Raw genomic sequence first — 52,511 nt, 5'->3', positions numbered from 1 at the left:
TCCGATCTCGCTGGAGGGGTACCTCGCGGTACGGCTGGCACTGCTGGACGCCGTCGGCGCCGACATCGAGCCGGCCGACGACGCCGTCGACGTGACCCCGGCCGACGAACTCGCTCGGGCCTTCCTTCGCGCGTGGGAAGCGACCTACCGCGACGACCTCGTCGGGACCGTCGCAGCAGGGAGCCGGTCGATAGACGACGACGGTACGTCCGGGCGGCCGGACGCCCAGTTGGTCTTCTGTATCGACACCCGCTCGGAGATCATCCGTCGTCACATCGAGGCGACGGGCGACTACGAGACTCACGGGTACGCCGGCTTCTTCGGCATCCCGATGGAGTATCGGGGATACGACACCGATGTGGCGGTCGATGCCTGCCCGCCGATCCTCGATCCGCAGCATCACATCACCGACTTTCCGACCGACGACGAGACCCAGGCACGCCACGATCGCTGGTCGGGCGTCCGGGCGGCCGCCGACGAAGTAATCGAGATACTGGAGGCCAACGCCGCGACCGCCTACGGCTACGTCGAGACCGCCGGGAGCGGCTACGGTCTCTCGCTTGCGGCCCGGACGCTCGTCCCCGGGCGTGTCCACGACCTGCTCGACGCCGCTGCCGAGCTGGTGCCCGACGAGCACGAGTTCTGTGAGCCGCTCGTCCACCACCAGCACACCTACTCCGGCGACCTGCCGGTGGGGTTGACCACCGAGGAGAAGGTCGAGTACGCTGCGACCGCCTTCGAGTTGATGGGTTTCGAGGAGTTCGGTCGCCTCGTCGTCTTCACCGGCCACGCCAGCGAGACGGCAAACAACCCCTACGACTCGAGTCTGGACTGCGGTGCCTGTGCCGGCAATCCCGGTGGCCCGAGCGCCCGCGTTCTCGCGACGATCTGTAACGACGAGGCTGTCACGGCCGAACTCCGCGACCGCGGGTTCGACATCCCAGAGGACACGGTCTTCGTCGCCGGCCAGCACAACACGACGACCGACGAATTGGAACTGTTCGCGGACGACGTGCCCGAGAGCCACGCGGACGACCTCGATCAGTTGCGCAGGGACCTCGCTACTGCTCGTGAGAGCGCGGCTGCCGAGCGCGCCGAGGTGATGGGGACCGACGGGTCGGACGGCGTCGGCGAGACGGAACGCCGTGCCGCCGACTGGGCCGAGACGCGCCCCGAGTGGGGACTGGCCGGCAACGCCGGTTTCGTCATCGGCCCCCGCGAGTTGACGAGCGGCTGTGACCTCGACGGCCGCGCCTTCCTCCACTCGTACGATTGGTCGACCGATCCCGACGGGGACGCGCTGGAGGCCATCCTCACCGGTCCCATGGTGGTCACCCAGTGGATCAACACCCAGTACTACTTCTCGACGGTCGACAACGCCGTCTACGGCAGCGGGTCGAAGGTGACCCAGAACCCGGTCGGCAACGTCGGCGTCTACCAGGGCAACGGCGGCGACCTGATGGCCGGACTCCCGCTCCAGTCGCTGATGGCCGCAGACGACGAACCGCACCACCAGCCGCTCCGCCTCTCGACGGTCGTCCACGCGCCGGTCGAGCGGGTAACCGACGTTTTGGCCGACCACGAGGGCCTGACCGAAATTCTTGACAACGACTGGCTGTCACTGACGGTGATCGATCCGACTCGGGACAACCGCGCCTTCCACTACGAGGAGTCTCTGGAGTGGACGCCGGTGACCGAACGGACCGAAGCGCCCCCGGAAACGCCGAACGCTCCGGCCGTCGCAGACGACTAGTCGACCCGCCGTAGTAACGCTCGTTCGTCCGAATCCACGCTGTAAAACCCACCGTAGCCCGTCCCCGAGGACGCCAATTTGATATAGCAACATACAGTTTACGAGTCGGCCGGGCGACTGAATTACGACCGATCTCCTGGGTCGGAAAACGGAGATTCCGGAAAAACGCGAGGTCCGAGCCGGCTACAGCAGCCGGTAGACGTTGGCCTCGTAGACCTCTCGCACCCTGTCGCCCCAGTTGTGGGTGTAGGTGTCGATGATGTCGGCGGCAACGTCGCCGCGCAGGTACTTCACGATCCCCCGGTCGCCCGTCCTGTCCCGCAGGTGGGTCGTGAAGAAGTGCCGGAAGTAATGTGGGGTGACGTTCTCGGCGGCGTCGCCGCCAGCACGGTACCACCCCCGCTCGGCGGCCCGCTCGGCGACGAACGACCGGACCATCGAGGGGGTGGCGCGCTTGCCCCACTCGCTCGTCGAACAGAACAGCGCCGGGCTGTCGCTGTCGGGGCGTATCGCCAGCCACGATTTTAAAAGGTGCTTCAGTTCGTCGTCGATCGGAACGACGGTGTCCCGTTTTCGCTTGTTGGATGCGGTTCGCTCCTCGTCGTTGTAGACGTCGCCCCTGGTGGGTTCGCTGGCGACGAACACCGAGTCCGGCCGTCCGTCGAGTGACCCCCGTGGGTCCGTCGGGTACGCCTCCCGTACCTCGGAATCGTCGAGGTGGATGTCTCGGAGGTCCAGGTTGCAGCACTCGCCGACCCGCATACCGGTCTTCAGGAGCGTCCCGATGATCGCCCGTTCGAGCGGGTGACCCACTCCCGCGACGAACGAGCGCATCTCCGGGACGGATATCTCCCGCCGTGCGGGGTCCGAATCGATGGATTCGTCCATCTCCTCGGTGACCAGTGCCATCGGGTTCGACTCGAAGGCGCCGACCTGGGTCATGTACGCGTAGAACCGGTGGACGTAGGAGGCGTAGGAGGCGACGGTACTGGGTGCGTGTTCGTCCCGTATCGAGTGGACCCAGGCCATGCATTCTCGCTGTGTGGCAGTCTCGAGGTCCGTGCCGCGCGTTCCGACGAACGCCTCGAACTCCCGGAGAACTCGCTCGTAGGCGCTCTTCGTCCGGTCGCTGCGGCCGTGAAACGTCATGTCCTGCAGGAAGTACCCCACGGGGTCGTCGGGCGCCGGCGATCCGGTGCGATCCTCAACGCCCATCGTCGACCACCGTGTATCCACCGCGCCGCCCGCTGTAGCGGATCCGGTCTTCGGCCTGCAGCTCTTCGAGGGCGTCGTCGAGTCGTTCCTCGATGTCGTCGGTCACGCCCGCCAGGAGTTCGTCCCAGCCGGCGACCTCCGACTCGTCGAGAACGTCGAGGACCCGGTCTTTCAGGCCGTCGCCCCCAGGGGTAGCGTCCGGAGGATCGGCTTCGACGCCGTTTCCTGTCCCGGCGTCCCCGAGTTCGAACCCCCGCCTTCCCGCCTGGACCATCGCCCTGACGTATTCCGCCTGACTCATGTCGAGTTCGTCGGCCTCCGCCCGCCACCGTTCCCGCTGTGTGGCCGGCACGTACGTCTGGACGGAGACGCGGTCGGTCTCGCTCATGTTTGCGGCCACAAGCGGGTTCCACATCAAAGTACGTCAGACAACTCGATAAAGGCTTTTATCGACCAGAATAATTCTCTCAGGTGGCGGTTGCCAGTAGTATATCGACGAAAGTGATTCATATTTCCGAGGTTGGCTTCATATCGACCGATATATCGTCTGACGCGAGTCCGGGCCGTCCGGCGTCGGTATCGACACGCCGAGGGTGCCGTTCGCGCCGGTGGGGGAACGCAGTCGATAGTCCGGCGCGGGTAGCCTCGACCCTGGTGTAACATCGTATCGTGCGTGGGGGTACTGTCGTGGGGCGGCTCTCGGGCTCCCTGGGGGGTGGCTGCATGGCAGGGGCTCAGGGCTCTCACGACCTTCACGAGGGGGCACGCATCCATTACGGGAGTGTCTCGCTGGGCGTCGACCGTTGCCTGCTGCCCGGCGTCTGGTCGCTTTCGTCGTCGGACTGGGGCTGATAGCGGATTCGGGGGCGTCGCAACGCGAACCCGTAAACTACATACTGCTATATCAATACATCCGCTCGTCCCGGGTCGAAACGACCGCCGAGGCGCGCCCCTCGGGGCCCCCTCGCGGGTCGGCTTCGAGTACGAAGGCAGGGTCACGGTGACCGGACCTGCGAGGGATACGGCGCACCGATGCCGCGAACGCCGCACCAACATGAACGTGTATTATGTATGCGTCCCGAGGGTGGGGTACGCGATGCTCGAAACGCCCGTACGCGTACGCGACTGATTCTCCCTCGACGTAGCATCGCCGTTCGACCGCATTTCGCCCCACAACCCATGCAGACACCAGACACCCACGACGCACCGCTCGTCCCGTACACGCCGACCACCTCCGAGACCACCTCCCCGACTGCCCGCACCGACGGTGGAAGCCGGCGGGACCCCGACCGCCCGCTGGACCGTCCGCCGGCAACCGACCACGCGACCGACTACGCGCGCTGCTCGGAAGAAATAGAGCCGTTCGTCGCCGATCTCAGGTAGAGCCGACGGCAACCGAGTTCCGCCGTGGCGGTTACCCCGCCGACTCGGGGACGATCCGTTCGTCCTGCGGGAACCAGGCCAGATCGTGGTCCGCGTTCAGGCGCACCCGGACGTGGTCGTCCAGCGAGACCTTGTCGGCGTGGTTGTGCATACAGCCGATCACGTCCCCGGAGTCCAGTTCGACCCGGTAGAGAACCGTCGGACCGAGGTACCGGCGGTGGACGACGACGCCGTTTGCCGCCTCGGGGCCGGCCGCTTCGGCACGGACGTCGTCGGGTCGGATCATCAGGTCGATGTCACTTCCCCGGTACTCCTCGCTGAGGCCGTTGACGCGCTCGAAGGGGATACAGCCGAGCGCCGACTCGACGCAGCCGTCCGCGACCTCGCCGGAGACGAACGAAGCGTGGCCGAGAAAGCCCGCGACGAACCGGGACTTCGGCTGCTGGAAGACCGCTTCCGGGGTTCCCACCTGCTGTATCTCGCCGTCGCTCATCACGGCGACCCGGTCGGAGATGGACATCGCCTCCTCCTGGTCGTGGGTGACCGAGACCGCGGTGACGCCGGCCTCCTTCAGGATCTCGCGGACCTCCTCGCGCATCCGAACGCGGGTGTCGACGTCGAGACTCGAGAACGGCTCGTCGAGCAGCAGGAGGCTCGGCTCCGGCGCCAGCGACCGGGCCAGCGCGACGCGCTGCTGTTGGCCGCCGGAGAGCTCCCCCGGCGGTTTGTCGTCGTGCTCCTCGAGGCCGACGAGCGCCAGCAACTCGTCGACCCGACGGCTCCGCTCGGGTTCGCTCCACTCGTCGATGCCGAACGCGATGTTCTCGCGGGCGGTGAGGTGCGGAAAGAGCGCGAACTCCTGGAAGACCACGCCGACGTCGCGCTCCTCGGGGACGACGAACTCGCTCCCGGAGACGGCATCGCCGCCGAGCCGGACGGTCCCGCCGTCCGGGCGTTCTAGCCCGGCGATGAGTCGCAGCGTCGTCGTCTTCCCGCACCCGGAGGGTCCGAGAAGCGTCAGCAGTTCGCCGTCGTACACCGAAAGCGAGAGGTCCCGGATCACACGAGTCCCGTCGTAGGTCTTCCGGAGGCCGTCGAGTTCAAGGACGGTCTCCCGGCCGCTCCCCGTGTCGAACTCAACGCCCGTGCTCCGTAGCGACTCGCTAGACACGGCACCCACCACCGTAGCGCGACTCGCTCGCCGGTTCGACAACCATCGTCGGAACGTTCTTTAGGCAAGCCAAAATACCTTTGGTTCTCCGCCGTCGCCTCCTCCGGGGGTGCGTCCGGTTTCCCGACACCGCTCGGACAGTATTAGGAAGAATAAGGACAACGGTTTTACGCTCGAATCGGAGCATTGATGTATGGAGCCGAGACCGGAATCTGGAGACGCGCTCGAACGGAGCGCGGGGAACCCATGACGCTGGAAGACCGGACCTGCGTCGTCACCGGCGCATCCCGGGGCATCGGACGCGCGATAGCCGAGGAGTTCGGTCGGCACGGCGCGAACGTCGTCGTCAACTACCGGTCATCGGAGGGGATGGCAGCGGAGACGGTCGACCGCGTCGAGGCGGCCGGCGGCAGCGCCGTCTCGACACAGGCCGACGTCTCCGACGCCGAGGCCGTCGCAGCGATGGCCGAGGCGACACGCGAGGCGTTCGGCCCGGCCGACGTCCTCGTCAACAACGCCGGGATGACCATCGACAAGAAGTTCGAGAACATGTCGCCCGCCGACTGGCAGCAGGTCATCGACGTGAACCTCGGCGGCGTGTTCAACTGCACGAACGCCTACTTCGAGGACATCAAGACGGCCGAGGACGGCCGGCTCATCAACATCTCCAGCGTGGTCGGCCAGCAGGGTAACTACGGGCAGGCCAACTACGCGACGACGAAGTCGGGTCTGTTCGGTTTCACCCGGACGCTGGCGCTGGAACTGGCCAGCGAGGGGTCGACCGCCAACTGCGTCGCCCCCGGGTTCGTCGAGACCGACATGCTGGAGACGGTCCCCGAGCGGGTCAAAGAGAAGATACTCCGCCGCATCCCGCTGGACCGCTTCGCCACGCCCGAAGACGTCGCCGGCATCGTCCGGTTCGTCGCCAGCGAGGACGCCGGCTACATGACCGGCCAGATACTCGCCGTCAACGGCGGCATGGAGTGGTAGTCGGCGCGGCCCCGAACGCTTAGGGGCGTGCCACGCGAGTCGGAACCATGACCGACGTAGCCGTCATCGGGGCATCGATGACGCAGTTCGGCCAGCGCGACGCCTGGATACGCGAGTTGCTCGCCGACGCCGCCATCGACTGTCTGGCGGACGCCGCCGTCGAACCCCACGAACTCGACCACCTGTACGTCGCCAACATGGCCAGCGGCGAGTTCGAGGGCCAGACCGGCGTGCCGAACGCCCTCGCACACGACCTGGCGGCCACCCCCGCCTACACCCAGCGGATCGACCAGACGTCCGCCTCCGGCGGGGGCGGCATCTACGCCGCCTGGCAGTCCGTCGCCAGCGGCGCCTCCGAAATGACGCTTCTGGTCGGCGGCGAGAAGATGACCCACCGGACCACCGGCGAGTCGACGGACGTAATCGCCTCGCTGACCCACCCCGTCGAGTACAAACACGGCGTGACGCTGCCGTCCTTCGCGGGGCTGACGGCGCGACACTACCTCGAGCGGTTCGACGCGCCCCGCGAGAGCCTCGCGAAAGTCGCCGTCAAGAACCACGAGAACGGCGCGTTGAACCCCCACGCGCAGTTCCGGAAGGAAATCGACATCGAGACGGCCATGGAGTCGCCGATGATAGCCGACCCGCTTCGACTCTACGACTTCTGTCCCGTGACCGACGGGGCGGCGGCGCTTCTGTTCTGCCCCGCAGAGCGGGCCCGCGAGTACGCCGACGACTACGCCGTCGTCTCCGGGGTCGCGGGCGCGACTGACACCCACGTCGTCCACGAGCGTGCGGATCCGACGACGATGGGCGCCGTCGTCGACTCCGGCGAGGCCGCCTTCTCGATGGCGGGCCTGGACCCCGACGACGTCGACGTGGCCGAACTCCACGACATGTTCACCATCCTCGAGTTCCTCCAGATGGAGGGGCTCGGCTTCGCCCCGAAGGGCGAGGCCTGGCGGGAGATCGAGGCGGGAACGACCGAACTGGACGGCGAGTTGCCGATCAACACCTCCGGTGGCCTGAAGTCGAAGGGCCACCCGCTCGGGGCGACCGGCGTCGCCCAGGCCTACGAGATATACGAGCAGGTCGCCGGGGATGCCGGCGAGCGGAGCGTCGACGCCGACGTGGGGCTGGCCTGCAACGTGGGGGGCTTCGGGAACTGCGTCACGACCACCATCCTGGAGGCACGATGACGATGGAAGCCTACCGGTACGAGGACGGCAGCATCACCTACCCGGGACACCCCGTCGGCCCGGACGGCAGCGAACCCGTCGGGACGGTCGATTTGAGCGAGTACACCGCCGAGGTGATTACGTGGACGACGTCGCACGCGACGCCGCCGGGCGTGCGGGAGCCGAATCACCTCGCTGTCGTCGAGTTCGACGTCGAGGGGACGCCGGTCCGGGCCATCGGCCAGTTGACGACGGGCGACGTCGAGACGGGCGACGAGGTGCGGCCGGTCCACTGCGAGGAACTGCGGGACCCGGGGGCCGGCATCCGCGCCGCCGAGAGCCAGGCGTGGGACGGCTACCGGTTCGAGCCGGTCTGAGCCGCGGTGGCGACCCGTCCGGTCGATTCGAGCCCGGAGACGGCCTCGGAGACGGTTCGGACCTCGTCGTCGACGTGGGGGTACGCCGCCCGGGTAGTCCCCCCGTCGGCGACGGCCAGCCACAGGACCGGCAAAACGAGTAGCTCCCGAACCCGGCCGGTCTCCGGGTCGTAGCCCTCGCGCTGTTCGAAGAACGGCGACAGCGAGAACCCCTCGCTGTCGGCCCACTCCCGGACCGCCTCGAAGCGTGCGACGATGTCCCGTTCGGCGTCGAACGCCACTCGTTTCGGGTGGTACCGGACCGCGACATCCTCGGCGACGGCCGCCACCCGCGAGTGAATCTCCTGTTGCTGGGATTCGACCGCCGGCACTGGGTCCGTCCGGAGGAACAGCTCCAGGGACGGACCGTCGTCGGACGACATGTGGTGGCAGGACCACCGGGCGACGTATAAATTTAACTTCCGTTTCCAGTTTCATCGCCTCCGTCACCGGGTTCGTCGTCCGGTCCGTCGACCTGTCGACGGAGGGTCTCCAGCTCCTCGTCGACGTCGATGTCGACCGGCTCGTGGTCGGTCTCGGTCGAATCGGGGCGATCCTTCGAGGCGGCGGCCAGTCCCTCGTCCACCTCGGCTCGAAGGTTCCGTGCCTCCGACAGTAGCTGGCGTACCTCCGGGTTCTCGGCTGGTTCGCCAGCCGCGGCGTTCTCGAGGTCCGCCAACGCGTCGTCCAGCCGCTGGAGGGTCGCCCGGCTGGCGGCTGCCAGTCCCTCTCCGCCTCGCCGGACGCCCTCCAGGGAGCGCTCGCCGACGTCGGCGAGCGCGTCGCTTCCGGAACTCTCCGCCAGCGGACGGCCGTCGGCCACGCGGAGGGCGGCGGCGAGCAACTCCAGTAGCCGAATGTTCGTCTCCAGCACGGAGACGAGCGCGGGGATGGTGTACTCCTCGGTCAGCCGGAGGAGTTCCCCCGGTTTCGGCGGCCTCGGGAGGCCGAGGGGACCGGTCGGCGGGCCGCGAAGCTCCGCTCGAAGCTCCTCGAGCGTCGCCGAGAGTTCGCGGACGGACGCCTGGAGGTCGTCGGTGTCGTCCATACCGGCCCTGGGCGGTCGAGACCCAAAACGATACGGTCGGAATCGCCCGGAACGTTTATAATCTAGGAGATTTATTCAGCATTCAGAGCGATGAAATTCGACTCGAGCCCTCCCGCAGACGCGAGCGTCGCACAGGGGCTCGCATCGCTGAAGCGCGAGGGTGGGTCGGTGCTGGTGGTGGGGGCCGCCAGCGACGCACAGGAAGACGTCTGCGACCGGTTCCTCGCCGGCGAGGGGGCGCGCGTCTTCGTCGACACCGACAACTCGGTCCGCGACGACGACGCGGAGGCGGCGGAGGTCATAGAACGGCCGTTCACCACCCGCAGTTCCGCGTCGGCCGGGGGCTCCGGCGCGACGCCCGGAATCACCTCGCTGGCCGGGGATCTGGAAGCGGCGATCCGAAGGCGGGCCGGGGACGCCGAGACGCCGCGGGTCTGTTTCGACTCGCTCCGACCGTTCGTCGACACGAGCGACGGACCGACGCTGTCCTCGGCACTGGAGTCGATCCGGGAGGCCGCCCGCGACACCGGAACTGTCGTCCACTTCCACCTCCCGGCCATGCCGGAGGCGGTCCCACGGACGCTCTTCGAGGCCGTCGACGCCGTCGTCGAGGTGCGACGACGGGGGGGGACCACCCACCAGCGGTGGCGATTCCCCGACGAGACGGACACCTCCGAGTGGGTCGAGGTTTAGGTCTACCAAAACGCTTTAGACATCTCGGGGCAGAGTATCCGGTAATGGCAGCTACCCCGGAACGGGACGAACGGACGGTCGGGCTTCAAGCGCACTCCACGTCGCCGGAGCGGACGGTCTTCACTGAACCCGACAACAGCGACGGGTGGATAGCGACGGACTACACTGTCGATATCGAGCGGTAGCCGTCGACCGCGCGGAGACCTCTCTTTCCTACCGGACTCGGCCCCGAGTCTCTGCGCTGTCGGCCGTCGAGTACCGAACCGAATAGGCGTAGCGTACGCGTCGCACAGGAAAGGAGGTCGCTCTCAGTGCGTTGCCGACTCGAGGACCAGGGTGTCGTCCTCGAGGTAGTGTTCGAGGTGGTGAGCGTGGTCCTCGAGCGTCTCGAGTTCGTCGCGGAGGATCTCCTCGGTCGTGTAGTCGCCGAGGTCACGTACCAGGGCGATGTGGTCCCGCATCGTCTCGATCATCGTGCCCATCATCTCCAAGTCGTTGGCCAGCGAGGTCCGGATGTCGTAGACGTCGTCGCCCTCCGGTTCGACGGGGGCGTGCTCCTCGAAGGTCGAACCGCCCGACAGCGGGACGCCGCCGATGGCCTGGGCGCGCTCGGCGAACAGGTCGGCGGCGAGTTCGACGTCCTCGGCGACGTCGCCGAGGTACTCGTGGAGTTCGAGGAACTCCGCGCCCTCGACGTTCCAGTGGTGCTTCTTGAGCTGGTGGTACAGCACGTAGCTCGCGGCGAGGTCGGTGTTCAGTGCGTCGACGATCTGTTCGGCCTTGTCCTCGTCGATTCGGAGCGCCTCGCTCTCCTCGACACTACCGGCCTGACGACGGACGGTTTCCTGGGTGCTCATACGGGTGAAAGTAGGTGCGCAACCAACTTAAACCTTCCCGTCTTGATAAAGAGTTTTTGGCTATCCAAAAATATTCATCAGTATCTATGAAAATCATGTCGTCTCACCGGACGGTACGGGCAGTCGGCCGGCGGCCGTCCGGTCCCGACTCGCGCGACTCGGCCCTGCGGAGCTTTCGCACGCCCGCGTCCGTTCAAAAGCTCTTTTATGCAGTGATGCAGTACGAAGGAGTACAGCCTACGCGGGGTTGTGATGCTCCTAGCCGGATTCAGGACAAACGCGTCCGTCGGGGCGCGAGAACCGCCCGCGGCACCGGTGCCGCGCGGCGTTCGACGGCGGGGGAGCGCGAGCCCGCGCGTGGGAGGAGCAACTACAGACAATGTCAGTGTACGTAGATTTCGACGTGCCGGCCGACCTCGAGGACGACGCCATCGAGGCGCTCGAGGTCGCCCGGGACACGGGTACCGTGAAGAAAGGGACCAACGAGACGACGAAAGCCGTCGAGCGCGGCAACGCCGAACTCGTCTTCATCGCCGAGGACGTCAGTCCCGAGGAGGTCGTCATGCACCTCCCGGAGATAGCCGACGAGAAGGAGACGCCGTACGTCTTCATCGAGACGCAGGACGATATCGGTCACGCGGCCGGTCTCGAGGTCGGTAGCGCTGCGGCGGCCATCGTCGACGCCGGCGAGGCCTCCGCGGACGTCGAGGACATCGCCGAGAAGCTCGAGGAGCTCCGGTAGGTGACCGAGGATGAGCGCTGAAGAAGAAGGGGGCGGCGCGACCCCTGCCGAAGTGATCGAAGTCGTCGGCAAGACCGGCATGCACGGCGAAGCCATGCAGGTCAAGTGCCGGATCAAGGAGGGCGAAAACCAGGGCCGCATCATCGCCCGGAACGTCCTCGGGCCGGTGCGCGTCGGCGACATCCTGCAACTTCGCGAGACCGCTCGCGAGGCCGACTCCATCGGAGGTCAGTAACGATGCCACAGACCAGAGCCTGCGACTACTGCGGGGCCGACATCGAGCCCGGTACCGGGACGATGTTCGTCGCCAACGACGGCACCATCACGCACTACTGTTCGGCCAAGTGCGAGAAGAACGCCGACCTGAACCGCGAGCCCCGGGACGTCGAGTGGACCGAGGCCGGTGCCGGCGCTCCGGCGGCCGAGACGGCCGACGAGGCCGACGAGGACGCCGAAGCCGAGACCACCACCGAGGCCGAGACGCCCGACCTCGAGGCAGCCGAGGAGTCCGAGACCGAGGCGGTCGACGACGAGACGGAAGCGGACGCCGACGAGGAGGACGAGGCTGCGGCCGCAGACGACGAACCCGACGGTGACGACGAGGCCGATACCGAGGCCGACGACACGGAAGACGACACGGAGGACGACGCCGAGACCGACGACGAGGAGGTCGAGGCCTGATGGCCGAGACCGAACGTACCTTCGTGATGGTCAAGCCGGACGGCGTCCAGCGCGGTCTGATCGGGGAGATAATCTCCCGGTTCGAGGACCGCGGTCTGAAGCTGGTCGCCGGGAAGTTCATGCGCATCGACGACGAGCTGGCCCGCGAGCACTACGCCGAGCACGTCGACAAGCCGTTCTTCGAGGACCTCAAGTCGTTCATCACTGCCGGCCCGGTGTTTGCGATGGTCTGGGAGGGCGCCGACGCCGTCGCGCAGGTCCGGACCATGATGGGCGAGACCGACCCCGCCGAGTCCGACCCGGGCACCATCCGGGGCGACTTCGGGCTGGACCTCGGCCGCAACGTCATTCACGGCTCCGACACCGAGCCCGGCTCCGCCGAGCGCGAAATCGGGCTGTTCTTCGACGACGAGGAACTGCTCGACTACGAGCGCATCGACGAGACCTGGCTCTACGAGTAACACCCGCTTTTAGTTCATCGGGTGTCCTCGCGCACCCCTCCGGGCCGCGCGGACACCACTCGTCGTAACAGGTACGGAACGGCGTTCGCGGAGCGAGGTTCGCACTCCGCTACGCGGTCACCGAGCGCAGGTAGCGACGAGTGACCGACGCGCCGGCGGCACGCGGCAGGAACGGGACACGGCTTTTCCCTCCGTTTTCCCCGACCGGGGGCTGCGAAGCGGCCCGACGGAGGTGCAAAAAGCGGGTGTTACGCGACGTCTATCTCGCCGGCGTCGAGTTCGGCCTCGACCTCACGGGCGGCCTGGACCATGTTCTCCATCTTCCGGTAGGCGACCTCGCGGGGCAGCAGTTTCACGCCGCAGTCCGGCGAGACGGTCAGCCGCTCCGGCGGGACGACCTCGAAGCCCCGCACGATGTTCTCCTTTATCTCCTCGACGGACTCGACCTCCGAATCGTGGACGTCGACGACGCCCAATGCGAGGTCCTTGGTGAACTCGGGCTCTTTGAAGACGTCGAGCTGTTCGTAGTCGCCGTTTGCGAGTTCGAGGTCGTACTCGTGGACGGGCATGTCCAGGATCTCGGGGTAGATGCGGGAGTAGTCGCCGTAGCAGACGTGCAGTCCGAGCCGGACGTCCTCGGGGACGCCGTCGGCGATGTGTTCGAGACACTCTCCGACGATGGCGTGGTCGTCCGGCGTCGTCGCCAGCGCGGGCTCGTCGATCTGGATGTAGCGCGCGCCGGCCTCGACGAGGCGGTTGATCTCCTCGTTGACCAGGTCGGCCAGTTCGTAGGCCAGTTCCTCCTCGGTGTCGTACTGTTCGTTGAACGACCACGACGCCAGCGTGTAGGGCCCGGTGATCGGGACCTTCACGGGTCGGGTGGCGACGCCGGTGGTGAACTCGAACTCGTCGACGAGCCACGGCTCGTCGTAGCCGACCTCCTCGACGACGGAGGGCTTGTCGAAGTAGTTGTGACCCCACACCTTGACGGGGCCGTTGAACTCGTAGCCGTCGATGCGGTCGGCGAAGTACTCGACCATCTCGTTGCGCCGCATCTCGCCGTCGACGACGACGTCCAGACCTGCCCGGACGTGTTCGTCGGTGATGAGGCGGGCGGCGTCGTCCAGCGCTTCGGCGAGGTCCTCGTCGTCGAAGTCGTGGTCGTCGTCCTCGGCCAGTTCCTTCGCCCGGTTGAGCCACTTCGGCTTGGGGTAGGAGCCGACGACCGTCGTCATCAGGAAGTGGTCGGTCGGGTGTTCCGGCGGGCGGAACTGCTCGCGGGTGTCGGGAAGGTCGCTCATCGGGACACCTCCGCGGGGGCGGCGGCCAGCGCCTCCAGTTTGGCCTCGAACCTGTTGACCGGCAGGTAGAACAGTTCGGTGTTGGCCGTCGCGTACACCGTCTCGAATGACTGAGCGGGGACGTTCTCTTCGACCCACTCGACGCGCTCGGCGATTTCGGCGGGCGTCTCGACGAGCGTGTTCTGCCCGTCGACGACGCCGACCGCTATCGACTCCTTGGTCCCGTACTCCTGGATGTTGTAGACGTTTTCCTCGTGGTCGTTGACGAAGTCGAAGCCGATGGCGTCGACGTCGGCGTCCATCAGGTGGGCGTAGGGCTTCTCCGGGATGGCGCCCCAGTAGGTGTGGACGACGACGTCGGTGTCGGCGTCGGCGGCCGCGGCGACGCGGTCGATTGCGGCGCTGGCCCGCCTGTCCTCGCCGTCTCCCGGTGGGTCAGTCACCAGCGACGGTTCGAGCAGAAACAGCGTCTCGACCTCGGGCAGGGCCTCGGTTTCGCCGGCCAGGAACTCCGCGACGCCGTCGAGGAACGCGGCCTCGTCGCCGTAGTGTTCGTCGGTCGCAAGCTCCGACAGCGAGTACGGTCCCGGCAGGACGGCCTGGTCGACGGCGCCGGCGGCGTCGAGTTCCGCGGCGACGTCGCCGTCGTAGCTCAACTCGCCGGTGACCACCGGCTCCCGGTAGAAGTTGTTGTTGTCGTAGTAGCGGACGATACCGCGGGTCTCGACGTTGTCGTGGACGACCAGGGGATGGGCGAGCATGTCGTCCCACCGCAACTGCCCCTCGACGATGCGGTCCAGGCCGGCCGCCTCTTGGGTCTCGACGACCTCGTTGCGTGCGCGGTCGTAGGCCTCGAGGACCGCCTCGCCTTCGTCGCCGGATATCAGGTCGTCCTTCTGGTGACCCTTCAGGTCCGAAAGCTCCTCTTTCGCCCAGTCGGGCAGCGGGAACAACCCGGGCGTCGTCGCGATTACCTCCGTCATTACCCGTCGCTACGGAATGACGGAGTTTAATATTTCCTACTCAGGTATTATCTATGGTTATTTCGAGGACGACCAGCCGCTCGAAGGGGAACGATTCGTCGGCCAGTTCCCGCGTCGAGAGTCCGGCGGCCGCCGCCAGTTCCGAGACCGCCTCCAGGTCCGTCAGCGTCGAGACCAGGAGGTAGGCGCGGCCGCCCGGCGCGAGGACGCGTCCCACGTCCCGGAGGAACGGCCGGACGACGCGGCGGCCGTCCTCGCCACCCGAGAGGGCGTGCTCCAGCGGGTCGTCCCACTCGCGTTCCGGCGGCGTCGGCAGGTACGGTGGGTTACAGACCACGACGTCGAAGCTCCCGTCGACGAACGGGTCCAGCAGGTTCGCCCGGACCGTCTCGACGCCGGCCTCGCGGGCGGCCGCGCAGGCGTCGGGGTTGATGTCGCTACCGAGGACGCGGGCGCCGGTCTCCTCGGTGATCCGCGCCGCGACGTAGCCCGAGCCGACGCCGACCTCCAGTACCGAGTCGTCGCCGTCTACCTCTTCGACCGCCACGTCGGCCAGGAGCCGGGAGTCCTCGGCCGGTTCGTACACCGTCGGCATCTCCCGTCGGTCCGAGAGGGTCACGAGTTCGGTTCCCCGTCGTCTTCGGAGTCGTCGGACTCCGAAGCGCCGGACTGGTCGTCGCTCTCTACCCCCGGCCGGCTGCGTTTCCCGTGCTCGTCCTCGACGGGTTCGGTCAGGGTGTCGTCCTCGGTGGCCGGGTACACCTCCGAGCCCTCCCGACGCGGGTGCGGACTCGACACGTCCGCCTCCCCGTCCTCGACGAGCTGTGCTGCGCTCTCGAGGTCGTCATCCGCCTCGCCGTCGCCGTCGTCGGTGTCGTCTTCGTCCCCGTCGGGGTCGCCGCCGCCGCCGTACTCGTCTTCGACCGGCTCCCTGACGGCGGTCGAGGTGTCGGTTCCCCCCGTCGACGCCGGGCGGACCGCTCGCTCGACGCGCCCGTCCACCGAGCCGTCGCCCGAGGTCGAAACTTTCAGGCCGTCGGTCTCGGAGCGACCCATGAGTTCCCGCTGGGGGAACGGTATCCTGATGTCCTCGGCCTCGAAGGCGGCCTTGACCGCCTCGATGACCTCGTTTTGGGCGCTGAGCTTCCGCTGGATGGTCGGGCGGTCGATCCAGTAGCGGAGTCGGAGCACCACCGAGGAGTCGCCGAAGGACTCGAGGACGACGTCCGGGTTCGGCGAGTCGGCGACCGCCTCACAGGACTCCATCGTCCGCTTTGCGATGGTCGCGGCCTCCGAGATGTCGTCGTCGTAGTCGATGCCGACCTCCGTGATCAGCCGCAGTCGCTCGGTCTTCGAGTAGTTGATGACCTCCTTGTCGGTGATGAGGTCGTTCGGGATGAGGAGGTGCTCCTCGTTGAACGTCCGCACCTGGGTGTTGAAGACGGTGATGTCGGTGACGATGCCCTCCTGTTCGCCGACGGTTATCCAGTCGCCGGCCTCGAAGGGCCGGCCGAAGAGGATGATCATCCCCGAGAGCACGTTGGCGAGCGTCTTCCGGGCGGCGAGGCCCAACACGACGCCGAGCACGCCGGCCCCCAGAAAGAGGTCGGCGGGATCCAGGCCGAACAGCCCGAAGATGAAAAGCGCAGCGACGAAGAAAAGCGACATCTGGACGAGGTGGTGGGACAGTTCCCGCTGGTGGGGGGAGATGCGACCGCCCTCCGACCAGTAGCGGATGACCCGTTTGGTCACCCGCGTCAGCATGTACGTCCCCAGGAGTGCGATGAAGCCGATGTAGAGGTTCACCGCCGTCTGGGTTCCCGGGACCAGTCGGCTCCCGAAGCTGTCGAGTTCGGTGATGGCGTCGCCGAACCGCCGCCAGATGATGACGAACAGCACGGCGTCGACCAGCGCCACGCCCATGATGGTCAGTGTGCGCGCGATCTCGACGAGCTCGGACGTGAACCGTCGCTTCAGCGGCTTGCCGCCGAGGTATATCAGGAAGACGGCGCCGACGAACCCGACGGGGATGGCGAGCGTCGCGAGGTACTGTTTCGGCCGGGTGTCGATGACGCCCTGGAGCCGCTGGACCCACCGCCAGTACCAGGGTATCAGGAGCGTTGGCGTCGCTGACATGGCGGCTATCCGAGCGTGTGGGGTCGGCTCTCGGTCATGCGCGCTGGACCTCCACGACGGTCCGGGTCAGGCGGGCGAACGCCGCCGGCGGCACCTCGCCGGCCCGCTTGCTCATGAGTGACTCGTCGGCCGCCTCAACCACGGCCTCGGGCTCCTCGATGCCCGAGATGTGGGTCGTGTTGCGGATCGCGTTCCGCATCGTCTTCCGTCGCTGCGTGAAGACTGCCCGCACCACGGCCTCGAACCGCTCGTCGTCGGGTACTTCGTATTCGGGTTCGCTCGGCGTCGTCCGGACCACTGCGCTCTCGACGGCCGGCGGCGGCGAGAAGGCCTCCTTCGGCACCGGCTCGACGATTTCGATGTCGGCGTAGTGGCCCGCGGTCACCGACAGCCGGCCGTACTCGTCGGTCCCCGGCTCGGCCGCCATCCGCTCGGCGAACTCCTTTTGGAACATCAGCACCGTCGGTCGCTCCTCGGGGAGCAGCCGGAACGCTATCTCCGAGGAGACGCCGTACGGGAGGTTCGACACCGAGGCGGTGAAGTCCGGCAACTCGACCTCCAGGGCGTCGCCCTCGATGACGGTCAGCGTTCCGTCAGCGACGGCGTCGGCGAACTCCGTCTCGAGGAATGTAGCGAGCGTCGGGTCCCGCTCGACGACGGTCAGGCGGTCGGCGGCCCCAAGCAGGCGGTCGGTGAGTGCGCCGGTACCGGCGCCGATCTCCAGCAGGTGGGCGGTGTCGGCGTCGTCGGGTAGGTAGCCCGGCAGCCGGTCGAGGACCCGGTCGTCGACGAGGAAGTGCTGGTCGCGGTCGGGGTCGCCGCGGACGCCGGCACGGGCGAGGAGTGCGTCGGGGTCCCGCATCTTTCCCGGTCCTACGCCGGGGGGCCGTATATGGTTCACCATTCGGTGCTCCTGGCCGCACGGCGGTCTACTCGTCGGACCGGCGAGCGAAGATCCGGTACTTGAGGTCTTCTTCGCGGAGCTCCTCGAGGATGCGTTCGACGAGCACGTCCCGCGGGTTGTGCAGTCCCGAGACCCGCTCCTCTATCTCCTCGAAGCTCTCGAAGGGCTTGCGCTTGCGCTCGTCGAGGACGTTGTTCCGCAGTTTCTTGCCGATGCCGGGCAGCAGGTTCAGGATGTGCAGCCGGGTCGTGATCGGCTGGGCGTCGTTGTAGAAGTCGACGAACCGCCTGGCGTCGGCGTCGATGATCTCGTTTATCGCGTGCTTGATCTCCGATTCGGCCGTGCTGGTGAGATCGGCGTACTCGACGTCGTGGAGGTCCTTGACGTCGTCGCCGGGCGGGTCGATCTGTACCCGGTCGCCGATGTTGACGCCGGCGTCGTCGGTCAGAGCGATCTCGACCAGACGGAAATCCGTCTCGCCGAGCGCGAACGCGACCGGCGACTTCTCGTACTGGGGCCGGTCGTCTGACGGGCTCCCTCGCGGCAGGAAGTCCACGACGATGGCCGTCGTGGGTTCGGTGTCGGCTCCGGAATCGCTCATACGCCGTAGGTACGGGGAGGCGGTATTTAAAACGGGTGCCGACTCATACGGATCGTCGTAACGATTTACCGGTGATCGCCGATCCCGCACGGGCGATCACCGGTAAAAGACTACAACAACCCGTATCAGGCGTACTTGGCGACGACGTCGAGAACCTCGTCGAGTTCATCCCCCGACAGCGAGTACCGCTCCTGGGCGAACACCGAACGGAGTTCGTCGCGGTCCTCGGGAAGGAGGTTCGCTATCTTGTAGGCGGTCGCCTCGTCGACCTTCTCGATAGCCAGCAGTTCCTCCACCAGTTCCCGGGACTCCTCGACGTTCAGGAAGGCAAAGCGGTTGACGTGCTCGATGGCGCGGGCGAGTTCGTACCGCATCTCCCGATCCTCGTCGAGGGCGCGCTCGTTTTCGATCTCGGCGAGCAGTTCCTTCGCCTCGGGCGTGGTGAGATACTCCTCGTCGAGGACCTCCTTGAATATCGTCATTCCTCTTGCCGGCGGAGGTGTGCGGCGGCGGCGATGACGGTCTTTGTCACGCCGCCGTCGACGATCTCGACCTGGAACGCGTTGCCCTGCTGGCCGACGACGGTGCCGGTTCGGCCGTTGAACCGGGGGTGGAACTGGCCGTCCGGGACCGAGGGGTCGAGCTTGAGGTGGACTTTCTCGCCGTCCTCGTAGCGCTCGACGGACCGCTGCGGCGGGGAGGTGCCCCGCTCTCTGGGGTTGTTTCGTAGCTTGTTCCGCGTCGCCTGCCGAGGTCCGTTGGAACTGGGCATTCTTGAAGGGACCTAATCAGGTCCCACACATAAAAGGTGCGTTCCGGCCGCGCTCCTTCCCCGAGCGCCCGCTCGCTGCGGGCCCGCTGCGGCCGCGTGCGAAGTATCCACACTACGAACTATCAAAGTAACGGACACGAGCGGTCGATCCCGCCGCCGTCGACGGTCGAACGCGGAGAAGGGGCCTCAGATGCGGCCGACTTCGTCGACGTCGACGCTCTCGACGCCCTCGACGCTCCCGAAGGCGTCCTCGACGGCGTCGGTGCCGCCGCCCTCGTCGGGGATGATGACCGTCGGGAACAGCGCGATGAGACCGAACGCGACGTCCTCGCGGTCGACGCGGCTGATCTTCGCGCCCTCCGGCAGGGCGTTCTCGAGGCGGTCCTGGAGGGCGTCCAGGTCCACGTCGGGGCTCTCCGGCATGACCTTCATCTTGGCTGCGACCTTGCCCATGATTACGGCCCCATGAACCCGCAGTCCGGGCACTCGTAGAGGTTGCTCTGCTTGCGACACTTCGCACAGCGGTAGATCAGGTGTCCGCAGTCGGGACACTTGAACTTCGCCGCGTTCGTCCCCGAGATGTTGATCCCGCAGGAGATGCACTTGCGCTCCCTCCGTTGGGCACTCTCGCTACTCATATCTCGTGGTGGGTCGCCGCGACATTTAACTCTTACAATACCGCCCGGACGCGCTGGCCGCGACACCCCTCCGGGACCCGGGGAGTGGTCACGCCGACCGTTCGCCCACCCTGACGAGTTGCTTGCCGATCTTGGTCCCCTCGAACAGGCCCAGGAACGCCTCGGGGGCGTTCTCAAGCCCCTCGACGACGTTCTCGCGGTACTGGACGTCCCCGTCGGCGACCCACGTCGAGAGGCGGTCGAGCGCCTCGCCCCACCGCCCCTCGTAGTCGCGGACAAGGAACCCCTCGACGGTGCCCCGCGTCTCGACGAGTTTGCCGAGTTTCCGCGGACCGGTCGGCAGTTCGGTCGCGTTGTAGAGCGCGATCTGTCCGCAGACTGCGACCCGCGACCGGACGTTCAACAGCGGCCAGACGGCGTCCGTTATCGGCCCCCCGACGTTGTCGAAGTAGACGTCGACGCCCTCCGGACAGGTCTCTTCCAGCGCCGTCGAGACGTCGCCGTCGTCGTAGTTGATGGCGGCGTCGAAGCCGACCGACTCGAGCCACTCGACCTTCTCGTCGGCGCCCGCGATGCCGACGACGCGAGCCCCGGAGAGGGCGGCTATCTGCCCGACGACGCTGCCGACCGCGCCTGCGGCGGCGCTGACGACGACGGTGTCGCCCGGCGTCGGTTCGGCCACGTCCGTCGTCCCGAAGTAGGCCGTCACACCGGGCATCCCGAGGACGCCCAGCGCCGCCGATATCGGTCCCCGGTCGGGGTCGACCGTCCGCAGGTCGCGCCCCTCGCAGACGGCGTAGTCGGCCCACCGCAGGTCGCCCGTCACCACGTCGTCGGCCTCGAAGTCCGGGTGGTTCGACTCGACGACCTCGCCGACGACGCCCGCCCGCATCGGGTCGCCGACGTCCCACGGTTCCGCGTAGGATTCGGCGTCTCGCATCCGCCCGCGCATGTACGGATCGACGGACATGTAGAGGGTCCGGACCAGTACCTCGTGGGCTCCCGGGGTCGGGACGTCCGTCTCGACCATCTCGAAGTTCTCCATCGTCGGTTCGCCGGACGGACGACTCGCAAGCAACCACTGCCGGTTCGTGTCGGCTCGGTTCCCCATGCTTCCCTCTCGCTGCCGTCACACAAAAGCGGTCCCCAACCGGTGGACCCTTGCGAGTTCGCGCCGACCCGTCGGTATGGACGCTGTGCGTGCGACGGCCCGTGACCTCCGGGCCGAGGCCGACGCGACCGACGAGCGCCGGTTGCTCGTCCTCGCCGGCGGCCGCGAGACCGGCTACCGGGCCGCCCGTGCGGCCTGCGAGGCGGCCGACCTGACGGCGGTGTCGCTGTCGGAGCGCGACGTGGTCGGCGAGCGCCTCTCGCCGGACCGGGCCGGCGACCTGCTCGGGGAGACCCACGACTGCGTCGTCGTCGATTGCCACGACGCCTGCCGGCCGAACGCGCTCGGACGGGCCGCCGGCGCCGTCGACGGGGGCGGCCTGCTCCTGTTCGTGACGCCGCCGCTCGATGCGTGGCCGGCGACCCGCGACGGCTTCGACGAGACGCTCGCGGTACCGCCGTTCGAACTCGACGACGTCGACGGCGTCTTCCGGCGGCGCCTCGTCGGGACGCTCCGTGCCCACCGCGGCGTCGCCGTCGTCGACGTCGACGCCGGGACGGTCGAGCGGAGCGGCCTGACGGACCCGGCACCCCGGCGGCTGTCGTCGCCGGTCGCCCCACCCGACTCGCCCGCCTTTCCCCGCGCCGTCTACGACGCCTGCCTGACCGCGGATCAGCGCGACGCCGTCGCCGCCTGCGAGCGACTCCGCGAGTCCGGCACCGCCGTCGTCCTCGAAGCCGACCGCGGGCGTGGGAAATCCAGCGCAGCGGGGCTGGCGGCCGCCGCACTCGCGGCGGAGGGCCGGGACGTGCTGGTTACCGCGCCGGGCTACCGCAACGCCGCGGCGGTCTTCGACCGGGCCGCCGAGTCCCTTGAGACGCTCGGTGCGCTCGCGGCGGACCGACGCGAGACCGACGCCGCCCACGAACTCCTCGCCGACGGCGGCGGCCGGGTCCGGTTCCGGAAGCCACCCGAGGCGGTCGAGGACGACGCCGACGTCCTCGTCGTCGACGAGTCGGCCGCGCTCCCGGTCGGCCTGCTGGAGGCGCTGCTCGAGGTCGCGCCGTCGGCCTGCTTTGCGACGACCGTCCACGGCTACGAGGGGGCCGGACGGGGATTCGACGTCCGATTCCGGGACCGCCTCGCGACGGCCCGCGACGTGACCGACGTTTCGCTCGGGGACCCCATCCGGTACGCGGCGGCCGACCCAGTCGAAGTGTGGCTGTTCCGGGCGCTGCTCTTGGATGCCCGGCCGGCCGTCGAACCGCTGGTCGCCGATGCCAGGCCCGGGGCGGCCACCTACGAACGACTCGACCCCGCCGAACTCGCGGCCGACGAGAACCGCCTCCGGGAGGCGTTCGGCCTGCTGGTCGAGGCCCACTACCGGACCGAACCCGACGACCTCGCCCGGATGCTGGACGCACCCAACATCGCGCTGCGGGCGCTGTCGGTCGACGGTCACCTCGTCTCGGTCGCACTTTTGGCCCGCGAGGGCGGCCTCCCGGCGGAGACGCGCCGCGAGATGTACGGGGGCGCGCGCGTCCGGGGGAACATGCTTCCCGACGTGCTGACGAGCCAGCTACGGGACCCCGAGGCGGCCGCCCCGGTCGGTCTCCGCGTGATGCGCATCGCCACCCACCGGGCGGCCCGCTCGCGGGGATTCGGCTCTCGCCTGCTGGACGCCGTCGCCGCGGAGTTCGACGCCGACGCCGACCGCCCTGCCGGGGGCCGCTTCGACGCCGACGCCGTCGACTACCTCGGCGTCGGCTACGGCGCCACGCCCGGTCTGCTGGAGTTCTGGGCCGACAACGGCTACCGGACGGTTCACCTCTCGACGACCCGCAACGACGAGAGCGGCGAGTACTCGGCGCTGATGGTCCGGCCGCTGTCGGCGGTCGGCGAGGACCTCGCCGACCGCCACGCCGCGTGGTTCCGCCGGCGGGTCGGGAGCGTGCTGGCCGACGCCCTCGACGACGCCGACCCCGACGTCGTGCGGGCCGCCCTCGCCGCCACCGACGGAATCGTTCCGCTCGACCTCACGGACGCCGAGTGGCGCCTCGTCGCCAGCGCCGCCTACGGTCCCGGTCTCTACGACGTCGCGCCCCGGCCCTTCCGGCGACTGGCGTTGCGGGCGCTCCTCGACGGCGCCCTCGACGACGACGAGGAGCGCCTGCTCGTCCGGAAGGTGCTGCAGGCGCGGCCCTGGAGCGAGACCGCCGACGAACTCGGCTACGTCTCCGAGCGGACCTGCATGCGCGCGCTCGGTGACGCCTACCGGCCGCTCGTGGACCGCTACGGGACCGCGGTCGCACGCGAGGAGGCCGACAGGTACCGCTGAACGGTCCCGTTTCAGGCTCCGTCGTCGTCCCCGACCAGCCGTGCCATCACGTTCGCTTCGGCCTCCCGGAGCAGTTCCGAGGCCGTCCCGGCCGCGACGCCGAGCGCGGCGGCGACGTCGGCGAGCGATGCCTCGCGGGGCGACCCGTAGTACCCCAGTTCCGTCGCCGTCGCCAGTGCCTCCCGCTGGCGGTCGGTAACCGCGCCGAGGGCGCGCTGGTGGCGTCGGTCGTAGCTTCCGACGCGGCGCACCTCGACCCCGACGTCGGCCACCGCGCGAAGGTCCTCGACCAGCGTCGTCAGCCCGGTCGGCCGACCGACGACGGTCATCAGGAGGTCCCCGTTCCCGTCGAAGACGACGGGCGGCACGACCACGAGCCGCAACTCCGCGAACGGCTCGAAGAACGCCGTCTGTGATTCGGTGTACTCCTCGCAGGCGTAGGCGTAAAACGACGCCTCGTCGACGACGGAAAGCTCGCACCACCGGACCTGCTCCACCTCGGCGACGCGCTCGCGGTAGGCGTCGACGTCGCCCTCCACGTAGAACAGGAGGAACTGGACGTCGTCCCGCGAGAGGTTCCAGGCCAGCATCTCCTCGCGCTGCATCGCCTCGGAGGTCGCGAGGAACTCCTGCATCGGGTGCCGCATCCACGCGGGCTGGTCGAGCCGGATTCGCACGTACCGCATACCCGGTCCTGGACCCGCATTCAAAAGAAGCCTAGGAATATCGGGACAAGCGACACCGCGAGCGGGACCGAACGACCGGTATGGCCCGACGCACGGCGAACGGCCGCGAGGCGGACGGCGCCGACGCGGAACTCCCCTCGGAGACGCCGCCGGGTCCCGACGGACTGCCGGTGCTCGGGAACGTCCGGGACCTGGTCGCCGACCCCCGCGGGTTCTACGAGGAGATGAGCGAGTACGGCGACGTCGTGAGCTACAGCGTCCCTCGCATGGACTTCTGCACCGTGCTGCACCCGGAACTCGTAGAGCGCGTGCTGGTGACCGACAACGACGCCTTCGAGAAGTTCGGGTTCGAGGACCTCGGCGGCGACTTCATGAGCGAGGGGCTGCTCCTGGCGGAGGGCGAGCAGTGGCAGCGTCAGCGACTGGCCGCCCAGGAAGCCTTCACGCCGGAGCGAATCCGCACCTACGGCGAGGCGATGGGCCGGTACGCCGAGGAGATGGTCGACGGCTGGACCGACGGCGACGTGGTCGAACTCGACCGCGCGTTCTCGCGGCTGACGCTGCGAATCCTCTCTCGGTCGCTGTTCGACCTCGAGTTGGCCGCGGACGCCGAGGTCGTCACCGAGATGGCGGCAGCCATCAACGACCGGGGCGACCTCGACGGGGTGTCGACGTTCGTCCCGATGTGGGTGCCGACGCCCCGGAACCGCCGGTTCCGGCGGGCGGCATCGACCTTCGAGGAGTTCGTCGACGACCTCGTCGCGGAGCGCCGCGGGTCGACCGACGCCTACGACGACCTGCTGGCGTCCCTGATGGCGGCCCGCGAGGACGGCGGGGACCTCTCCGAGGCCGAACTCAGAGACAGCATGGCGACGTTCCTCTTCGCGGGGCACGAGACGACCTCGCTGGCGCTGACGTACCTCGTCCTCCTGGTCGCCCAGCACGACGACGTCCGGGACTGCCTCGACGAGGAGTACGCGACCGTCCTCGGCGGCCGTCGCCCCGCCGTCGAGGACCTCCCCGACCTCGAGTACACCGGGCGGGTCGTCGACGAGACGCTCCGGCTGTACCCGCCCGCCTACATCCTCTTCCGGACGGCTCGCGAGGACGTCGAACTCGGCGGCTACCGGATTCCCGCGGGGACGAACGTGACGCTGCCGCAGTTCTTCGTCCACACCGACGAGCGCTGGTACGACGACCCCGGCACGTTCGACCCCGACCGCTGGACCGACGGCTTCGAGGACTCGCTGCCGGAGTACGCCTACTTCCCGTTCGGCGGCGGCCCTCGCCACTGCATCGGGATGCGCTTTGCGATGCAGGAACTGAAGACTGTCGTCCCGACCGTCCTCCAGCGCGTGGAGTTCGAACTGGTCTCCGACCCGGACCCGGAGTTGGACATGGCGATAACGCTTCGGCCCTCCGACCCCGTGCGGGCGACCGTCCGCGAGCGGTGACGCCGCGTCCGGTCGCGTCCGAACCCCCACCGTTTTCACCGCTCGCCCGAACCCGTATCCGTGTTCCACGGAGACCCGTTCCTCGTCGCGCTCCTCCTTCTCGTCGCCGGCGTCATCGGGAGCGTCCTGCCGCTGGTCCCCGGCGGCCTGCTCTCGACGGCCGGCGTCCTCTACTACTGGTGGGCGACCGGCGAGCCGGCGGTCCTCGTCGTCGTCCTCCTCGTCACGCTCGGGCTGTTCACGGTGGTCGTCGACTGGCTCGGCGGCGCCATCTCCGCCCGCGTCGGCGGCGCCTCCCTCGGGACGACGGCGGCCGCGGCCGTCGGCGGCCTCCTCCTGGCGTTCGTGCTCGGCCCCATCGGCGTCGTCCTCGGCGTCTTCGCCGTCGTCTTCGCCCTGGAGTACCGCCGCCACGGCGACGTCGAGGGCGGCGCCCGGACCGCCGCCTACGCGACCGCCGGCATCCTCGTCTCGACGGTCATGCAGGTACTCCTGACCGCGACGGTGCTGGCCGGGTTCCTGCTCGTCGTCTGACCGCAACGGCTGTTAGTCGGCCCGCCGTAGGGCCGCCATGGAGTGTACCGAGGAGGGCTGTTCGGAGCCGGCGGCGGTCCGGCTCCACGTCCCGTGGGACGAAAACAGGGTCGTCTGTACGGGTCACGCCAGAGTGTACGCACAGAAGGACGGCATCGTCGCCGACCCGCTCGAGTCGGCCGACGAGGAACTCCCCTAGCCGAGTCGCTTGGCCAGCATCACCTCGTCGACGTACTCCGCGCCGATCTTGTAGTGGTCCTCACGGACGGCCTCGGTGTCCCAGCCGCGCTCCTCCAGGAACTCGATGGCCTCCCCGTTCGTCGACGGGACGCTGTTGTACAGTTTCTCGAAGTCGTTGTCCAGCGCCCAGTCGACGCCGCGGTCCAGCAGTTTCGTCCCGATGCCGTGCTCCCGGTACTCGTCGATGACGCCGACGGTCAACTCGGCGGTGTGGGCGAGTTTCTCTATCTCCGGCGCGTTGACGTGGACCCACCCGACCACGTCGCCGTGGACCGTCGCGACGAAGAAGACCCGCGACTGGACCTCGTTGTGCCGCAGCAGGACGTCCTCGCTCTCGACGACGTCGGCGATGGTCTCGCCCTCGATGTATGTCTCCTCCGAGAGCGCCTCCCGGATGGCGCCGACCAGCCCCGTCAGGTCGTCCTCGCGGGCCTGCCGGATGGTCACCTCCAGTCCCTCGTCGACGAACGTCTCCTCGCTATCGTCCTCGAAGGCGACCTGCAGGTCGTCCGCTTCGGTCCGCGAGACGACGCCGTCCCGCCGGAGGACGGCGACGTGGTGGCCGAACGCCTCCGGACTCATGTTCAGCGCCCGGCGCGCGTCCTCGTAGTCGACGGTCCCGTACCGCTCGATGTACTCGTAGATGTCCTTGCGGTCCCGGTGACTGAACTCGAGTTCGTCGGAGAACTGCATGTCACCCGGTAACACCAACCACTACATAAAATTATTGCCGCAACCGGTAGCTCGATTACTTCCGGCCGGCCCGCCGGCCGCTCAGTAGTGCGACCAGGTCTCGCGGTGGTCCCGCTCCGGGACGTGCGTCAGCATCACGGCCGTCTCGCGGATGCTGTGGGTGTCGACGAGCAGTTCGGCCGCCTCCCGGACCGTGTAGGTCCCCTCCAGATCGGACCCGTAGCAGGCCGCGTACAGTTCGAGCCAGTCGTTGAGCGCACGCTCCAGCAGGGCGAACTCGGCGTCGTCGAACCGGAAGTTCTCGCCGGTGCGGGCCTCGATGTAGAGGGCGACGACCTTGCCGACGCCGTCCGTGAGGTACCCCAGGGCCGCCTCCTCGTCCGGCGGGTCCGGGGGCGGATCGAAGGTCTCTCGGTCCCGACGCGCGCGTTCCGAGAGCTCGGCGATACGTCCCGGAACGTCGCTCATCCGTCCCTGAACTCGACGCCCTTGCCGCCGGCAGGGTGTTCCCACTCCGTGTCGGCGACGATGGCGCAGGTGCCGCACTCGACGCAGGGCTGGGTGTCGAGGCTGACGACCTGCTCTTCGCTGCCGTTGGTCTTGACCGTCTCCTCGCGGTAGCAACCGCCGCCGAAGTCACGGGCACTGACCGGACAGGCCGTCACCGCCGTCCCGCTGGCGTCGTAGCTGTTGTCGACGAGTTCGATGTGGGGGTCGCCCACGTCGTACGTCAGGTCGCCGATGCGGTCGTCCAGTTCCGGCGGCTCGATGGTGCTCTCGCCGTCGACCGGTTCGCCGAGCGTCTCGGCGACCACCCGCGGCACCGTCACGTACGACGTTCGGGTGTCCGGGATCATCCCCAGCAGGAACGGGGAGTTGAACGCCCGCTCGATGGCGCCGTCGAACAGTTTCACGCCGGCCCGCCCGACGGCGGAGTCGACGAGACCGCTGCCTACCTTCGTCACGAGGTCGCTCTCGGAGAGCGCACGGGTCATCCGGTAGCGCTTCGGGCGCAGTTTGCCCATCACGCCCTCGTCGACGAGCTTCCGCTCGTAGAGACCGCCGGCCGCCCCCGGATTCCCGCGGGACTTGGCCTCCGCGAAGGCTTCGGCGGCTAGCCCGCCGGCGCTCACGGCGTGGTTCATGCCCTTGATTATCGGCCCCTGGGCCTGCATCTGGCCGGCGGCGTCGCCGACCAAGAGCAGCCGGCCCTCGTGGGGCGAGGGGTGGGCCGCCTTCTTCGAGTCGGGGACGAGTTTCGCCGAGTACTCCCGTTCGTGGTACTCGCCGTCGAACCACTGGTCGAGCAGTGGGTGCGTCAACAGCGCGTCGAGCAACTCGTGGGGTTCGGCCCGCTCTTCGGCCAGCGAGTCGAGGTGGAACACCGTCCCGATGGACAGCGAGTCCTCGTTCGTGTAGAGGAACCCGCCGCCGCGGACGCCCTGGAAGAGGTCCCCCGAGAAGAGGTGGGCGACGCCGTCGTCCGGCGCCACGTCGAACTGCTCGTTGACGACGTCGGGCTCCATGTCGACGACGGCCTTGACGCCCTGGAACCACTCGTCCGGTTCTTCCCAGTCCATCAGGCCGGCGTCCCGTGCCAGTTCGGAGTTGACGCCGTCGGCGGCGATGATGACGTCGGCCGTTATCGGGTCGATCTCGTCGCAGGTGACGCCGACGATCTCACCGCCCTCCCGCAGCAGGCCGTTGACCCGGACCTCCGTCAACAGCCCGCCGCCGGTCTCGCGGGTCTTCTCGTGGACCCGCTCGGCGAGCCACGAGTCCATGTGCCGGCGCAGCACCGCGTCGCACCACTCGGTGTCGTGGTGGTGGATGTCGTGGAGGTCGAACGTCTTGACCTTCTCGCCGGCCAGGTTGTGGATGTAGTACTCCGAGATCGGCCGCTCGGCTGCCTCCTCGCGGAACCCATCGAACAGCGAGTCGATGGTGTAGGGCGCCGACTCCTCGGCGTAGATGAGGCCGCCCGAGACGTTCTTCGAGCCGGCGTCGACGCCACGCTCGAGGACGAGCGTCTCGACGCCCTGGTCGGCCAGCGTCGCCGCCGCGGCGGCCCCGCCCGGCCCGGCGCCGACGACTATCGCCTCGTAGTGCTCGTAGTCGTCAGTCATCGCTCACCTCCGCGACCGCACGCGAGAACTCGCCGGCCTCCAGCGCCTCCGTCAGCCGCGGCAGCACCTCGAAGAGGTCCCCCTGGATGTAGTAGTCCGAGAAGTCCTTGATGTCGGCGTCGGCCTCGGTGTTGATGGCGACGATGGTGTCCGATTCGTCCATGCCGACCTTGTGCTGGACGGCCCCCGAGATGCCGGCGGCGATGTACAGCTCCGGCTCGACGACCTGGCCGGACTCGCCTATCTGGCGCTCCTCGGCCACGTAGTCCTCGACGTGGCCGTCGAACTGGTAGGAGGCGGTGATGACGCCCCGCGAGAGACCGAGGTCGGCCTCCTCGAAGGCGTCGACGAGGTCGAGTCCCAGTTCCATCCCCTTCGTCGGGTCCTCGCCGATGCCGCGCCCCAGCGCAACGACCACCTCGTTGCCGGTGAGGTCGACCCCGCCGTCCAGCTGGTCGTGGTCGGTCACGTTGACGTGGAACCACTCCGCCGGCAGGTCGAGGTCGTGCTCGACGACCTCGCCTTCGGGTTCCGGTTCGGCCTCCGGAATCTCGAAACTGCCCGGGATGACCGACGCGCCCTGCGGGTGGAAGTCCCGGTGGGGCTTGTCGATACAGAGGATGGTCGAGTACTCGAAGCCCGAGAAGTCCGGCCGCTTCATGTGCAGCACCTTCTCGAATGTCTTGGACTCGCCCGGCGTGCCGGTCTTGGCCGGGTTCGAGATGTCGGCCGCGTCGATGTACAGCCCCGAACAGTCCGAGGCCAGCCCCGAGTCGAGTTCCCCCTGGACGAGCGCCGAGAGGTCCCGGCCGTTGTTCGTCGCCGGGAAGACCGTGTAGCGGGGCTCGTGGTAGTCCCGCCAGTCGGCCTCCCAGTCGCGGCACATGTGACAGAAGATTTCGGTGTACGGCCGGTGCCGGAACCGGTCGAGCTGTTCGTCCTCGTGGTAGACGACGCGGTCGGCGCCGTAGGCGAGACACTCCTCGGCGAGCTCTTCGACCCCGTCGCCGATGAGCACCGCGATCACCTGCTCGTCCTCGTCGTAGTCGTCGTTGTACCCGTCCATCAGCTCCCGGGCCTTGCCGAGCATCTCCCGGGAGACGTCGATGAGTCCGCCCTGCTGGGTCTCACAGTACACCCACATGTCCCGGTACTCGCCGCCGACGGTCCCCTCGACGTACCGCTTGTCGTTCGTCGGGTGGTCCAGTTCCGGGTACTTCTCCTCCGGCGGGACGTACTCGACTTCGGTCTCCTCGCCGTCGTCCTCCTCGAGGTTGTTTATCTTCTTCTCGATCTGGGATTTGGCACCCTTGCGGTCCTTGCCTTCCTTTTCGCGCTCGAGGACGTCCCGGAGGACCTCCACGTCCTCGATGTCGCGGATCATGTTGGCAACGTCGGCGACGGTCAACTCCGAGAGGTCGACCGTCTCCGGGTCGACTTCCTCCTCCTCGCCGCCGACCTTCTCCAGGCGGTCCTCGATGAGCGTCACGACGGGGGCACGGTCCTCGCCGCCCTTCTCGAGGGCCAGCATCTCCTCGAGTTCCTGCTCGTCGTCGACGTCCTTGATCTTCGGTCCCAGTTCCGCGATGTCGTGTTCTGTCGGGTCTATCTCCGGCATCTAGTCACCTCCGGCGTAGGCCGCGATTTCCTCGAAGACCGCTTCCATCTCCGCTTCGTCGTCCGGTTCGACGACCGTCGCCTCGCGCTCGGAGGGCGCCTTCGGGATGGGGTCGACGCCGGCCACGATGGTCGGCGACCCGTCCAGCCCGATGTAGTCCGGGTCGAGGTTGAGGTACTCGTGGTTCCACATGTGGAAGTCCTCGTAGTCCGTCGGCTCCTTGTCGGTGTCGTCGTCGAGGTGCTCGCCGAATTCCGCCGCGCGCTTGCGGGTCTCGGCCCGGAAGTCCTTGTGTCGGAGGCGGTGGTCGGCCTTCCGGTAGGTGGGTTCGAACTCGGGGTCGGCCACGATGAAGGCCGGGAGTTCGGTCTCGACGGTCTCGATCTCGGAGACGTCGCCCTCCACCAGCCGTTTCGTCCGGACGACGCCCTCGTCTTCGGCGATGTCGATGGCGACGACGTGGGTGACGAGCGGGTAGTCCGGCAACTCGTCGTTGAGGCTCAGACACCACTCGGTCTGGGGACCGGTGTGGCCCGTCTCGCCGTCGGCGGTCTTGAACCCCGCAAACAGCAGGTCCGGCGGTTCCTCGAGGTACTGGATGCCCGTCGAGACGGTCATCGCCGTCGCCCAGGTGTCGGCCGCGCCCATCTCGCGGTCCGAGAGCAGATAGAGGTCGTCGGCGTAGACGTCCCGCATGCCCTCCTGGAGGATTTCGGCGTATCCCGGCGGGCCCATGCTCATAAGCGAGACGTTGCCGCCGTGACGAACCTTCGTCTGTAGGGCCGCACGTAGCGCGTGCTTGTCGTTCGGGTTCATCACCGTCGGCGTCTTCCCCCGCTCGAGGTGACCGTCCTCGTCGAAGGATACCTGCCCCTCCCGGAAGTCGGGGACGCCTTTCGTCAGTACGAGTGTGTCAATCGTCATTCCTTCTCGTGTTATGGAGTACCACCAGCGACTAATAGTTTTTATCACGAAACCGTGGAGTGGGAACGGCACAGCGGTCGCTGGACGGATGGAGAGCGCGCGGGGGCTGGCGGTCGACTACCCCCGGTCGGTCAGATGCGTCCGGCTCGTCCCGGGTCGACGTCGATGGCGTCGACCGGACAGACGTCGACGCACAGCATGCAGTCGATGCACTGGTCCTCGCTGGTCGGGTTTGCCTTGATCTCGCTTTCGGGGTGGTCCGGCGTGTCGACCCACTCGAAGACATCGACCGGACAGTCCTCGAGACACGCGCCGTCCGCGATACAGATGTCGAAGTCGACGGCGACGTGGGTGCCGCGGATGCCGAGTTTCTCCGGGGGCTCGGTCGGTCCCCAGACGTCGACGCCGTGTTCTTGGCCCTCGTTCTCTCTGTTCTCCTCGAAGTTCGGGTCGATGGCCATTGCTACCTCTTACCAGATGGGGCGCCAACTTAAACGTTCGCGCCGCGTCAGCGATGTGCGAAGTACGCGACGCTCTCGCCGTCGCCGATCCGGTCGAGTCGAGCGAAGCCGATGCGCTCGAACTGCACCACGTCGTCGGTCTCGTACGCCACGAGACCGGGTTCGGCGTGACCGGACTCGTCGCCCTCCATCGTGCGCAGACGCAGCGGGACGCTCTCGTCGGCCGGCACCCAGTGGACGACGTCGACGTCGCCATCGCGGACGATGCCGATGTCCTCGCCGGTGAACTCGAAGGCGTCGCGGGTGTGTCTGACCGGGCCGAGGCCCTTCAGCCACACGCGCTTGCCGTTCGGCGGGACGTCGTCGGGTTCGACGCGGACGGCGCCGCCGACCGGAATCTCCCGGACGCCGCGCTCCTCGTGGTCCGGGTGCAGCGGCGGTTCGGCCGTCTCCGGCCCGCCGATGAGCGTCTTCTCGACGCCGTCGCGGACGAAGAACCGCCGGTCCGCCCCGTCGTCGATCAACTCGCGGTTCTTCGAGTAGACCGACGACATCGCCAGGTCGACGTTCGAGGTCGACGTGCCCAGTTCCGTCATCGCCTCGACGATAGCCTCGCCGCGGATGCCGCGCCGACGGAGGCTGGCGAGCGTCGGCGCCCGGGGGTCGTCCCAGCCGTCGAGTTCGCCGGCATCGATCTTTTCCTTGATCGTCGAGGTGGACATCTTCACGTCGTAGGCGTCGACCTGGACGTGGCCCCAGTGGACGACCTCGGGGTACTCCCAGTCGAAGTAGTCGTAGACGAACCGTTGCCGCTTCGCCGAATCCTGCAGGTCGATACCCCGGACGATGTGAGTGATGCCGAACAGGTGGTCGTCGATCCCCGACTGGAAGTCCAGCATGGGCCAGCAGCGGTACTCGGCGGCCGCCTCTCGGGGATGCGGCGTATCGACCATCCGGAAGGCGACCCAGTCCCGCAGCGCCGGGTTCTTGTGCTCGATGTCCGTCCGGACCCGGAGGACCATCTCGCCGGCGTCGTACTCGCCAGCGACCATCCGATCGAACTCCTCGTGAGTCGTCCCGGGGTCCTTCTCGCGGTGCGGGCAGGGCTCGCCGTCGTTCTTCAGCGCCGAGAACTCCTCGCCGCCGCAGCTACAGGTGTAGGCGCCGCCGGCGTCGATGAGGTTCCGGGCGTGCTCGTAGTAGGTCTCGACGCGGTCGGAGGCCTTCACGACCTCGTCGGGTTCGAAACCGAGATACTCGATGGCGTCGAGGATGGCGCCGTAGGCGTCGAGGTCGGGACGCTTCGTCTCGGGATCGGTGTCGTCGAACCGGCACAGCATCCACCCGTCGTACCGCTCCTTGTACGTCCCGATGACGGCCGGCATCCGGGCGTGGCCGAGGTGCCACGGTCCGTTCGGGTTCGGCGCGACGCGCATCCGAACCTCCTCGTAGGCGTCGACGTTCGGGAGGTCCGACAGCGTCCGGTCGTCGCCCTCGTCGTCGGCCTCCAACTCGGCGACGGCCTCGGGGTCCAGTTCCGCCAGTCGCTCGCGCTTCTCGTCGGCCGAGAGACCGTTGACTTCGTCGATGACGGGGCCGATGACCGCCGGAATCTCGTCGCCGTGCTCGCGGAACTCCGGGTTCTCGCCCATCATCGGGCCCATGATGGCACCGACCTGTGCGTCGCTGTCGTGCTTTAGGGCGTTGAACAGCGCGGCCGTCTCGGCCTCGCGTTCGATTCGCTCGCGGAGGTCGTCGTCCATTACCGACTGCTACCGCCGGCAGGGACAAAACCTACCGGGGTTCCCGCCGGCGACGGCGTCGGCCCGGGACCTCACGACCCGACGGTGCCGGGACCGAACGGCTACCCCTGGCCGACCATCCGCTCTTCGTCCTCCCAGTAGCGGTCGCGGAGTTCGTACTTCTGGACCTTCCCGGTGGCCGTCTCGGGGAAGTCCTCGACGAAGTCGACGCTGGTGGGCGCCTTGTAGTTCGCCAGCCGCCCCTTGACGAACTCGATGAGGTCGGTCTCGGTCAGGTCGGCGCCCTCCTGTTCGACGACCAGCGCCTTCGGCGTCTCGCCCCACTCCTCGCTGGGGACGGGGATGACGGCCGCCTTGAGGACGCCCTCGTGGTCGAAGAGGGCGTCCTCGACCTCGATCGAGGAGATGTTCTCGCCGCCCGAGATGATGATGTCCTTCTTGCGGTCCTGGATGGCGACCATGCCGTCCTCGTCGATGGTCGCCAGGTCGCCGGTGTGGAAGTAGCCCTCGATGCGATCGTTGAACGCCGTCCGCGTCGCCTCGGGCTTGTCGAGATAGCGGTCCATGACCTGATTGCCGCGAACGACGATCTCGCCGACGGTCATCCCGTCGCGGGGGACGTCGTTGCCGTCCTCGTCGACGACCCGGACGTCGGTACAGAGCGTCTCGGCGCCCTGCTTGACCTTCAGTGCGCGCCCCCGCTCGGCGAGGCGGCGCGGGGAGTTACTCGTCGTGATGATTGGCGCCGTCTCTGTCAGCCCGTAGATGTGGATAATGCGCCAGCCGAACTCGTCTTCGACCGTCTCGATGGTCGCCGTCGCCGGCGCGCTCCCCGCCGTTGCGATGCGGACCTCCCGGTCGCCGGTCGTCACGACGTCGTTGTCCTCGTGGTACTGGATGAGGTTGTTCAGCACCGTCGGCGCGCCGCACAGGAAGCTGACGTCGTACTCGCGGACGCGACGGAAGGTGTCTTCGGCATCGAAGGTCCGCTGGCAAACGTGGGTGCCACCGGTTCCGGTGATCGCGTAGGTGTGGCCCCAGCCGTTGCAGTGGAACATCGGCAGCGTCCACAGGTACGTGTCGTCGTCGCGGATCTCCATGTGCTGGTTCAACACCAGCGCGTGCCAGTGTTCGGTCCGGTGGGTCCGGACGACGCCCTTCGGGTCGCCGGTCGTCCCGGAGGTGTAGTTGATGCTGGCGTCGTCGTCCTCGGAGATGTCGGGGCGGGACGGTTCCGCGGTCGACTGGCCCGAGAGCACCGCCTCGTAGTCGCGCCACTCGCCGTCGATGCGGTCGGCCTCGTAGCCGACGAAGTGTTCGGCGGGTACCTCCTCGCGGATGGGTTCGACGTTGTCGGCGAAGTCGTAATCGGCAATGACGATGTCGGCCGCACAGTCGTTCAGGATGTACTCGAGTTCGCCGGCCGTCAGACGGTAGTTCATCGGCACGAAGACGCCGCCGAGCTTGTTCGTCGCGTACAGTGTCTCGATGAAGTAGTGGGTGTTCGGCGCCAGGAGCGCAACCCGGTCGCCCTGCTCGATCCCCCGTTCCGCCAGGGCGTTCGCCAGCCGGTTGACGCGGGCGTCCAGTTCCGCGTACGTGTACTCGGTTCCGTCGTGGGCGACGACGCCGGTCACGTCGTCGTAGAGGTCGACGGCTCGATCCAGAAAGTCCGTGGTGCGCATTTCCCGCTTCATAGTATCCCGGCTCCGAATATCTACCAGCGGCGTCAAAACGTTTTGCACGACCTGTCAGCCGCGGTCGAGATCGACCGTCGGCGCGACGGGACCGCACGCGGTCGCTCTCTCGGTACCCGTCAGTAGCCCCGCTCGACGAGGAAGTCCGCGATGTCGGAGAGTAGGTTCCGCGACTCGCCTTCGGGAAGGACGTCGAGTCTGCCCTTCCCGCTTTCGACGAGATCGGCCGCCATCCCGCGGGCGTACTCGATGCTACCGGCGGCTTCGAGGCGTTCGACCGCGGCCTCTATCTCCGCGTCGGTCGGGTCCTCGCCGACGAGACCGTCGACGTCGACGCCCTGGCTGCGCGCGTGCAGCGTGATGATGGTCTGTTTACCCTCGATGAGGTCCGACCCGCGCTGCTTGCCGAGGGTGTCGCTCGGGACCGTCAGATCGAGGAGGTCGTCCTGGATCTGGAAGGCCCGCCCGATGTCGAGGCCGTAGCCGTGGAGCGCGTCGACGGTCTCGTCGTCGGAACCCAGCAGGATGGCCGGAATCGACGACGCGGCCGCATAGAGAACCGCCGTCTTGAACTCAACCATCTCGAGGTACTCGTCGGTCGTCACGCCGTCGCGGCCCTCGAAGTCGACGTCCAGCGCCTGGCCCTCGCAGATCTCGGTACAGGTCGTTGCGAGTTCGTCGAGCGCCCGGACGCTCCGGTCGGCGGGGGCGCCGGTGTCCAGCATGTACTCGAAGGCCTTCGAGTACAGCGTGTCGCCGGCCAGGATTGCGGTCTCGAGGTCGTACTCGCGGTGGACCGCCGGCACGCCACGCCGGAGGTCGTCGTCGTCCATGATGTCGTCGTGGATGAGCGTGAACGACTGGATGACCTCGATGGCGACGGCGGCCGTGAGCACGTCCACCTCGCCGCCGGCCGGCGAGGGGAAGGTACGGTAATCGCCGTCCATCGGCTCGACCTCGGAAACGGCCTCGGCCGTCAACAGCAGGATGGTCGGCCGGAGGCGTTTGCCGCCCGCGTCCAGCAGGTACCGGGAGGCGCTGTAGAGCCGTTCCGGGCTCTTCACTGGAAGCTGTTCGGTGATCGCGTCGTTGACGATCTCGCGGCGGTCCGCGATGGCGGCCTCGACGCGCTCTGAGGTGGTCATTCCGTAATCTGGATGATGTTTCCGTTCCGGGAAATGTGGAGATCACGGCCGACCTTGTAGCCCTCGTTCTCACAGAGGTTGACGTAATCCGAGTAGCCGCTCATGTCCTGGTGGGCCGGGATGACGTTCTTCGGCTGTAGCGCGTCGAGCATCTCGTAGTGGCCCTCCTTGTTGAGGTGGCCCGAGACGTGGATGTCGTCGTAGATGCGGGCACCCTGCATGCCGAGTAGCTTCTCGGACTGGTAGCGCTGGCCCTCGTTGGTCGGTTCGGGGATGACGCGGGCGCTGAAGATGACCTTGTCGCCCTGATCGAGTTCGTAGGGCGTCTCGCCGCGGCCCATCCGGGTGAGCATCGCGCGTGGCTCGCCCTGGTGGCCCGTCACGACCGGGAGGTAGTTCTCCTTGCCCTCCTCCATGATGCGCTTGAACGTCCGATCGACGGACTTGCGGTGGCCGTACATTCCCAGATCGTCCGGGAAGTCGACGAAGCCGAGCCGCTCCGCGGTACCGCTGTACTTCTCCATCGAGCGGCCGAGCAACACCGGCTGCCGGCCGATGTCCTCGGCGAACTCGACGAGGCTGGTGACGCGGGCGATGTGACTGGAGAACGTCGTTGCGACGATGCCGCCGTCGTAGTCCTCCAGCGAGTAGATGACGTCCTTGAGATGTCTGCGCGCGACGGACTCGGAGGGCGTCCGGCCCTTCTTGCCGGCGTTCGTGCAGTCCTCGATGTACGCCAGGACGCCCTCGCGGCCGATCTCGCGGAACCGCTCCATGTCGATGGGGTCGCCAAGGACGGGCGTGTGGTCCATCCGCTTGTCCAGCCCGTAGACGACGGCGCCCTCCGGCGTGTGCAGGACGGGGTTGATCGCGTCGATGATGGAGTGAGTGACGTTGACGAACTCGAGTTCGGTCTTCTCGCCGATGGACATCGTGCCGCCGGCCTCCATCTTCACGAGGTCGTTCTGGACGCCGAACTTCTCCTCGCTCTCGATCTGCTGTTTGACCAGTTCGATGGTGAACGGCGTCGCCACGATGGGCGCGTCGTACCGGTGGGCGAGCTTCGAGATGGCGCCGATGTGGTCGAGGTGGCCGTGGGTGGGCACGATGGCCTGCACGTCGCCCTCGATGTCGGACATGACGCGGTCGTCCGGGATGGCCCCCATGTCGATGAGGTCCAGGCTGTGCATCCGCTCTGTCTCGACGTTGTCGTGGATCAGGACCTTCGACAGGTTCAGGCCCATGTCGAAGATGACGACGTCGTCACCGGCTCGGACGGCGGTCATCTGCCGTCCGACTGCTTCGTATCCGCCAATGGTTGCGATTTCGACTTCCATAGTTTGCATCCGAGAGACCGCTCTCCGGACACACGATTCGGCGACCGGCGATGTGCACGGCCGTCTGTGACGGCTGCGACACCGACGCGAGGTCGGTCGGCCGGCGGCCGGACCCGATCGAGGCGTTCGCGGGGAGTCCGTCCCCACGCCGTTGCCCCGACGGACCGTCTCCCGCCGGCGGCTGCCGGTCGCCCACCCGTGTCCGGGGCGACCGTTGCTCGGTTGGCTAGTCGTTTCCCCTCTGGGGTTAAAAAGTACGTGGGTTCGGCATCTCAGAGGAGTGACGAGACCAGGAGTCCGCCCCCGGCGACGACGCCGACGACGCCCGCGCCGAGGTAGAGGACCCAGTCCCGACGACGCTCGAGCAGTTTCGATTCGGGGCTGTCGGCGACGAGAAAGAGGTCCGCGTCGGGGTGGCCGTCGTCGGCCGCGGCGACGACTTCGAAGTCGTTGCCGCCGAAGGTCTCGGCACCCACCCGGGTCGCGGTCCCGTGGACGTAAACCTCCTCGCCAGAAGCGAGCGTCCGCTGGCGGTACCGGCGGTCGCCGACCTGCGTCCCCCAGTCAAGCGACTTGACGAGCGCCTCGTTCGGTTCGCCGGGTGTCGCGTCGAGATCGATAAACGCCTGTATCGGCTCCGGTGGCGTCTCGTCGACGCCGACCTCGGTCGTCCCCCAGCCGCCCGAAAGCTCCACGCTCGCCTCGTCCGGCCGGACCAGCACCTGGTCGGTCCCGTCGTCGAGGTAGAACGGCGCCGCGAGCGTCCCGCTGCCCTCCGTCCGCCAGCTGGAGTGTTTGCCGGACTCTTCCCACTCCTCGATTTTCCACTCCGCCAGCACGCAGTCCTCCTCGGAGAACGGCGCCCGCATCGCACCCCCATCTGCCGGTTCTGCGGTCCCGTACAGTTCGGTCGGACCGGGCGTCACCCGCAGTGCATCGGTCGTCTCGACGGCGGCGATGGCGTCCCGACGTCGACGGCGGCGATACCCGTACCCGGCACTGACCAGCCCCCCGACAGCGACGAGAACGCCGAGTATCGTACCAATGCTGCTCACCGGCCCGCACCTCGAATGGAGGGCGACATGCTTCGGTCTGGAACGGCTGCCGGCTTCAATCCAGGCGGTTCAGTACGGCGAGGGAAGGAGTAGGTGGCCGCCGTCGACCGGGTAGTACGAACCGGTGACGTACGCCGAGGCGTCGGAGGCCAGAAAGACCGCGAGCGGCACGCAGTCCCCCGGCGTCCCGAAGCGGTCGACGGGAACGTGGTCGAGTATCTGCTCGGGTAGGGCACCGCCGCTCGCCTCGGCGACGCCCTCCGTCTCGATGATGCCCGGCGCGATGGTGTTGGCGCGGATGCCGTACTTGGCCCACTCGCTTGCGACGGTCTGCATCAGGTTGTGGACGCCGGCCTTCCCCGCCCCCGAGTGGGCGTGAAACGGGCCGCCGTGAACCGAGTTCGTCGCTCCCATCGAGATGATCGACCCGCCGCCGTTCTCGATCATGTGGTCGCCGACGCTCATCGTGCAGTAGGCGGTGCCGTCGAGGATGGTTCCGACGACGGCCCGCCACCCGTTCGCCGAGAGGTCTTCCAGCGGGGTCAGGAAGTTCGCCCCGGCGTTGTTCACGAGGACCGTGATGTCGCCGAGTTCGTCCAGCACCGTGTCCCGCATCGCGTCCACCTCCTCTTTCTCGCGGATGTCGACCGTCGTCGCACAGGCGTCCTGTCCCGTCGCCTCGATGGCCTCGGCGACGGGCTCGAGGTGGTCCATGTTGCGGGAGGCGACGGCGACGTCGGCGCCGTGGTCCGCAAAGGCCAGCGCCATCTCCTCGCCGATCCCGGTGCCGCCCCCGGTGACGAGGGCGGTCTCGCCCGCCAGCAGATCGTCGGCGAAGATGTCGGTACTCGGTGGCGTCTCGGGCCAGTCGTCGGGCATGCGAAGTGGTCACTCGTCGGGACCACGTTAATCCCCTGCCTCCTCGTCGTGGTCCGTTAATACGTGGGTCCCAAATCGGAAGCCCGCGCTCGGCGGCACCTGCTTCCCGGCAATGCGAGGCAGCACCTATTTGAGGCGCGTGTGTAACCTGCTCCCATGGTCGAGTTCGGCTTCTCGGAGGAGGAACGAGCCGTCCGGCGGACCGCCCGCGAGTTCGCGGAGAACGAGATCGCCCCCGTTGCCAGACACCACGAGGAGGCCGGCGAGTGGCCCGAGGAGGTGTGGGAGAAGGCCGTCGACGCCGGCCTGGTCGGTGGCACCATCCCCGAGGAGTACGGCGGCGCCGGACTCTCGCAGGTCGAGACCTGCCTGTTCATGGAGGAGATATGCCGCGTCGACGCCGGGATGCTCGCGGCAATCGGTACGGAGTTCGGCACCCGGATGATCCGCGAGTACGGCACCGACGAACAGAAGGAGTGGATCCTCCGCGGCGTCGCCGAGGGCGACCTCATCGGCGCGCTGGGCAACACCGAACCCGATCACGGCTCCGACGCCGCCTCCATCGAGACGACCGCACGGAAGGAGGGAGACGAGTACGTCATCGACGGCGTCAAGACGTTCATCACTCACGGTACAATCGCCGACTACGTGCTGACGATGTGCCGCACCGGCGACGAGGGGCACAGCGGCATCTCCGCGATCATCGTCGAGACCGACCGGGACGGCTTCGAGGTCGAGTCCGAGATTCACAAACTCGGCTGGAACGCCAGCGAGACCGCACAGCTCCGGTACGACGGCGTTCGCGTCCCCGAGGAAAACCTCGTCGGCTACGAGGACGCCGGCTTCTACCAGCTCATGGAGTTCTTCGAGGAGGAGCGGGTCGGCATCGCCGCCCAGGCGCTGGGCATCGCCCAGGGCTGTCTCGAGGAGACGGTCGACTACGTCAAACAGCGCGAGCAGTTCGACCGCGAACTCCGGCAGTTCCAGGCCGTCCAGCACAAGGTCGCCGATATGGCGACGAATGTCGAACTCGCCCGGCGACTGGTCTACGACGCCGCGGCCCGCGTGGACGCCGACGAGAAGCCGACGAAACTCGCCTCGATGGCGAAGCTCTACGCCTCCGAGATCGCCGAGGAGGTCGCAAGCGACGCCATCCAGCTCCACGGCGGTAACGGCTACACCCGGGATTACCCCGTCGAGCGACACTACCGGCACACGAAGATCTACCAGATCGGCGAGGGAGCAAGCGAGATTCAGCGCAACATCATCGCCAAGGAGCTACTCGACCTCTAGCGGCCGCAACCGTATCCCCTCGCTGGTCACGTCGACCGATAGCTCGCCCCGGTCCTCGAGATACCGACAGTACTCGTAGACGACGAGCGTCAGGAACGGTGTCCGGGCGCCGCCGACGCCGAGTTCGTCGGTGACGAACTCGCGGGCGAAACACGCCTCCCGCTCCTCGAGAAACGACAGCAACCGCGCTTCGGTCCGTTCGGCGTTCGAAAGCGACCCGTCGATTCGCTCCCGTGGGTTCGACAGTTCGGGACCATGCATCGGCACGAGTCGGTCCGGGTCGAGGTCCCGAAGTCGCCGGAGCGAGTCCTTGTAATTGCCGATATCGCCGAGCAGCGGGCCGTACTGGAACCGGCCGTCGGGGTCGACGAGGTCCCCCGACAGGACCGTCCCGCTGGGTTCGTGATGAAAGGCCAGGTGCGGGTCGGCGTGCCCCGGCGTCGAGACGGCGACGAACGCTTCGTCACCCATCTCGACGGTGTCACCGTCGCCGACGGTCCGCGTCACGTCGATGGCGTCCTCGGCGTACTCCCGAATCGGGAAGTATGTGTCCCACGTCGAGGGGTCGGGGTCGAACCCTGCGAGCAGCCGCGTCATCTCCTCGCGGGCACGCCGGAGGTACGAGGCGTAGTCGTAGAGGAACTCCGGTTGGCCCTCCGGGACGACGTGGGGCAACTCGGCGAGGGCGTCGATTGTCTGTGACCCGCCGACGTGGTCGATGTGCGCGTGGGTGTGCAGGACCTGCTCGACGCCCGAGAGCGGACCGTCGAGCGCCTCCCGGACGGCGTCCCGACACACCGGCGCGACGTGACCGGTGTCGACGAGCGTGTCCCCGATTCGGAGGACGTTGACCCCGCCGTACAGCGGCTGGGTGAACTCGTGCCGTTCGTACTCCATCGTCCGCCAGTCGTCGCCCAGCGATTAAAAACGATGGTCCGGCGGCAGGCCGCACGCTTATACTCGACGCCGCCCAGTCGGGCGCCATGAACCTCTACGAGCGGTTCGCGCGGCAGGTGCGGGACCGGCCCGAGGCGCCGGCCATCGTCGACCCCGACGGGGAGGACGTCGCATACGCCGACCTGCGGCGGCGCGCGGCGTCGGTCGCCTCGTTCCTTGAGGGTCGGACCGACCCCGGCGACCGCGTCGCGGTGTTCATGCTCGACAACCCGACGGTCGTCGCGGTCGCACTGGGCGCCTGGCGGGCCGGCTGTGCGTTCACGCCCGTGAACTACCGGTTCGGCCCCGACGAGGTCGCCTACGTCCTCGAGGACGTCGACCCCGCCCTCGTGGTCCACGACTCGGTCTTTGCGAGCACGGCCTCGGAGGCCGCGACCGCGGTCGGTCTCGAGGAGGCGCTCGTCCACGGTCACGCCGGGTCTTTCGATTGGGACGCGTTCGGTCCGCCCGAGGACGCCCCCGACACGGTCACGCGGCTCGACGACGACCCGGCGGTCGTGATGCACACTTCGGGTACCACGGGGGACCCGAAGGGGGTGGTCCAGACGCACCGCAACGTCGGTGCACAGGTCGACGCCGGCGTCTCGACGTACGACGTCTCGGCAGACGACACGGCTGTCGTCTCGGTTCCCCTGTTCCACGTCGGCGGCTTCCACGGCGCGACGCTGATGGGACTTTTCACCGGCGGGTCGGTCGCCATCCACCCGGCGTGGGGACCGGTCGAGTGGGCGCGGCTGGTGGAGGCCACCGGGGCGACCATCTCCGGGCTGGTCCCGGCCATGATGGTCGACGTCCTCGGCACCGACGCGGCCCGCGAGCACGACACGTCGACGTTGCGGATGTGCTTCTACGGCGGGAGTCCCGCCGCCGAGTCGACCCTCGAGGCGTTCGCATCCGCTTTCGAGGTGGACGAACTGTTGAACTACTACGGACAGACGGAGGCCGCCGGCCTGACCGTCGCGGGGACGCCGGAGACGCCCCGGACGGAGGGGGCCCTCGGCGAGACGGTCGGCAGCGCCGAGGCACGGGTCGTCGACCCCGACTCCGGCGCCGACGCCGAGGAGGGCGAACTGTGGCTGCGGGGCGACAGCGTGATGCCGCGCTACTGGGAGGCGCCGGCGCTGACCGAGACGGCGTTCGAGGAATCCGACGATGGCCGCCGGTGGTTCCGGACCGGCGACGTCGTTCGGCGCGAGTCCGGCGTCCTCTACTTCGTCGACCGACTGGACGACATCGTCCTCTCCGGTGGCGAGAAGGTCGCTCCCTCCCGGGTCGAGAGCGTCCTCGCGGAGATGGACGGCGTCGAGTCGGCGGCGGTGTTCGGCACGCCGCACGACCGGCTGGGGGAGGCGGTGACCGCGGCGGTCGTCGGCGCGGACTCATTGACCGAGGCCGACATCGAGGCGTTCTGCGATGACCACGACGGACTGGCAGGCTACGAGAAGCCACGCCGGGTCACGTTAGTCGACTCGTTCCCGCGGACCGGAAGCCAGAAGATCGACAAGGAATCCCTCGCCGAGGACGTCGAGTGGGGCTGACAGGCGGTGCACGGCCGGACGGGGGACGGTCGGAACCGGACGCGCTGCACCGCGCTCCCGCGTCTCGCGTCCGGCGGCTCGCTCGAGCACGAGCGGTCTGGCCTCCCGTTCGTACAAAAACCTTCAGTCGATTCTCGTCCCGGGGTTCTCGCCGTCGAGGAACGCCTCGAGACCGTCGAGGTCGAACACGTAGGCTGGTGCCGCGAGGTCGAGCAGTTCCCGCACCTTCCCGGCCATGCCGCCGCTCACGTCTGTCGCCTCGCTCGCGCCGAGGGCGTCGGCGACGGCCTCGAAGGAGTCGATGTGCTCGACGACGTCGCCGGACTCGTCGTAGACGCCCGGGACCGCAGAACAGACGCCGACGCGGTCGGCGCCCACGGCGTCGGCCACCGCGACGACGAGTTCGTCACCGGAGAGGACCGTCGCGCCCGCGCCGGCGTGGACCACACAATCGCCGTGGAGGACTGGGACGAACCCCTCGGCGAGCATCGTGCGGACCTGCCCGGTCGGGAGCGTCAACGTACCCGATTCGTCCCTGTGGGCGGCCGACATCGGGTGGACCGGCAGTGGCGGCACGTCGACGTCGGCCAGCGCGTCGACGACCGCGGCGTTGAGCCGTTTCATCGCGCCGTGGATGGCACGGACCGCCTCGGCGTCGTGGGTTCCCGCCGTCGTCGAGACGCCGTAGCGGTCCGCGTGGTGGTGGCCGAAACTGCCGCCGCCGTGGACGACGACGAGGTCATCGCGTCCGGCCAGCGCCGCGGCGGCCCGCTCGAGGGCCGCCTCGTCGACCGTCTCCGGTTCGTCCTTCTCGGTGAGGACGCTGCCCCCGAGTTTCAGAACCGTCGTCATCGCTCGGCCCGGACGCCGTCGGTGTCGAGTTCGGCCCGGAACGCCTCCTCGCAGCCCGGCGTGTACTCAAGGGCGGTGAGCGTCTGCTCGGTCCGGTCGAGGGCGACGACACAGCCGCCGCCGCCGGCCCCGGTGAGTTTTGCGCCCAGCGCGTCGGCCTCCCTCGCGGCCCACACCATCGCGTCCAGCGACCGCGAGGAGACGCCGAGTGCCGACAGCAGGCCGTGGTTGAAGTCCATCAGCCGGCCCACCTCCTCGACGTCGTCCTCGTCGAGGGCTCCTTTCCCCCGGCGGACGATGTCACCGATGGCCGCGACGGTGTCGGCGGCGAAGCCGTACTCCTCTCTGAGCGCCCGGACGCCGGCGACGAGTTCGCCCGTGTCGCCCGTCCCGCCGTCGTACCCGACGACGAAGGGCAGGTTCGGCACGTCGGTCAGCCGCCGGCAGTCGTCGCCCTGGACGTGAACGGCACCGCCCATCGCCGAGCAGAACGTGTCCGCCCGCGACGCCTCGCCGTCCTGGACCTCGTACTCGACCTGAAAGGCGCGGTCGGCTATCGTCGCGGCGTCGAGTTCGACGCCGAGTTCCCTGGTCGCGGCGTCGATGCAGGCGACGACGACCGCAGCCGAGGAGCCCAGCCCCGCGCCCAGCGGAATCTCGCTCTCGATGGTGACGTCGAAGCCCGCCTCGGGAGCGTCGGCGGCCTCGCGGGCCTGCTCGACGGCGCCGTCGATGTACCCCATCGCGGCCTCGACCAGCGGTGCCGGGACGTCCACGTCGGGGCGATCGTCGGCGTCGCCACCCCAGGTGACGGTGAAGCCGTCGAGCGTGAGGTCGTTCGCCTGGACCTGAAGCCGGTCGTCCGCTCTGGCCTCGACGGTCACCCGCGCCCGCCGCTCTATCGCACAGGGCACGGCCGGTTCGCCGTACACGACGGCGTGTTCGCCGAAGAGGTAGACCTTCCCGGGGGCGCTCGAAGTGGTCATACTCGACGGTCAGGCCGCCCGATAAAAAGCGTATCCGATAGCCTCGCGGTTCAGGGCTCGACGATGTTCCGAATCGTCGCTCCGGTACCCGGCGCCACCCACCGCTCGACGATTTCGCCGTCTTCGAACCGGTACCAGGTCAGACCGTCGTCCAGCGAGACCGTCTCGCCGGTCACCGCGTGGGTCCCCTCCCAGGAGTACCGGACGGCCACCTCGTCGCCGTCGGCCAGCACGCTCTCGACGGTGACCGTCAGGTCCGGGATCGCCTCCCACACCCTCCGGTAGAAGGCGCGCAACTCCTCCAGTCCGTCGGCGTCGGCGCCGTGCAGTTCGAACTCGTCGGCGTAGTCGTCGAGGTACTGCTCGCGGGTCTCGGGATCGTTGTGCCGAGAAACCGACGCTCGTATCGTCTCGATGTGCTCCGTTTCGGACATATTCGGTGTTCGGACGCTCCGGCAATATGGTTGGTGCCGCGTGTGCTGCCGGTCGGGCAACCACGCGGTCAGTAACGCCCAAGCCGCTGGCCGTCCCAGGGCAGGTGTGTCCGTCGAGTTGCTCCGGCACGTCAACGCCCTCGTGGCCGACCTGGCCGCCGAACACGGCGAGATCGACCTCGTCGGCCGCCGTCTCGACTGCGACCCCGACGACCGCGACGCCCTCGTCGAGACGTTCGAGTCGTTCGGCGTCGTCGGCGGCGCGGGCGTCCGCGTTCGCGGCGACGACGGCGTCCTCCTCGTCCGCTACGAGGACGGCGACGGCTGGGTCGACCCCGGTGACGCCCGCCGGCCCGGGGAGTCCTACCGGGAGTGTGCCAACCGCGCGCTCCGGGATGCCGCTGGCGTCGAGGCCGACCTCACGGGGCTCTCGCAGGTCCACCTGCTCTACATGGACGACCGGACCGACCGGCTGGCCGTCCCGAACCCGTATCTCGTCTTCGAGGGTCGTCGGACGGACGGACCTCCCGCGGCCGGTCCCGGCGTCGCCGAGGTCGGGTGGACGGAGTCGGTTCCGGAGGAGGTCGTCTACGAGGAACTCGCGGAGCTATCGCTGTCGGAATGACGTGTCGAAATAGCGAAAACGGGTCTACAGTTCGGTCTCGAAGTCCTCGAGGGCGTAGCCGGGCTCGGCGCCGCGGCGGTCCAGCGTCTCGTTGGCCAGGAGCCAGTAGATGACGCTGAGGGCCTTCCGCCCCTTGTTGTTCGTCGGCACCACGAGGTCGACGTTCGACGTCGTGTTGTTGGAGTCACACATCGCGATGACGGGGATGCCGACCGTGATGGCCTCCTTGACGGCCTGGGAATCCCCGATGGGGTCGGTGACCACGACGACGTCGGGCTCGATGTAGCCCTCGTAGTCGGGGTTCGTCAGCGTCCCCGGAATGAACCGGCCGGTCCGGGCACGGGCGCCGACGGCGTCGGCGAACTTCTCGGCCGGGAAGCGACCGTACTGGCGGCTCGACGCCACCAGGATCTGCTCGGGCTGGTAGTTCGCCAGGAACGACGCGGCCGTCCGGATGCGCTGGTCGGTCGTCGAGACGTCCAGCACGTAGAGTCCGTCCGTCCGGACGCGGTGGATGAACCGCTCCATGGACTTCGTCTTCTGCTGGGTCCCGATGTGGACCCCGGCGGCCAGGTAGTCCTCGACCGGGATGAGGAGGTCCGCCTCGTCGTCCGGCATGACGTCCTCGTCGAGGACCGGTTCCTCCTCGGCGGGTTCGTCGTCGGTCGGTTCGGCGTCGTCGGCCTCGTCGTCGTCGGCCTCGGCGGGCTGTTCGTCGTCTGTGGGGGCGGCCTCCTCGGCCGTAGCCTCCTCGTCGAGTTCCTCGTCGAGCTCCTCTTCGAGCTCGTCGAGCTCCTCGTCCAGTTCGGAGGCGTCGAACCCCTCTTCGTTGTCGCTCATGCGTTTGCCTCGATTCTGATGAGTTCGTTCAGCTTGGCGGTGCGCTCGCCGCCGACAGCGCCCGTCTTGACGTACGGGGCGTCGGTGGCGACGGCGAGGTGTGCGATGGTCGTGTCCTCCGTCTCGCCGCTCCGGTGGGAGACGACGGGAGCGTAGCCGTTCGAGACGGCCAGTTCGATGGCGTCGAAGGCGTCCGACAGCGTCCCGATCTGGTTGGGCTTGACCAGGACGCTGTTGGCCGCGCCCTGCTCGATGCCCGCCTCGATGCGGTCCGTGTTGGTGACGAACAGGTCGTCGCCACAGACCAGCGTCTCCGAGCCGACCCGGTCGGTCAACTCGGCGAACCCCTCGTAGTCGTCCTCGTCGAGGGGGTCCTCCACGTAGACGAGGCCGTACTCGTCGACGAGGTCGGCGACGTACGCTATCTGCTCGTCGGGACTCCGCGTCCGGTCGCCGTAGCGGTAGGCGCCGTCCTCGTAGAGTTCGGCGCCGGCCACGTCGAGACCGAACCCGACCTCGAAGCCGACCTCGTCGGCGACCGTCTCGACGGCCTCGTCGACGATTTCGAACGCCTCGGCGTCGTCGATGGAGGGGGCCCACGCACCCTCGTCGCCCTTGCCGGCGGCGATCCCTCGCTCGGCGAGGCGGTCGCCGACCTCGCCGTGGACCCGGGCGTTGGCGAAGACCGCGTCCGTCACGGAGGGTGCGCCGACCGGCGCGGCGAGGAACTCCTGGATGTGGGTCGCGTCGGCGGCGTGCTCGCCACCGCCGACGACGTTCCCGAGCGGGATCGGGAAGTCCCGTCCCCGGAACGCGCCGCCGAGGTGCTGGTAGAGCGGCGCACCCAGCACGTCCGCGGCGGCCTTGGCGGCGGCCATCGAGATGGCGACCGCCGAGTTGGCGCCGATTTCCGAGAAGTCGTCGGTGCCGTCGGCCGCCCGCAGCGTCGAGTCGACGCCGCGCTGGTCGCCGGCGTACACCTGCCCCTCGAGCCGGGGGACGGCGAGTTCGCGGGCCTTCGTGATGGCCTCGCTCGCCGGCCGCTCGACGGCCTCGTACTCGCCCGTGGACGCACCGGAGGGGGCCGCGCCGCGGCCGAAGCCGCCGCTCTCGGTCCTGACCTCGGCCTCGACCGTCGGGTTTCCGCGACTGTCGAGAATCCGGCGCAGCCGGACCTCCGTGATGAGCGTCATCTACTCCTCACCCCGCCGGACGGTGAAGGGGAGCACGTCGGCGTCGTACTCCTCGGCGGCGACGAGGATGGGCTCGGTCTGGTCGGTCTCGATGAGCACCGGCGCTCCGTAGGACACCTGCAGGGCTCGCGCCCCGAGGATGCGCGCCTTCTCGTATCGGTTCGTACCTCTCATTGGTAGGGGGAGACGATGTCGACGAGGTCCTTGTGGGAGACGAGCATGCGCCGACAGCAGGCGCGCTCGACGCCGAGCTCGTCCAGCACCTCGGCGGGGTCCTCCTCGCCCTCGCGGGCGCGGGCCTTGAACTCCTCCCAGTGTTCGCCGACGACGTTACCGCATGTGAAACACCGGACCGGTACCATCATGCCTTCTCACCTCACCGGTAGGACTTCTGGTAGCGGGCCCGCGCACCGGGGCCGCCCCACTTCTTCGGTTCGGACTGCCGGACGTCGTTGACCAGCAGCGAGCGGTCGAAGGACATGAACGCGTCCCGCAGTTCCGCGTCGTTGGTGTGCTCGACGAGGCCGCGGGCGATGGCCGTCCGGACCGCGTCGGCCTGACCCGCGAAGCCGCCGCCGGAGACGGTGACGTCGACGTCGACGTCGTCTCGAAGCTCCTCGTCGGCGACGCGGAACGGTTCGAGCATCTTCAGCCGCGCCTGCTCGGGGTCGAACAGCTCGACGGGCTCGGAGTTGATCCGGACCCGGCCGGAGCCGTCCTGCACCGTCGCGCGGGCGATGGCGGTCTTCTTCTTGCCTGACGTGTTGGTTACCATGTGACGTTAGCACCCAGGTTCTCGCTCACGTCGCCGAGCGAGACGAACTTGATATTCGACAGTCGGTCCAGCGAGGTATCCTCGAGAACCTCCGCTTCTTCGTACGGGTTCCCGACGTAGACGCGGACCCGGCCGAGCGCCTCCCGGCCGCGTGTCTCCTTGTAGGGGACCATCCCGCGAACCGACCGCTTGAAGATGCGGTCCGGTCGCTTGGGGTAGTTCGGTCCCTGGTCGGAACCGACCGCGTCCCGCTGCCGGTACACCGACATCACGTCCTCCTCGCTGCCCGTGATGACGGCGCTTTCTGCGTTGACCACGGCGACCCGCTCGCCGTCCAGCGCGCGCTGGGCGACCTGCGAGGCGACGCGGCCCATGATACAGTCGCGGGCGTCGACGACGATGTCGGCGTCGAACTCCGCGTAACTCATCGAATCACCCGCACGTTCGAGCCGTCGGGGTTGTCTTCGAGTGCCTGTTCGAGTTCGATTGCTTCGCCGACCTGGTCGATCTTCGTCTGGGCCGTCGACGAGAAGTCGACGGCGGCGACGGTGACCTCCTTCCGGAGGGCGCCGGACCCGAGCACCTTGCCGGGCACGATGACGGTCTCGTCCTCCTGGGCGTACCGCTCGATGCGGCCCAGGTTGACCTCCGCGTGCGTGCGCCGGGGCTTCTCGAGGCGCTCGGCCACATCGTTCCAGACCTCGCTGCCGCCGTTGCGGGCGGTCGACTTCAGGTCCGCGATGAGACTGGTCAGCCTCGGGTTCGTCTTGCTACTCATCGTTTATTGCTCCTGAGAAGTGGATGCAGGGAGCAGGATTTGAACCTGCGGACCTCTACAGGACAGCGCCCTGAACGCTGCGCCGTTGGCCTGACTTGGCTATCCCTGCTCGCACCGTTTCGTTTTCGTGCCCCACTAAAGCCGCTTTCGGTCCCCGGGCTCGTGGCCGGCGACCCCGCCGGCGAGCGCGCGGCTGCTCCGCCGCTGCCGACGCGGGCCGGGCCGTCGCGTCGAGCCATCGTCCGAGTCCGGGTGTGTGGGTACATCGTTGGTTACAGTTGGACCGCTTCTTCGAGTTCGTCCGCGCGTGCCTCCAGCGTCTCGACGGCGTCCAGGACGAGTTCCTCGACCGGGATCGACCCGTCGCTCTCGACGCTGAAGACGAAGGCGTTCGGCACGTCCTCGACCTCGACGTCCTTGCCGGGGTACCGCTGGCTGAGGTCGTTGTCGAACTCCTCGGTCGGGACGAGTTCGCCGTCGGCTTCTATGACGCCCCGGATGATCTCGGGGTCGTCGTCCTCGAACTCGCCTTTCTCGCCGACGACCTCGACGCGCTGGAGGTGCCGGTAGCCGACCGCCACGCCGCCCTGGTGTTTGGCGTGGTCCTTGCCGACGCCGAGGGTCGCGTCGGCCTCGAGTTCGAGCCGCTGGCCCTCCTTCAGTTCGATGATGGGAACGTTCTCCTCGGCGGGCTGGACCTGGTCGTCGGTCGACACCAGGTCGCCCGAGTAGGCGGTGGCCGGCCCCTCGACGTCGATGGCCAGCGTGACCTCGTCGTCCGGCCGGTAGTCGTCCGGCGTCGTCAGCGGGACGAGACCGAGCCGGAGCGCGATCTGCTCGTCGAACATGACCGACGAGTTCTCGATGACGCGCACGGAGTCGATCGAGAGCGTCGGCACGTCGGCGAGGATCGCCCGCCGGACCCCGTTGGCGAACGCGGGCGTCACGCCGCGGACGAGGAACCGCGCACTCCGGTCGTCGCGGTCGATGAACGTTACGTCGTACTCCTCTGCCATCGTTAGAACCCTGCGTTCTTCGGGCCCCGCGTGCCGTCGTGCGGGATGGGAGTCACGTCCTCGATGCGGCCGATTTCCAGGCCGGCACGGGCAAGCGCACGGATGGTCGCCTGCGCGCCCGGTCCGGGGTTGGTCTGCTGGTTGCCGCCCGGACCGCGCACCCGGACATGGACGCCCTCGACGCCGGCGTCTTGGACCTCCTCGGCGACGACCTCCGCCATCTGCATGGCGGCGTACGGCGACGCCTCGTCGCGGTTCTGCTTCACGACCGTGCCGCCGGAGGACTTCGTAATCGTCTCGGCGCCGGTCAGGTCCGTTACGGTGATGATCGTGTTGTTGAACGAGGCATACACATGCGCGATGCCCCAGGTCTTGTCGTCTGCCATGTTATTGTTCCTCCGCACGTTCCGGGTGGAGTTCGTCGGCCAGCGGGCTCGTGTCGTCGAACTCGATGCGGTCCTCCTGGGCGACGTCGACCTTGTACGAGGGCGCGTTCACGCGAGCGCCCTCGACGGTGACGTGGCCGTGGACGATGAACTGGCGAGCCTGCTTGACGGTGTTGCCGAGCCCCTGCCGGTAGGCGACCGTCTGGAGTCGCCGCTCGAGGATGTCGGTGACGTCCAGCGACAGGACGTCGTCGAGACCCTCCTCGTCGTCGAGGACGCCGATGCGCTTCAGGCGGGCCATGAACTCGCTGCCCGCCTCGCCGGCGGCCTCGGCGTCGCCCTGCGCTTCCCCGAGGAGACGGCGGGCCTCCCGGCGGTAGTCGCGCAGTTCGGACTGGGCGCGCCACAGTTCCTCCTTGTTGGCGAGGCCGTACCGCGAGAGGAGGTCGCCCTCCGCGGCGATGCGCTCGCCCTGGAAGGGGTGGTTCGGCGTCTCGTAGAACTTGGTGTTGCTACCGAGCGCCATTACTCCTCGTCACCTCCCTCTTCCTCGTCCATCTCCTCTTTGATGGCTTCGACGTTGACGCCGATGGTGCCCTCGGTCCGGCCGGTGGACTTGGTCCGCTGACCGCGGACCTTCTGGCCGCGCTTGTGACGGACCCCCTTGTAGGAGTCTATCATCTTCATGCGGTTGATGTCCTGCCGGCGGGTCATCTCGAGGTCGTTGCCGATCTCGTGGGTGGTCTCGCCGTCGAAGAAGTCCTTCTGGTGGTTGGTGAGCCACTCGGGGACCTCGTCGGCGTACCCCTCCACGAGGTCGACGAGTTCGTCGATGTCGTCCTCGTCGAGACCGC

Annotated in this window: 64 protein-coding genes and 1 tRNA gene (2 of these 65 cut by a window edge); 19 read left to right on the top strand and 46 right to left on the bottom strand. The window is 68.1% G+C overall.

Annotated features, from left to right (window positions below):
* On the top strand, positions 1-1,753 hold the 3' portion of the coding sequence (locus tag NLF94_RS11225; RefSeq protein WP_254837714.1) for a DUF2309 domain-containing protein. 659 nt of this gene lie to the left of the window's left edge; the window shows 1,753 of its 2,412 coding nt (coding positions 660-2,412); its start codon lies off the left edge, out of view; the stop codon is at positions 1,751-1,753.
* A gap of 183 nt (positions 1,754-1,936) precedes the next feature.
* Here the strand turns inward: NLF94_RS11225 and NLF94_RS11220 are convergent, their stop codons facing one another.
* The gene (locus NLF94_RS11220; protein WP_254837713.1) at positions 1,937-2,968 is read right to left on the bottom strand and encodes a tyrosine-type recombinase/integrase; all 1,032 of its coding nucleotides are present in this window, start codon (positions 2,966-2,968) and stop codon (positions 1,937-1,939) included.
* Positions 2,958-3,356 (bottom strand): DUF5805 domain-containing protein, encoded by a 399-nt coding sequence (locus tag NLF94_RS11215; protein WP_254837712.1) that lies wholly within the window; start codon positions 3,354-3,356, stop codon positions 2,958-2,960. Before NLF94_RS11215 ends, NLF94_RS11220 begins: the two co-directional genes overlap by 11 nt.
* Positions 3,357-3,691: 335 nt before the next feature.
* Between NLF94_RS11215 and NLF94_RS20795 the strand changes: the two genes are divergently transcribed.
* Both NLF94_RS20795 and NLF94_RS11210 read left to right on the top strand, forming a co-directional pair.
* Positions 3,692-3,820 carry a hypothetical protein gene (locus tag NLF94_RS20795; RefSeq protein ID WP_256558606.1) on the top strand — a complete coding sequence of 43 codons (129 nt, stop codon included), beginning with the start codon at positions 3,692-3,694 and terminating at the stop codon, positions 3,818-3,820.
* Between the two features lie 327 nt (positions 3,821-4,147).
* Positions 4,148-4,351 carry a hypothetical protein gene (locus NLF94_RS11210; protein WP_254837711.1) on the top strand — a complete coding sequence of 68 codons (204 nt, stop codon included), beginning with the start codon at positions 4,148-4,150 and terminating at the stop codon, positions 4,349-4,351.
* A 31-nt stretch (positions 4,352-4,382) separates the two neighbouring features.
* Here NLF94_RS11210 and NLF94_RS11205 read toward each other — a convergent pair whose 3' ends face one another.
* Positions 4,383-5,522 carry an ABC transporter ATP-binding protein gene (locus NLF94_RS11205; protein ID WP_254837710.1) on the bottom strand — a complete coding sequence of 380 codons (1,140 nt, stop codon included), beginning with the start codon at positions 5,520-5,522 and terminating at the stop codon, positions 4,383-4,385.
* A gap of 246 nt (positions 5,523-5,768) precedes the next feature.
* On the opposite strand from NLF94_RS11205, the gene NLF94_RS11200 reads away from it, so the two are divergent.
* Genes NLF94_RS11200 through NLF94_RS11190 form a run of 3 tightly spaced genes read left to right on the top strand, consistent with a single transcriptional unit; the run spans position 5,769 to position 8,067 of the window.
* Positions 5,769-6,512, top strand: coding sequence for a beta-ketoacyl-ACP reductase (locus tag NLF94_RS11200; RefSeq protein ID WP_254837709.1), 744 nt, complete (start codon positions 5,769-5,771; stop codon positions 6,510-6,512).
* Between the two features lie 47 nt (positions 6,513-6,559).
* Positions 6,560-7,711: a thiolase family protein gene (locus NLF94_RS11195; protein WP_254837708.1), complete on the top strand. Its 1,152-nt coding sequence runs from the start codon at positions 6,560-6,562 to the stop codon at positions 7,709-7,711.
* The gene (locus tag NLF94_RS11190) at positions 7,708-8,067 is read left to right on the top strand and encodes an OB-fold domain-containing protein (RefSeq protein ID WP_254837707.1); all 360 of its coding nucleotides are present in this window, start codon (positions 7,708-7,710) and stop codon (positions 8,065-8,067) included. The genes NLF94_RS11195 and NLF94_RS11190 overlap by 4 nt, the downstream gene beginning before the upstream one ends.
* On the opposite strand, the gene NLF94_RS11185 is transcribed toward NLF94_RS11190, so the two are convergent.
* Complete coding sequence (locus tag NLF94_RS11185; RefSeq protein ID WP_254837706.1) at positions 8,046-8,489, bottom strand: HTH domain-containing protein; 444 nt, start codon at positions 8,487-8,489, stop codon at positions 8,046-8,048. The two genes, NLF94_RS11190 and NLF94_RS11185, sit on opposite strands and share 22 nt — an antisense overlap.
* A 32-nt stretch (positions 8,490-8,521) precedes the next feature.
* The gene (locus NLF94_RS11180; protein WP_254837705.1) at positions 8,522-9,154 is read right to left on the bottom strand and encodes a DUF7547 family protein; all 633 of its coding nucleotides are present in this window, start codon (positions 9,152-9,154) and stop codon (positions 8,522-8,524) included.
* Positions 9,155-9,244: 90 nt separating this feature from the next.
* Between NLF94_RS11180 and NLF94_RS11175 the strand changes: the two genes are divergently transcribed.
* Positions 9,245-9,847 carry a DUF7504 family protein gene (locus tag NLF94_RS11175; RefSeq protein WP_254837704.1) on the top strand — a complete coding sequence of 201 codons (603 nt, stop codon included), beginning with the start codon at positions 9,245-9,247 and terminating at the stop codon, positions 9,845-9,847.
* A 44-nt stretch (positions 9,848-9,891) separates the two neighbouring features.
* Positions 9,892-10,032, top strand: a complete 141-nt coding sequence (locus NLF94_RS11170) for a hypothetical protein (protein WP_254837703.1) — start codon at positions 9,892-9,894, stop codon at positions 10,030-10,032.
* Between the two features lie 123 nt (positions 10,033-10,155).
* Here the strand turns inward: NLF94_RS11170 and dpsA are convergent, their stop codons facing one another.
* Entirely contained in the window at positions 10,156-10,704 is a 549-nt protein-coding gene (dpsA, locus tag NLF94_RS11165; protein ID WP_254837702.1) for a DNA starvation/stationary phase protection protein DpsA, read from the bottom strand.
* Between the two features lie 379 nt (positions 10,705-11,083).
* Between dpsA and rpl7ae the strand changes: the two genes are divergently transcribed.
* From rpl7ae to ndk, 4 genes are read left to right on the top strand one after another with little or no spacing between them, the layout of a single operon-like run.
* Complete coding sequence (gene rpl7ae / locus NLF94_RS11160; RefSeq protein ID WP_254837701.1) at positions 11,084-11,446, top strand: 50S ribosomal protein L7Ae; 363 nt, start codon at positions 11,084-11,086, stop codon at positions 11,444-11,446.
* Between the two features lie 10 nt (positions 11,447-11,456).
* Positions 11,457-11,681: a 30S ribosomal protein S28e gene (locus NLF94_RS11155; RefSeq protein ID WP_254837700.1), complete on the top strand. Its 225-nt coding sequence runs from the start codon at positions 11,457-11,459 to the stop codon at positions 11,679-11,681.
* Positions 11,682-11,683: 2 nt separating this feature from the next.
* Positions 11,684-12,127: a 50S ribosomal protein L24e gene (locus NLF94_RS11150; RefSeq protein ID WP_254837699.1), complete on the top strand. Its 444-nt coding sequence runs from the start codon at positions 11,684-11,686 to the stop codon at positions 12,125-12,127.
* Positions 12,127-12,588, top strand: a complete 462-nt coding sequence (ndk, locus tag NLF94_RS11145; RefSeq protein WP_254837698.1) for a nucleoside-diphosphate kinase — start codon at positions 12,127-12,129, stop codon at positions 12,586-12,588. Before NLF94_RS11150 ends, ndk begins: the two co-directional genes overlap by 1 nt.
* Before the next feature lie 248 nt (positions 12,589-12,836).
* Here the strand turns inward: ndk and NLF94_RS11140 are convergent, their stop codons facing one another.
* From NLF94_RS11140 to NLF94_RS11090, 11 genes are all read right to left on the bottom strand, one after another.
* A complete protein-coding gene (locus NLF94_RS11140) occupies positions 12,837-13,889 on the bottom strand; it encodes a methionine synthase (RefSeq protein ID WP_254837697.1) in 1,053 nt (350 codons plus the stop codon).
* Positions 13,886-14,872: a 5-methyltetrahydropteroyltriglutamate--homocysteine methyltransferase gene (locus NLF94_RS11135; protein WP_254837696.1), complete on the bottom strand. Its 987-nt coding sequence runs from the start codon at positions 14,870-14,872 to the stop codon at positions 13,886-13,888. The genes NLF94_RS11140 and NLF94_RS11135 overlap by 4 nt, the downstream gene beginning before the upstream one ends.
* Positions 14,873-14,912: 40 nt before the next feature.
* Positions 14,913-15,491 (bottom strand): HemK2/MTQ2 family protein methyltransferase, encoded by a 579-nt coding sequence (locus tag NLF94_RS11130; RefSeq protein ID WP_254837695.1) that lies wholly within the window; start codon positions 15,489-15,491, stop codon positions 14,913-14,915.
* Positions 15,488-17,008 (bottom strand): mechanosensitive ion channel family protein, encoded by a 1,521-nt coding sequence (locus tag NLF94_RS11125; protein WP_254837694.1) that lies wholly within the window; start codon positions 17,006-17,008, stop codon positions 15,488-15,490. The genes NLF94_RS11130 and NLF94_RS11125 overlap by 4 nt, the downstream gene beginning before the upstream one ends.
* Positions 17,009-17,042: 34 nt before the next feature.
* Positions 17,043-17,870 (bottom strand): 16S ribosomal RNA methyltransferase A, encoded by an 828-nt coding sequence (locus tag NLF94_RS11120; RefSeq protein ID WP_254837693.1) that lies wholly within the window; start codon positions 17,868-17,870, stop codon positions 17,043-17,045.
* Between the two features lie 67 nt (positions 17,871-17,937).
* Positions 17,938-18,513, bottom strand: coding sequence for a DUF655 domain-containing protein (locus tag NLF94_RS11115; protein WP_254837692.1), 576 nt, complete (start codon positions 18,511-18,513; stop codon positions 17,938-17,940).
* A 125-nt stretch (positions 18,514-18,638) separates the two neighbouring features.
* A complete protein-coding gene (locus tag NLF94_RS11110; protein WP_254837691.1) occupies positions 18,639-18,995 on the bottom strand; it encodes an RNA polymerase Rpb4 family protein in 357 nt (118 codons plus the stop codon).
* A complete protein-coding gene (locus tag NLF94_RS11105; protein WP_254837690.1) occupies positions 18,992-19,285 on the bottom strand; it encodes a 50S ribosomal protein L21e in 294 nt (97 codons plus the stop codon). The genes NLF94_RS11110 and NLF94_RS11105 overlap by 4 nt, the downstream gene beginning before the upstream one ends.
* 186 nt (positions 19,286-19,471) lie before the next feature.
* Positions 19,472-19,738 (bottom strand): elongation factor 1-beta, encoded by a 267-nt coding sequence (locus NLF94_RS11100; RefSeq protein ID WP_254837689.1) that lies wholly within the window; start codon positions 19,736-19,738, stop codon positions 19,472-19,474.
* A 2-nt stretch (positions 19,739-19,740) separates the two neighbouring features.
* A complete protein-coding gene (locus tag NLF94_RS11095; protein WP_254837688.1) occupies positions 19,741-19,923 on the bottom strand; it encodes an HVO_2753 family zinc finger protein in 183 nt (60 codons plus the stop codon).
* Positions 19,924-20,011: 88 nt separating this feature from the next.
* Positions 20,012-21,034 carry an NADP-dependent oxidoreductase gene (locus tag NLF94_RS11090; RefSeq protein WP_254837687.1) on the bottom strand — a complete coding sequence of 341 codons (1,023 nt, stop codon included), beginning with the start codon at positions 21,032-21,034 and terminating at the stop codon, positions 20,012-20,014.
* A gap of 76 nt (positions 21,035-21,110) precedes the next feature.
* Between NLF94_RS11090 and tmcA the strand changes: the two genes are divergently transcribed.
* Entirely contained in the window at positions 21,111-23,372 is a 2,262-nt protein-coding gene (tmcA, locus tag NLF94_RS11085; protein WP_254837686.1) for a tRNA(Met) cytidine acetyltransferase TmcA, read from the top strand.
* Between the two features lie 11 nt (positions 23,373-23,383).
* Here tmcA and NLF94_RS11080 read toward each other — a convergent pair whose 3' ends face one another.
* Positions 23,384-24,058, bottom strand: coding sequence for a helix-turn-helix domain-containing protein (locus tag NLF94_RS11080; protein WP_254837685.1), 675 nt, complete (start codon positions 24,056-24,058; stop codon positions 23,384-23,386).
* Between the two features lie 80 nt (positions 24,059-24,138).
* Here NLF94_RS11080 and NLF94_RS11075 point away from each other — a divergent pair, with 80 nt between their 5' ends.
* Genes NLF94_RS11075 through NLF94_RS11065 form a run of 3 tightly spaced genes read left to right on the top strand, consistent with a single transcriptional unit; the run spans position 24,139 to position 26,245 of the window.
* Positions 24,139-25,512: a cytochrome P450 gene (locus tag NLF94_RS11075; protein WP_254837684.1), complete on the top strand. Its 1,374-nt coding sequence runs from the start codon at positions 24,139-24,141 to the stop codon at positions 25,510-25,512.
* Positions 25,513-25,572: 60 nt separating this feature from the next.
* Positions 25,573-26,046 (top strand): DUF456 domain-containing protein, encoded by a 474-nt coding sequence (locus NLF94_RS11070; RefSeq protein WP_254837683.1) that lies wholly within the window; start codon positions 25,573-25,575, stop codon positions 26,044-26,046.
* A gap of 37 nt (positions 26,047-26,083) precedes the next feature.
* Entirely contained in the window at positions 26,084-26,245 is a 162-nt protein-coding gene (locus tag NLF94_RS11065) for a DUF8014 family protein (RefSeq protein WP_254837682.1), read from the top strand.
* Here the strand turns inward: NLF94_RS11065 and NLF94_RS11060 are convergent.
* The 12 genes from NLF94_RS11060 to NLF94_RS11005 form a co-directional block, all read right to left on the bottom strand.
* Positions 26,242-26,979, bottom strand: coding sequence for a GNAT family N-acetyltransferase (locus NLF94_RS11060; protein WP_254837681.1), 738 nt, complete (start codon positions 26,977-26,979; stop codon positions 26,242-26,244). The two genes, NLF94_RS11065 and NLF94_RS11060, sit on opposite strands and share 4 nt — an antisense overlap.
* A gap of 81 nt (positions 26,980-27,060) precedes the next feature.
* Entirely contained in the window at positions 27,061-27,447 is a 387-nt protein-coding gene (locus tag NLF94_RS11055) for a DUF8055 family protein (protein ID WP_254837680.1), read from the bottom strand.
* Complete coding sequence (locus NLF94_RS11050) at positions 27,444-29,105, bottom strand: FAD-dependent monooxygenase (RefSeq protein WP_254837679.1); 1,662 nt, start codon at positions 29,103-29,105, stop codon at positions 27,444-27,446. Before NLF94_RS11050 ends, NLF94_RS11055 begins: the two co-directional genes overlap by 4 nt.
* Entirely contained in the window at positions 29,098-30,723 is a 1,626-nt protein-coding gene (locus tag NLF94_RS11045; protein ID WP_254837678.1) for an electron transfer flavoprotein subunit alpha/FixB family protein, read from the bottom strand. Before NLF94_RS11045 ends, NLF94_RS11050 begins: the two co-directional genes overlap by 8 nt.
* Positions 30,724-31,641 (bottom strand): electron transfer flavoprotein subunit beta/FixA family protein, encoded by a 918-nt coding sequence (locus tag NLF94_RS11040; RefSeq protein WP_254841420.1) that lies wholly within the window; start codon positions 31,639-31,641, stop codon positions 30,724-30,726.
* Between the two features lie 137 nt (positions 31,642-31,778).
* Entirely contained in the window at positions 31,779-32,108 is a 330-nt protein-coding gene (locus tag NLF94_RS11035) for a 4Fe-4S dicluster domain-containing protein (RefSeq protein ID WP_254837677.1), read from the bottom strand.
* Positions 32,109-32,155: 47 nt separating this feature from the next.
* Positions 32,156-33,871, bottom strand: a complete 1,716-nt coding sequence (locus tag NLF94_RS11030) for a glutamate--tRNA ligase (RefSeq protein ID WP_254837676.1) — start codon at positions 33,869-33,871, stop codon at positions 32,156-32,158.
* Positions 33,872-33,972: 101 nt separating this feature from the next.
* Complete coding sequence (locus tag NLF94_RS11025; protein WP_254837675.1) at positions 33,973-35,568, bottom strand: long-chain-fatty-acid--CoA ligase; 1,596 nt, start codon at positions 35,566-35,568, stop codon at positions 33,973-33,975.
* A 119-nt stretch (positions 35,569-35,687) separates the two neighbouring features.
* Positions 35,688-36,713 (bottom strand): geranylfarnesyl diphosphate synthase, encoded by a 1,026-nt coding sequence (idsA3, locus tag NLF94_RS11020; RefSeq protein ID WP_254837674.1) that lies wholly within the window; start codon positions 36,711-36,713, stop codon positions 35,688-35,690.
* Complete coding sequence (locus tag NLF94_RS11015) at positions 36,710-38,050, bottom strand: RNase J family beta-CASP ribonuclease (protein WP_254837673.1); 1,341 nt, start codon at positions 38,048-38,050, stop codon at positions 36,710-36,712. The genes idsA3 and NLF94_RS11015 overlap by 4 nt, the downstream gene beginning before the upstream one ends.
* Before the next feature lie 272 nt (positions 38,051-38,322).
* Positions 38,323-39,105: a GIDE domain-containing protein gene (locus tag NLF94_RS11010; protein ID WP_254837672.1), complete on the bottom strand. Its 783-nt coding sequence runs from the start codon at positions 39,103-39,105 to the stop codon at positions 38,323-38,325.
* 69 nt (positions 39,106-39,174) lie between these two features.
* Positions 39,175-39,984, bottom strand: a complete 810-nt coding sequence (locus NLF94_RS11005) for an SDR family oxidoreductase (RefSeq protein ID WP_254837671.1) — start codon at positions 39,982-39,984, stop codon at positions 39,175-39,177.
* Between the two features lie 156 nt (positions 39,985-40,140).
* On the opposite strand from NLF94_RS11005, the gene NLF94_RS11000 reads away from it, so the two are divergent.
* Positions 40,141-41,277 carry an acyl-CoA dehydrogenase family protein gene (locus tag NLF94_RS11000; protein WP_254837670.1) on the top strand — a complete coding sequence of 379 codons (1,137 nt, stop codon included), beginning with the start codon at positions 40,141-40,143 and terminating at the stop codon, positions 41,275-41,277.
* Here the strand turns inward: NLF94_RS11000 and NLF94_RS10995 are convergent.
* A complete protein-coding gene (locus tag NLF94_RS10995) occupies positions 41,263-42,174 on the bottom strand; it encodes an MBL fold metallo-hydrolase (protein WP_254837669.1) in 912 nt (303 codons plus the stop codon). The two genes, NLF94_RS11000 and NLF94_RS10995, sit on opposite strands and share 15 nt — an antisense overlap.
* 86 nt (positions 42,175-42,260) lie before the next feature.
* Here NLF94_RS10995 and NLF94_RS10990 point away from each other — a divergent pair, with 86 nt between their 5' ends.
* The gene (locus tag NLF94_RS10990) at positions 42,261-43,772 is read left to right on the top strand and encodes a class I adenylate-forming enzyme family protein (RefSeq protein ID WP_254837668.1); all 1,512 of its coding nucleotides are present in this window, start codon (positions 42,261-42,263) and stop codon (positions 43,770-43,772) included.
* A 123-nt stretch (positions 43,773-43,895) separates the two neighbouring features.
* Here the strand turns inward: NLF94_RS10990 and NLF94_RS10985 are convergent, their stop codons facing one another.
* The 3 genes from NLF94_RS10985 to NLF94_RS10975 are packed head-to-tail and all read right to left on the bottom strand — an operon-like array spanning position 43,896 to position 46,044.
* Positions 43,896-44,624, bottom strand: coding sequence for an isopentenyl phosphate kinase (locus NLF94_RS10985; RefSeq protein WP_254837667.1), 729 nt, complete (start codon positions 44,622-44,624; stop codon positions 43,896-43,898).
* A complete protein-coding gene (gene mvk / locus NLF94_RS10980; RefSeq protein WP_254837666.1) occupies positions 44,621-45,610 on the bottom strand; it encodes a mevalonate kinase in 990 nt (329 codons plus the stop codon). Before mvk ends, NLF94_RS10985 begins: the two co-directional genes overlap by 4 nt.
* Positions 45,611-45,660: 50 nt before the next feature.
* On the bottom strand, positions 45,661-46,044 hold the full coding sequence (locus NLF94_RS10975) for an ester cyclase (RefSeq protein WP_254837665.1): 384 nt from the start codon (positions 46,042-46,044) through the stop codon (positions 45,661-45,663).
* Positions 46,045-46,150: 106 nt separating this feature from the next.
* Here NLF94_RS10975 and NLF94_RS10970 point away from each other — a divergent pair, with 106 nt between their 5' ends.
* Positions 46,151-46,669: an NUDIX domain-containing protein gene (locus tag NLF94_RS10970; protein ID WP_254837664.1), complete on the top strand. Its 519-nt coding sequence runs from the start codon at positions 46,151-46,153 to the stop codon at positions 46,667-46,669.
* Positions 46,670-46,693: 24 nt separating this feature from the next.
* On the opposite strand, the gene rpsB is transcribed toward NLF94_RS10970, so the two are convergent.
* From rpsB to NLF94_RS10910, 12 genes are all read right to left on the bottom strand, one after another.
* A complete protein-coding gene (gene rpsB, locus NLF94_RS10965) occupies positions 46,694-47,509 on the bottom strand; it encodes a 30S ribosomal protein S2 (RefSeq protein WP_254837663.1) in 816 nt (271 codons plus the stop codon).
* Complete coding sequence (gene eno, locus NLF94_RS10960; protein WP_254837662.1) at positions 47,506-48,702, bottom strand: phosphopyruvate hydratase; 1,197 nt, start codon at positions 48,700-48,702, stop codon at positions 47,506-47,508. Before eno ends, rpsB begins: the two co-directional genes overlap by 4 nt.
* The gene (locus tag NLF94_RS10955; protein WP_178291576.1) at positions 48,703-48,876 is read right to left on the bottom strand and encodes a DNA-directed RNA polymerase subunit K; all 174 of its coding nucleotides are present in this window, start codon (positions 48,874-48,876) and stop codon (positions 48,703-48,705) included.
* Positions 48,873-49,067, bottom strand: a complete 195-nt coding sequence (locus NLF94_RS10950) for a DNA-directed RNA polymerase subunit N (protein WP_254837661.1) — start codon at positions 49,065-49,067, stop codon at positions 48,873-48,875. Before NLF94_RS10950 ends, NLF94_RS10955 begins: the two co-directional genes overlap by 4 nt.
* An 11-nt stretch (positions 49,068-49,078) precedes the next feature.
* Entirely contained in the window at positions 49,079-49,477 is a 399-nt protein-coding gene (locus NLF94_RS10945; RefSeq protein WP_254837660.1) for a 30S ribosomal protein S9, read from the bottom strand.
* Positions 49,471-49,905: a 50S ribosomal protein L13 gene (locus NLF94_RS10940; protein WP_254837659.1), complete on the bottom strand. Its 435-nt coding sequence runs from the start codon at positions 49,903-49,905 to the stop codon at positions 49,471-49,473. Before NLF94_RS10940 ends, NLF94_RS10945 begins: the two co-directional genes overlap by 7 nt.
* Positions 49,902-50,255, bottom strand: coding sequence for a 50S ribosomal protein L18e (locus NLF94_RS10935; RefSeq protein ID WP_254837658.1), 354 nt, complete (start codon positions 50,253-50,255; stop codon positions 49,902-49,904). Before NLF94_RS10935 ends, NLF94_RS10940 begins: the two co-directional genes overlap by 4 nt.
* A gap of 24 nt (positions 50,256-50,279) precedes the next feature.
* Positions 50,280-50,364 (bottom strand) — tRNA-Leu (locus tag NLF94_RS10930).
* Positions 50,365-50,527: 163 nt separating this feature from the next.
* Complete coding sequence (locus NLF94_RS10925) at positions 50,528-51,271, bottom strand: DNA-directed RNA polymerase subunit D (protein ID WP_254837657.1); 744 nt, start codon at positions 51,269-51,271, stop codon at positions 50,528-50,530.
* Between the two features lie 2 nt (positions 51,272-51,273).
* Positions 51,274-51,657, bottom strand: a complete 384-nt coding sequence (locus NLF94_RS10920; RefSeq protein WP_254837656.1) for a 30S ribosomal protein S11 — start codon at positions 51,655-51,657, stop codon at positions 51,274-51,276.
* Position 51,658: 1 nt separating this feature from the next.
* Entirely contained in the window at positions 51,659-52,183 is a 525-nt protein-coding gene (locus NLF94_RS10915; protein ID WP_254837655.1) for a 30S ribosomal protein S4, read from the bottom strand.
* Positions 52,183-52,511, bottom strand: the 3' portion of a protein-coding gene (locus tag NLF94_RS10910; RefSeq protein ID WP_254837654.1) for a 30S ribosomal protein S13. It continues 187 nt past the right edge of the window; the window shows 329 of its 516 coding nt (coding positions 188-516); the start codon falls outside the window, past its right edge; its stop codon occupies positions 52,183-52,185. Before NLF94_RS10910 ends, NLF94_RS10915 begins: the two co-directional genes overlap by 1 nt.

The sequence above is a fragment of the Natronomonas marina genome (assembly GCF_024298905.1).
GTDB lineage: Archaea > Halobacteriota > Halobacteria > Halobacteriales > Haloarculaceae > Natronomonas > Natronomonas marina.
Note: the sequence above shows the minus strand (reverse complement) of the source record. Positions and strands in the feature narration are given on the sequence as shown.

What these genes read in the sequence shown, in the direction of transcription:
- NLF94_RS11220 (WP_254837713.1), bottom strand. Translation starts at nt 2,968, where the DNA reads ATGGGCGTTGAGGATCGCACCGGATCGCCGGCGCCCGACGACCCCGTG.
- NLF94_RS11215 (WP_254837712.1), bottom strand. Translation starts at nt 3,356, where the DNA reads ATGAGCGAGACCGACCGCGTCTCCGTCCAGACGTACGTGCCGGCCACA.
- NLF94_RS20795 (WP_256558606.1), top strand. Translation starts at nt 3,692, where the DNA reads ATGGCAGGGGCTCAGGGCTCTCACGACCTTCACGAGGGGGCACGCATC.
- NLF94_RS11210 (WP_254837711.1), top strand. Translation starts at nt 4,148, where the DNA reads ATGCAGACACCAGACACCCACGACGCACCGCTCGTCCCGTACACGCCG.
- NLF94_RS11200 (WP_254837709.1), top strand. Translation starts at nt 5,769, where the DNA reads ATGACGCTGGAAGACCGGACCTGCGTCGTCACCGGCGCATCCCGGGGC.
- NLF94_RS11195 (WP_254837708.1), top strand. Translation starts at nt 6,560, where the DNA reads ATGACCGACGTAGCCGTCATCGGGGCATCGATGACGCAGTTCGGCCAG.
- NLF94_RS11190 (WP_254837707.1), top strand. Translation starts at nt 7,708, where the DNA reads ATGACGATGGAAGCCTACCGGTACGAGGACGGCAGCATCACCTACCCG.
- NLF94_RS11185 (WP_254837706.1), bottom strand. Translation starts at nt 8,489, where the DNA reads ATGTCGTCCGACGACGGTCCGTCCCTGGAGCTGTTCCTCCGGACGGAC.
- NLF94_RS11180 (WP_254837705.1), bottom strand. Translation starts at nt 9,154, where the DNA reads ATGGACGACACCGACGACCTCCAGGCGTCCGTCCGCGAACTCTCGGCG.
- NLF94_RS11175 (WP_254837704.1), top strand. Translation starts at nt 9,245, where the DNA reads ATGAAATTCGACTCGAGCCCTCCCGCAGACGCGAGCGTCGCACAGGGG.
- NLF94_RS11170 (WP_254837703.1), top strand. Translation starts at nt 9,892, where the DNA reads ATGGCAGCTACCCCGGAACGGGACGAACGGACGGTCGGGCTTCAAGCG.
- dpsA (WP_254837702.1), bottom strand. Translation starts at nt 10,704, where the DNA reads ATGAGCACCCAGGAAACCGTCCGTCGTCAGGCCGGTAGTGTCGAGGAG.
- rpl7ae (WP_254837701.1), top strand. Translation starts at nt 11,084, where the DNA reads ATGTCAGTGTACGTAGATTTCGACGTGCCGGCCGACCTCGAGGACGAC.
- NLF94_RS11155 (WP_254837700.1), top strand. Translation starts at nt 11,457, where the DNA reads ATGAGCGCTGAAGAAGAAGGGGGCGGCGCGACCCCTGCCGAAGTGATC.
- NLF94_RS11150 (WP_254837699.1), top strand. Translation starts at nt 11,684, where the DNA reads ATGCCACAGACCAGAGCCTGCGACTACTGCGGGGCCGACATCGAGCCC.
- ndk (WP_254837698.1), top strand. Translation starts at nt 12,127, where the DNA reads ATGGCCGAGACCGAACGTACCTTCGTGATGGTCAAGCCGGACGGCGTC.
- NLF94_RS11140 (WP_254837697.1), bottom strand. Translation starts at nt 13,889, where the DNA reads ATGAGCGACCTTCCCGACACCCGCGAGCAGTTCCGCCCGCCGGAACAC.
- NLF94_RS11135 (WP_254837696.1), bottom strand. Translation starts at nt 14,872, where the DNA reads ATGACGGAGGTAATCGCGACGACGCCCGGGTTGTTCCCGCTGCCCGAC.
- NLF94_RS11125 (WP_254837694.1), bottom strand. Translation starts at nt 17,008, where the DNA reads ATGTCAGCGACGCCAACGCTCCTGATACCCTGGTACTGGCGGTGGGTC.
- NLF94_RS11120 (WP_254837693.1), bottom strand. Translation starts at nt 17,870, where the DNA reads ATGCGGGACCCCGACGCACTCCTCGCCCGTGCCGGCGTCCGCGGCGAC.
- NLF94_RS11115 (WP_254837692.1), bottom strand. Translation starts at nt 18,513, where the DNA reads ATGAGCGATTCCGGAGCCGACACCGAACCCACGACGGCCATCGTCGTG.
- NLF94_RS11110 (WP_254837691.1), bottom strand. Translation starts at nt 18,995, where the DNA reads ATGACGATATTCAAGGAGGTCCTCGACGAGGAGTATCTCACCACGCCC.
- NLF94_RS11105 (WP_254837690.1), bottom strand. Translation starts at nt 19,285, where the DNA reads ATGCCCAGTTCCAACGGACCTCGGCAGGCGACGCGGAACAAGCTACGA.
- NLF94_RS11100 (WP_254837689.1), bottom strand. Translation starts at nt 19,738, where the DNA reads ATGGGCAAGGTCGCAGCCAAGATGAAGGTCATGCCGGAGAGCCCCGAC.
- NLF94_RS11095 (WP_254837688.1), bottom strand. Translation starts at nt 19,923, where the DNA reads ATGAGTAGCGAGAGTGCCCAACGGAGGGAGCGCAAGTGCATCTCCTGC.
- NLF94_RS11090 (WP_254837687.1), bottom strand. Translation starts at nt 21,034, where the DNA reads ATGGGGAACCGAGCCGACACGAACCGGCAGTGGTTGCTTGCGAGTCGT.
- tmcA (WP_254837686.1), top strand. Translation starts at nt 21,111, where the DNA reads ATGGACGCTGTGCGTGCGACGGCCCGTGACCTCCGGGCCGAGGCCGAC.
- NLF94_RS11080 (WP_254837685.1), bottom strand. Translation starts at nt 24,058, where the DNA reads ATGCGGTACGTGCGAATCCGGCTCGACCAGCCCGCGTGGATGCGGCAC.
- NLF94_RS11075 (WP_254837684.1), top strand. Translation starts at nt 24,139, where the DNA reads ATGGCCCGACGCACGGCGAACGGCCGCGAGGCGGACGGCGCCGACGCG.
- NLF94_RS11065 (WP_254837682.1), top strand. Translation starts at nt 26,084, where the DNA reads ATGGAGTGTACCGAGGAGGGCTGTTCGGAGCCGGCGGCGGTCCGGCTC.
- NLF94_RS11060 (WP_254837681.1), bottom strand. Translation starts at nt 26,979, where the DNA reads ATGCAGTTCTCCGACGAACTCGAGTTCAGTCACCGGGACCGCAAGGAC.
- NLF94_RS11055 (WP_254837680.1), bottom strand. Translation starts at nt 27,447, where the DNA reads ATGAGCGACGTTCCGGGACGTATCGCCGAGCTCTCGGAACGCGCGCGT.
- NLF94_RS11050 (WP_254837679.1), bottom strand. Translation starts at nt 29,105, where the DNA reads ATGACTGACGACTACGAGCACTACGAGGCGATAGTCGTCGGCGCCGGG.
- NLF94_RS11045 (WP_254837678.1), bottom strand. Translation starts at nt 30,723, where the DNA reads ATGCCGGAGATAGACCCGACAGAACACGACATCGCGGAACTGGGACCG.
- NLF94_RS11035 (WP_254837677.1), bottom strand. Translation starts at nt 32,108, where the DNA reads ATGGCCATCGACCCGAACTTCGAGGAGAACAGAGAGAACGAGGGCCAA.
- NLF94_RS11030 (WP_254837676.1), bottom strand. Translation starts at nt 33,871, where the DNA reads ATGGACGACGACCTCCGCGAGCGAATCGAACGCGAGGCCGAGACGGCC.
- NLF94_RS11025 (WP_254837675.1), bottom strand. Translation starts at nt 35,568, where the DNA reads ATGAAGCGGGAAATGCGCACCACGGACTTTCTGGATCGAGCCGTCGAC.
- idsA3 (WP_254837674.1), bottom strand. Translation starts at nt 36,713, where the DNA reads ATGACCACCTCAGAGCGCGTCGAGGCCGCCATCGCGGACCGCCGCGAG.
- NLF94_RS11015 (WP_254837673.1), bottom strand. Translation starts at nt 38,050, where the DNA reads ATGGAAGTCGAAATCGCAACCATTGGCGGATACGAAGCAGTCGGACGG.
- NLF94_RS11005 (WP_254837671.1), bottom strand. Translation starts at nt 39,984, where the DNA reads ATGCCCGACGACTGGCCCGAGACGCCACCGAGTACCGACATCTTCGCC.
- NLF94_RS11000 (WP_254837670.1), top strand. Translation starts at nt 40,141, where the DNA reads ATGGTCGAGTTCGGCTTCTCGGAGGAGGAACGAGCCGTCCGGCGGACC.
- NLF94_RS10995 (WP_254837669.1), bottom strand. Translation starts at nt 42,174, where the DNA reads ATGGAGTACGAACGGCACGAGTTCACCCAGCCGCTGTACGGCGGGGTC.
- NLF94_RS10990 (WP_254837668.1), top strand. Translation starts at nt 42,261, where the DNA reads ATGAACCTCTACGAGCGGTTCGCGCGGCAGGTGCGGGACCGGCCCGAG.
- NLF94_RS10985 (WP_254837667.1), bottom strand. Translation starts at nt 44,624, where the DNA reads ATGACGACGGTTCTGAAACTCGGGGGCAGCGTCCTCACCGAGAAGGAC.
- mvk (WP_254837666.1), bottom strand. Translation starts at nt 45,610, where the DNA reads ATGACCACTTCGAGCGCCCCCGGGAAGGTCTACCTCTTCGGCGAACAC.
- NLF94_RS10975 (WP_254837665.1), bottom strand. Translation starts at nt 46,044, where the DNA reads ATGTCCGAAACGGAGCACATCGAGACGATACGAGCGTCGGTTTCTCGG.
- rpsB (WP_254837663.1), bottom strand. Translation starts at nt 47,509, where the DNA reads ATGAGCGACAACGAAGAGGGGTTCGACGCCTCCGAACTGGACGAGGAG.
- eno (WP_254837662.1), bottom strand. Translation starts at nt 48,702, where the DNA reads ATGACGCTCATCACGGAGGTCCGGCTGCGCCGGATTCTCGACAGTCGC.
- NLF94_RS10955 (WP_178291576.1), bottom strand. Translation starts at nt 48,876, where the DNA reads ATGAGAGGTACGAACCGATACGAGAAGGCGCGCATCCTCGGGGCGCGA.
- NLF94_RS10950 (WP_254837661.1), bottom strand. Translation starts at nt 49,067, where the DNA reads ATGATGGTACCGGTCCGGTGTTTCACATGCGGTAACGTCGTCGGCGAA.
- NLF94_RS10945 (WP_254837660.1), bottom strand. Translation starts at nt 49,477, where the DNA reads ATGGTAACCAACACGTCAGGCAAGAAGAAGACCGCCATCGCCCGCGCG.
- NLF94_RS10940 (WP_254837659.1), bottom strand. Translation starts at nt 49,905, where the DNA reads ATGAGTTACGCGGAGTTCGACGCCGACATCGTCGTCGACGCCCGCGAC.
- NLF94_RS10935 (WP_254837658.1), bottom strand. Translation starts at nt 50,255, where the DNA reads ATGAGTAGCAAGACGAACCCGAGGCTGACCAGTCTCATCGCGGACCTG.
- NLF94_RS10925 (WP_254837657.1), bottom strand. Translation starts at nt 51,271, where the DNA reads ATGGCAGAGGAGTACGACGTAACGTTCATCGACCGCGACGACCGGAGT.
- NLF94_RS10920 (WP_254837656.1), bottom strand. Translation starts at nt 51,657, where the DNA reads ATGGCAGACGACAAGACCTGGGGCATCGCGCATGTGTATGCCTCGTTC.
- NLF94_RS10915 (WP_254837655.1), bottom strand. Translation starts at nt 52,183, where the DNA reads ATGGCGCTCGGTAGCAACACCAAGTTCTACGAGACGCCGAACCACCCC.